Genomic DNA, 56506 nt, shown 5'->3' on the forward strand with positions numbered 1-56506 from the left:
TGTGTGCTTTGACAGGCTGGGCACTCCGGCATCCTGTCAGTAGATCACGTTGGTACAGCCACTACCATATTTTTCTGCGATCCCAGGGCAACCGGTCTCTCGGGAAAGCAAAGTGCGTTTTGCCATCAAATTGTTTTCCTCCTTAGATAGATAAAATCTGAACACCTATGACTCAAATCTGCCTCTGATACCGACACCTTTGGGCCGTTTTGAGTCATTTTTGGCCCCTATCCAGCCCGATTTCGATACCGACACCTTTGGGCCGTTTTCTTTTGGAACTTTCCATAAACGGACTCTTTACTGTCTGCGACGCATTTTAGTCATAAAAATCCAATACCGACACCTTTGGGCCGTTTGGCATTTTGATACCGACACCTTTGGGCCGTTCCGATACCGACACCTTTGGGCCGTTTTGAGAAAATTTTCAATTTATATCGTCTCAGACGAAATTTTCTCGCCTCAATGTTGCTGAGTCCTATTCTGGCCTCCAATACCGACACCTTCGGGCCGTTTGGCTGTTTCTTTCCCGACACCTTTGGGCCGTTTTGGCCTCCAATACCGACACCTTTGGGCCGTTTTGACCTCAAAATGCCGTCCTGGACGCAAACAGGGTCCTCCCTTGTTGTTGTTTTCTTTTATCTTTTAAAGAATAAAAAACAACAACAAGAGGCAGTGAGAGGCAGTGACGATATGGCACACAACACAATCAGAGGACTCGACACTATCCGCGACACCCGGTCACTGGCCCGTTTCGGAATTACCAGCATTCAGGTACGTCTGGCTCAGGAGGAAGCGCTGCGCTGGGAAAGCAGCTTCAGTATTGCTGGACGGCGCTACCACCTGCAGGGCTTCGCCGACTTGGGGCGACCACGCGGCATTGATACCGATGTGATTACGGGCCTTGAGGCCATCTTTGCGCTGCGCGGCTTCCCTGAGGACAACACCATCATCACCAGTGGCTATGAGCTGGCCCAGTCAGCGCACATGCCTGACAATGGCCGCACCTATGAGCGAATTCGTGAAAGCTTACTGCGCTATTGGCGGACCGGTTTCCTGGTCCGTGAGGGTTTTGAGCAGCCTGGAGCCGAGGGGCGGACCACGTACTACAACGAAACACTTGGATTCTTCGAGAAAATCAGCTTCTGGGAGCAGGGGGTCCGCTCGGGTAATGTCGAGCACACCACGCTCTCACGGGACAAAACGCTACGAATTGTGCTTACACCTGAGTTTGCAGAGAGCTTGCGCAGTGGATACATTCATCAGCTCGACCGGGCCCTCCTACGGCAGATTGAACAGCCTCCAGCGCGGGCACTCTACCGCCTATTGTCAGCGCACCGCCAGCAGGACGACGGCACCCAAGCGGAGCTGCTGGAAGTGGATCTGGGCGACTGGCGTGAGGCGTGTGGTATCCAAGACACTCGGCCCAGCAAGGTGCTGCGGAGTCTTCAGGCCGCTCACGACGAACTAACGGCGCAGGGCTATCTGACGGGCGTAGAAATTGCCGGGCGTGGACAGAAAACTCGCTTGACTTACCATTTTCGCCAACAGGGAGATCCAGATCCTGCGCTGGTGGAGCTGCTGATGGAGGCTGACTTTGGACTGAGTTTGCCTGTCGCCCAGCAATTCGCAGCTGAATATCCAGACCGAGTGGAAAAAGCCATTCAATTTGTGGAAGCGCGGCGGCAGGCGGGGAATCCACCCGTCCGCAGTCCTGCTGGGCTGCTCCGACGTGTTCTGGAAGATCAGGAAAGATATGTGCTGGACGGTGCCGCTGGGAGTGAACCCAAGCCGAAAAGAGAGCCTGGTGAAGCGCAGACGCATGCATCGCCAGTTCCGGATGCCGAATGGGAGGCGGAGCAAGCGGCCCGCAACCAGGCCTTATTGCAAGCGCCACCAGCAGAACAGTGGCGAGCCTGCCGTGCCTCACTGAAGCTGGTGCTCGGCAGTCATTTTTCAGCCGAGGAGTGGAAACATTTCGGGCAGGCTTGCTTGGATGGACAGTGGGCTGCCGCTGCATTGTTGCAGGAGGCGACCCGGGCCGCAGCACGGCTGGAGATGCAGGAGTTCGTTGCCGGGCTTCAGAGGGCCCTTAAAGGCTGAGCGAGGGGTAGACCGGGGAAAAGTGCTCCTGGGTGTTGGCGGGCCTTCTACAGCCTTTTGGCGAGCTTGTACTGCTTTGGCTTCTGCGTGTGAGTTGGTTATGGGCCTTTGCCTGAATTAGGGCTTGCCTTCCTTAACAGATGCTGCCCTGACAAGTTCCTCTAGACTTGGGGCAATGAGAACCCTGAACAAAGGCAGTTTTTTGCTCGCCGCTTTGCTGCTCTCCACAGCGGGAGCACAAACGGTCAATTTGCGGGTGCTGGGCACGTCTGACCTGCACATGGCAGCCCTTGGGTATGACTATTACCAGGACAAGCCGACAGGGGAATATGGCCTGGAGAATGTGGCTGCGCTGGCCCAGCAAGCACGCCGTGAAGCGGACAATTCCATCTTGCTGGACAATGGTGACACGCTGCAGGGCAACCCGTTGGGCGACTATCTGGCCCGAGTCCAGCCGGTAGCTGCGGGGCAGCGCCATCCCATGCTGCATGCCATGAGCCGCTTGGGCTACACCGCGATGGGCCTGGGCAACCACGAATTCAACTATGGTCTGGACTTTTTGGACCGCTCGGTGGCTACGGCTCCTTTTGCGGTGCTGAATGCCAACATCGTCCGTCCAGACGGCTCCTACCGCTTCCAGCCCTATCAGCTCAAGGACTTGATCGTCACTGACACTGACGGCAAACTGCACACCCTGCGCATCGGAATCACGTCGTTTGCGCCACCGCAGGTCATGCAGTGGGACAAAGCCCACCTTGAAGGCCGCGTACAGGCGCTCGACATCGTGGAGGCTGCCCGGCGCGTGGTGCCGCAGATGCAGGCACAGGGTGCAGATGTGATCGTGGTGCTGGCCCACACCGGCATAGGCCGGGGGGAATATCAGCCGATGGATGAGGCCGCGGCCACCGAGCTGACCCGTGTGCCAGGCATAGATGCTGTGCTGACCGGACACTCCCATGCCCAGTTCCCCAGTGAGGCCTACCGCGATGTGCCGGGCGCAGACCTGGCGCGGGGCACCATCAATGGTGTGCCGGTGGTGATGCCTGGCGCTTGGGGATCACACCTGGGGGTGATGGACCTGCGCCTCAGCTATGACGCGGCCAGTGATGACTGGCAGGTGGCAGAAGGAACGGGCACTCTACGCAGCGTGTGGGACAAGGTCAATAAGCAGGCGCTGGTCAAACCTGACCCAGCCGTGGCTGCAGCCATTGCGCCGGCGCACCAGGGCACCCTGGACTATGTCCGCAGCCGAGTGGCCGAGCTGAAGGCCCCGATTACGTCCTACTGGGCGCTGGTGCAGGATGATCCCAGTGTGCAGCTGGTCAACGATGCCCAGCGGGCCTATGTGAAAAGGGCGCTGGCCGGGACCGAGTACGCTGAGCTGCCGGTGCTGGGCGCTGCCGCTCCTTTCAAGGCAGGCGGGCGCATGGGCCCTGAATACTACACCGACATCCCCGCCGGTGATCTGGCGATTCGCAATGTGGCAGACCTGTATGTCTATCCCAATACGGTGCAGGCAGTGGTGGTGACTGGCGCACAGCTGCGCGAGTGGCTGGAGCGCAGCGCTGGTGTCTTCCGCCGGATAGACCCGGCCAGCCGCGAAGTGCAGCCGCTGGTGGATTCCGCCTTCCCCACCTACAACTATGACGTGATTGACGGCGTGACCTATCAGATTGATGTGACCCAGCCCAGCCGCTACGGTCAAGACGGCGAACTGGTGAATCCGGGCACACACCGCATCGTGAACCTTCAGTATCAGGGGCAGCCGGTAGATCCGCAGGCCCGCTTTGTGGTTGCCACCAACAACTACCGCGCCAGCGGCGGTGGCAAATTCCCTGGCCTGGACGGCAGCAATATCGTCTTGGCGGCACCTGACGAGACCCGCCAAGCCCTGATCAGCTATTTCACCGAGCAGGGCACGGTGGACCCCACCGCCGACGGCAACTGGTCCCTGCTGCCGGTGCCGGGCGTGCAGTTGGAGGTGCTGACTGCGCCCGCAGCCAGCCGCACCGCCCCGGCCAACGTGTCCCCTCAGGGCACCGCTGAAGGCGGCTTTGCCCGCTACCTGCTACGGCTGAACTGAAGGTTGCGCCACGTGGGGCTGGCTGCCAAAGGCGACTGGCCCCTGCCTATACTCCTGTGTATGCAGATGCTTCAGGGGCAGGCGTGTGAGTGGGGCACAGCAAAATGAGGGTGCTCATCGCGCCCGATTCCTTCAAGGGGAGCCTGAACGCTTCCGCTGTGGCGGTGGCTATAGCGGCGGGAGTCCGTGTCGCCGCGCCGCATGCCGAGATTTGCTGTTTGCCGCTGGCCGACGGAGGCGAGGGCACGCTGGATGTGCTAAGCGCTACGGGCGCTTTTGAGCGGCGAACTCTGACTGTTCAGGACCCACTGGGACGCCCCGTGGTGGGGCACTATGCCCTCAGTACCCAGGGGAATCTCAGTAGGCAGGAAGCGGTCATAGAGCTGGCGGTGGCTTCTGGCCTGACGCTACTCCACGAAAGCGAACTGGACCCCCGCCGCGCCAGCACATTTGGTACCGGCGAACTGCTGCGCGCCGCGGCCCAGGAGCTGCCGCCGGGCAGCCGGGTGCTGCTGTGCGTTGGGGGCAGCGCGACCAACGACGCTGGTACAGGGCTGTTGCAGGCACTGGGAGCGCGTTTTCTGGATGCCAGCGGCGATCCTTTGGCGCCGGGCGGCGCGGCGCTTTCCCGGCTGGACCGTATAGACCTGTCCGGGGTGCCGCAGCAGGTGCAGGCGCTCAACATTGAAGTGGCCTGCGATGTGACCACGCCGCTGGTAGGTCCACAGGGAGCTTCGGCGGTGTTCGGGCCGCAAAAAGGAGCCACGCCGTCTGTGGTTGCCGAGCTTGACCGGGGACTGACCCGCTTTGCTGATGTGGTGGAGCGGCAGCTGGGAGTAGCGCTCCACCAGCTGCCGGGTGCAGGCGCAGCTGGTGGCACGGCTGGGGGCCTGCACGCCCTGCTAAAGGCTCGCCTGAGTCCCGGTGCAGCGTTGGTGGCCGCCGCCAGTGGACTGACCCGCCGCATACAACAGGAAAGCTGGGATCTGATCTGGACGGGCGAGGGCAGCCTGGACCCGCAGAGTGCGCAGGGCAAGGTGGTATCTGAAGTTGCGGCGCTGGCCGGTCCACGCGGCTTTCCGGTGGTGGCGCTCGCTGGGCGGGTGGTGCCTGGCACGCTGGCCCTGCTGCCGGGCCTGACAGCGATGTTTGCGCTGGCTGATGGGCCACTCTCCCTGCGCGAAAGCCAGGCGCGGGCAGCCGAACTGCTGAGCCACCAGGCCGAGCAGCTGACTCGCTTGTACCTTGGGTCGCCGCGCCCTAGTTCACGGCCACTTGGCTTGCAGCCGGTAGAGTGAAGCGGAACGTGCTGCCCTGACCAGGATGAGACTCGACCCACAGCCGCCCGCCATGCAGCTCAGCGATGCGGCGGGCCACGGACAGCCCGATGCCGTTGCCGCTGTAGCGTTCGCGGCCATGCAGACGCTGGAACACCGTAAAAATTTGCTCAAAGTGCTCTGGGGCAATACCGATCCCGCTGTCCTGCACGCTGACTTCGACCCAGCCGTCTGCCTGCTGTGCCGAGATGCGGATTTCAGGTGCTGCCCCCTGTGCGGTGAACTTGAGGGCGTTGTCCAGAAGCCGGGTGAGCAGCTCCTGCACCTGGTCAGGGTCGCCCAAGACCGCAGGCAGAGGGCCGTCCAGCGTGACCTTTGCCCCGCTGCTTTCTACGCGCCGCTGCAATTCCTGTAGGGCGTAGTCCACCTTGCGGCTCAGCTCCACCTCGCGCGGCTCTTGCAAGCGGCGGCCCAGCTCCGTAAAGCTCCGCAGATCGTGGAGGAGGCTCTGCATGCGCTGGATGTTGTCGCGGATATAGCCGCCATACCGCTGCTGGGCTTCGCTGGGGTGATCCAGGCTATCCAGCAACCGTTCGGACTGAATGGTGACGGTGCGCAGGGGCTCCTGCAAATCGTGACTGGCGATAAAGGCGAAGCGTTCCAGCTCAGCGTTGCTCTTTTCCAGTTCCTGTGCGTGGCGCTGTAAGGCCTGGGTTTGCTCGGCGCGCTCCAGCGCCAGCTGCAAGCTGAACAGCACCGTTTCAAGCAGGGTGCGGTCTGCCGGAGTCCAGGGGGAGGGCCGGAAGCGCCCGACCACCAGCACCCCGCGCACGGTGTCGCTGGTTCTCACAGGAAATGACCCCGAGGTCCGCAGCCTCCCGGTCTGGCGGCGGTCTACTGAGGGATTGGTGCTTGGATCGTAGACGTCCTGATAAAAGGGCTCCTGCGCGTGATAAGGCCGGTCCAGAATGATGGTCTGGCTGTAAGGCAGGCCGCGCTTGAGGGCGTGCAGGAGGGCATTGTCAGGGAATTCGCCCCGGTAAGAGCGCAGGTGCCACAGGCCACCGGCGGCGGGCGTATCCAGTTCGTAGTAGGTGCTGACGCTGCCAGGCAGCAGTGACACCAGCAACTCCTGAACGCGGCCAATCAGCATCAGGGGATCGTGTTCCAGGGTGAGGTCACGCGACAGTTCAGCAAAGCCCTCCAGGGCGCGGGTCCGTGCTTCCAGGGCGCTGTTGGTCCTTTCCAGTTCGCGGGAACGCTCGACCAGCATCCGGGTCTGTTCCAGCCGCTCCAGCACCAGCCCAAGCTGCGCCGCCAGACTTTCGAGGATCACCTTTTCGGTGTCGGTCCAGCGCTGCTTGACATTCAGCCCAAAGGCGAAGATGCCGCGTGGCGTCCCGTGGGTCAGCACCGGGATGGTGGCCGTGGCCTGAAGTTGCGCCGTGACTTCTTCCAGACCGTCGGCGCTGTGGTTATAAGCATCCTGAAAATACGACTGGTGACTGCGCCAGGGCGTGATCAGGTTATGGGTCGTCTCAAAGGGAATCCCAGCATCCAGCACCTTTTGAAGTTCATCGTTGCCCACGCTGCCCACTTGGGACTTGAGCCGCCACAGCCCACCCGAGGGTTCGTAGTACACCGCGTAGCCCTGGGGGAGCAGCTGCTGGGCCAGCACCTGAGCGCGGTGAATCAGGCTGTAGGGGTCGGTTTCCAGGCTGGGGTCTTGCACCAGCTGGGCCATGCCTTCCAGCACGCGGGAGCGGGCCTCCAGCTCTTCATTCTGCTGCTGAAGCTGCGCCGCCAGCTGGGCCAGCGTCAGCCCTTGCTGTTCCAGCATGCCCCTGAGCTCTGCGGTGACACTCGCCTGGGCCTGCTCCAGCGCCCGCTGCTCGCGCAGGTCGCGCAGATATCCCACCACCAGCGTTTCCTCATCGTCGTGCCGAAATAGGGCCACGCTTAGCGGAATCCGTTCGCCCTGAGCATTTAGCATTTCCTTTTCGTACCAGCCGGATTTTCCTTCGGCAAAGGCGCGGGCGAAGGCTTCAGCGTCCCCCTGCTGGTATTCGGGCGGAGTCAGGGCAGCCCAGTCCATGTCGCCGGTTTCAAACTCGCTGCGCGTGTAGCCCAGCAGGTGCAAGTAGGCGTCGTTGACCTGGGCGAGTGTGCCGTCCAGAGCACCGGCAGCCATGGCGACTGGGCTGGCCTGCAGCAGTTGCTGGGCCCGCTGACTCCTGACCCGCAGCTTTGCCATCTCTGCTTGCTGAAGCAGCCGGTCAAGCGCCAGGGCCGCCACCGTGAGCAGCGCGCTCAGGCCTGGCGTGAGCGTGGACGGGTGGCCCGCGTCTGTGCCGACCTGTTGTGGCCATTCCAGCACCAGCAGAGCCAGGACCGGAGCGGCTCCGTTGGCCGGGGCGCTGGGACTAAGAGGAAAGGCCGCCCATCCCGCTTCCCACACGGGCATTCCTGCGGCGGCCTGCACCCAGGGCAAGTGCTGGTGCTGGTGCTCAGGCTGACCCCAGTGGGCCACTGGCTCACTGGAATCGTAGTTCTCGTTCGCCGTCTCCCCTGCCAGGAAAGCCGCTCCAGCCGACGCCCCCAGCGCCTGACATAGCGTGGCCAATGCAGCGGCCAGTAGCGCACCAGGCTGGTCGAAGTGGGCCAGTTCGCTCAAGCGTTCGGCCAAGGTGTCCTGAGAGAGAGAAGCCACAGCGGCCATATATCTTAATCTAACGTTTATTTGGCTCACTTGCTATATGGACTGGAGCGGGCCGGTCCCAGTGTGCTGCGCAGCAGACAAAAAGGAATATGCCAGGATGGGGCCGTGGATAGTGCCCTGTCTTTCCTTCAAACCCTCTCTCCCCCGCATCAGGCTTTGGCTGCCACCATTTTTACCTGGGGGCTGACAGCGCTGGGGGCTTCCCTGGTGCTCTTTACCCGTGGGGTCAGTTCCCGGCTGCTGAGTGCGGCGCAGGGCCTGGCCGCCGGGGTCATGCTGGCTGCCAGTTTCTGGTCACTGCTGAGCCCGGCCTTGGAGATGGCCGAGGCACAGGGCATGGTGCCCTGGATTCCAGCGGCGGTGGGGTTGCTGCTTGGCGCTGCTTTCGTGGCCGGCATTGACAAGGTGTTGCCGCACCTGCACCCCGGCTTCGCACGCGATCAGGCCGAAGGTGTACCGGTGCGCTGGTCGCAGGGGGCCTTGTTGCTGGCCGCCATGACCATTCACAACTTGCCCGAAGGCATGGCCGTCGGGGTCAGTTTTGGCGGGGCAGGCCAGGGCGTTGAGGGAGCCACTTTGGGGAGTGCTATGGCGCTTGCCCTGGGCATTGGCCTACAGAACCTGCCTGAAGGGTTGGCGGTCGCGCTGCCCCTGTACGCCGCTGGTCTGTCGCGTTGGCGGGCGTTTATGTTTGGTCAGGCGTCGGCGCTGGTGGAGCCTGTAGGCGGATATTTCGGGGCGCTGTTTGTGGTGAACGCTCTGCCGTTTCTCCCCTATGCCCTGAGCTTTGCCGCCGGTGCCATGATCTTCGTGGTGATCGAAGAACTGATTCCCGAATCCCAGCGCTCGGGCCATACCGACCTGGCGACGCTGGCCGCCCTGGGCGGGTTCGTGGGCATGATGATTCTGGACGTGGCCTTGGGCTGACGGCCCGCCTGAGTCTCGGGGCGTCGGCTTAGACGGCAACAGTGCTGCTGTGTTCAGGCGGCGAAGTCCATTTGAGCCGGTTGCGGCCTTCCCCCTTGGCGACATAGAGGCGCTGGTCTGCCAGGGCAATCAGTTGCGGCAGGCTGGCCGCCTCGCTGAAGCGCACCCCACCCCCGCTGAGGGTCACGGGCCGACCACTGGGTAGGGCACGGCCCGTCGGCACCAAGCAGGCCGTGAGCTGCTTGGCCAGCAATTCAGTTTCGCTGGACGAAAGCGCGGGGAGCACCATCAGGAATTCCTCGCCTCCCCAGCGGCCCACGGTCCCCTTTGGGCAGACTTCTGGCAAGATGCGCCCTACTCGGCGCAGCACCCGGTCCCCTACGGCATGGCCGAATTGGTCGTTGATGGACTTGAAGTGGTCTATATCAAGCAGCAGCAATGTGCCGTCCTCACCCGTCTGTTGGGCCTGTTCCCAGAGCTGGCGGAGGTTTTCTTCCATGCCGTAGCGGTTGAGCAGTCCGGTGAGTTGATCGTAGGCCGCCAGGTGGGCCAGCTTCTGGGCACGCTCGCGTACATTCAGCATGTCGTAGCTGTGACTGCCCACATAGTGCAGCAGCAGCAGGGTAATCCCAGCCGAGAGGTCGGGCAGCTGGGGCGTGCCATGAAAGCGCCACACCCCTAGCAAGAACAGCAGGTAGCTTCCTGCGCTCATCCAGCCAGCCACCTGCGCGGGTAGTAGCGCGTAGCACAGCAGCGCCAGGTTAAGGAGGCCCAGGATGTGTGGATTGGTGGCTGCCGACTGCCCGCTGGCAGTGGCCTCAGGGGGGACCAGGCCGGCCAGCAGCCAGATCAGTGCCAGCAGCAGCGCCAAGACCCGCACCGCCCGCCTATTGGCCGGATGGAACTGCGCCAGATAAAGCACCGCCAGAGAGATGGCCAGGCCCAGCTGACATACGACCTGCTGCGCGGCTGCATTGGCCACCCAGTAGCTCCAGACATTACTCAGGCCAACCACGTGTACAGTCACGGCCAGCAAGCTGAGCAGGGTCAGCCGCTGGCGGGTCTGCTGTTCGGTGGAGAAGATAGGAGGCAGCATGGCAAATCGGAGCAGCTTAGCTGACTTGGGCTCACGCCCACCTTACCCTATAGCGCCGCCAGACTGCCTTTTGCTTCCAATTGTTCCATTGGCGATGTGCAGAGGACTGCCAGAGGGCAGTTCTGGGCTGATGAGCATGAATGTAGCGGCGCAATTGTCGCAAACCTCTTGTCGGCGCTGGCCCTGAGGCGAGTAGGCTCTTGCCTATGTCTGTTCCTTTCTCCCCTCCCCTGCCTGCTGCCCCGGTAGCCCTGTGGCCAGGCGTGCTGCTCTGCCTGGTGGTCAGTGCCCTAAGTCTGTGGCTGGGCCAGCTACCGGGACTGGCGCACATGGGCCTGAGTCCGCTGACCCTCGCTATCGTGCTCGGTCTGGTGGCCGGCAATCTATGGCCTCAGCTGACCTCAGGCACCCGGGCCGCTGGCATTACCTTTAGCAAGGGAACCTTGCTCCGCACAGGCATCGTGCTGTATGGCTTTCGCCTGACCCTGCACCAACTTCTGGGGATCGGCTGGGCTGGACTGGTGGCCGATACGCTGATGCTGACAAGCACGTTTTTCCTCACCTATTTGCTGGGGACGCGGGTGTTTCGGCTGGACGCCCAGACCTCTGCTCTCATCGGTGCGGGCAGCAGCATTTGCGGGGCAGCGGCTGTGCTGGCAACCCAGCCGGTGGTGCGGGGCCGGGCCGACCAGGTGACAGTGGCCGTCGCTACGTTGGTGCTGTACGGCACCGCAGGTATCTTCCTGTATCCGCAGATGGCGGCCCTGGGAATTTGGCCGTTTGGCGGCGCGGCGTACGGTATCTACATCGGGTCCAGTGTGCATGAAGTCGCGCAAGTGGTCGCCGCCGGGCAGGCCATTTCGCCGGAAGTCGCTGACGCCGCAGTCACGGCCAAGATGCTGCGCGTGATGCTGCTGGCTCCTTTTCTGCTGGCTCTGGCCGCTTGGTGGAGCCGCCGCACGCCGCAGGCCCAGGGCGAGCCGCGTGCGCCCATCAGCGTTCCCTGGTTTGCCTTTGGCTTTGTGGCGGTCACGCTGCTGAATTCAGCCCTGGCCCTGCCCGCAGCAGTGACAGCGGGCCTGATCTGGCTGGACACGGCGTTGCTGACTGCTGCGATGGCCGCCCTGGGCTTGACCACACAACTGCGCACGCTGCTGCAAGCTGGAGTCAAGCCGCTGCTGCTGGGCTTTGCTGTATTCGTGTGGTTGGTGGTCGGTGGGGGGCTGCTGCAAACCTGGCTCCAACGCTGAGCAAGGTTTGTCCCACGCTGACTGGCCTTTCCCACAAAGATGGGCCTCTCCTTTAGCGTTCTTGGAACGCCAGTCACACATAACGTTATGTGCAGTTCGGTAAGCGGCGTGTTCACCAGCAGCTTCATGTTGCTTCTCATTTTGAGGACGCCCACGCCATACGGCTGCCACACATAACATTATGTGTGGGGTAGTCTGAACCGGACATGACCCGCACCTACACCTTCTTCAACCACGCAGGCGGAGTAGGCAAGACTTCAGCCACCCGCGACTTTGGCTACGAACTGGCCCAGCTCGGCCACCGCGTCTTGCTGGTGGATTTCGATCCTCAGGGCAACCTGACCAGCTTTCTGGGGGCCGACAAATGGAACCTGAATGCTGGCAACACCCTGCTGGCCGCCCTGCTGGAAGATGATCCCGAAAGCGTGACGGCTCAGCTGCCAGACTTGCTGGAAGTTCACGGAATGGGCCTGTACCCCGCGACCATTGACCTGGCCCTGGCCGAGTCGCAACTGTTGGCGAAAGTTGGCCGTGAGCGGCGACTGCACAATGTGCTCAGTCGCCTGCCTACGCCCTATGACTACGTGCTGATTGACTCACCTCCCAGCCTGGGGACACTCACGGTTAATGCCTTGGTGGCCGCTGACGCCCTGATTGCGCCAGTGGCCACCCGCTTCAAAGCGGTTGATGGGCTGCCGGGTCTGACCCGCATGGTCAGCGAGCTGAAGTGGGTCAAGCCAGACCTCAAATTCGCCGCGTTCTTGCCCACCATGTTCGATCAGCGCAACCGGCACGATGTGGAGATCTTGGAGAGCATTCGTCAGCAGCTGGTGCCGCTAGGGCCGGTGCTGCCACCCGTGCGCTACCGCTCGGCGGACCACAATGACGCCAGCATGTCGGGCGAACCTCTGGGCCTGTACAAGCCCGCCTCCGACGCCGCGCAGGACATGCGGGCCGCAGTGGCGGCCTTCTTGGCTCTGGAGGGGACAGGGGAGAAGGGCCGCTCATGAGCCGTGCCAAGCGTCCGACTGTGCGGATGGGGCCGCTCACCACGGCTGCCGAGACGCCCAGCCTGATGAGCGAATTCACCGGCATCAGTGCCCAGGTCACGGTGACAGAGTTGCCTGTGGAGAGCGTGGTTCCCCGGTCCACACAGCCCCGCAGGTCGTTCAGTGAGGAGAGCTTGCAGGGGTTGGCCCAGAGCGTGGCTCAGCATGGAATTCTCCAGCCGCTGTCGGTGCTGGAGTCTGCTCAGGGCTATCAGCTGATCGCGGGCGAGCGCCGCCTGCGGGCCGCCAAGCTGGCGGGCCTCGCCACGGTCCCCGTCAAGGTTTTTCACGGGCTGACCGAAGCCCAGGTCCAGCAACTCTCTGCCATAGAGAATCTTCAGCGCGAGGACCTCAATCCGGTGGATGAGGTGGATGCGCTGCTGGACATTTTGGCCGTTCGGTTGTCGGTGCCCCGGCAGCAGCTGACGCCCTACTTGGAGCGGCTCAAATCTATCCAGATGCGCGATCCCCAGTTTGTGCGGGCTTCAGGGGAAGACCAGCAGGCGATTGCCGAGGTCCGCGAGATTTTTGAGGGCCTCTCGCGGGGAAACTGGACTTCTTTTGTGGCGAACCGCCTCCCGGTCCTGCGGTTGCCGGAAGATTTGCTGCAAGCTGTCAGAGAAAACCGGCTGGAATACACCAAAGCCGTGGCCCTTAGGCGCGTCCCTGCCAAGGAGCGTAAAGCGCTGATTCGGCAGGCTCAGGAGTTGTCTGTTCATCAGCTGCGCCAGCAGGTGCGTGCAACTTTGGCAGGGGAGGCGGACACTTCAGCTGAGCCAAACCCCCTGGAGTGGCTGAAGAAGGCCAGCACCGCCCAGCGCTACGCTCAGCTTTCTGCCACTCAGCAGCGTGAGGTCCAGCGGCTGACCGCAAAGTTGCGCCGTATCCTGGCTCCATCAGTGCAGGAATAGGCGGAACCCGTCCTAACCGAAGACCTGTCCATGCCGCTCAGACGCAGCTGCACATAACGTTATGTGCAGCTGCCCTGTTATGTGCTGACACCTGACCATGCACTGTCATCAAGAAGCTTTGACGCTCTCTCTAAAGCCTCCGTAGTTGCCCCCGGTGTTCTCTCGGTGCTCGCCCGGTGCTCCTTAACCCGTGCAGCTGTTAAGTAAGGCTGTGGCATACTCTTGCAACCGGATAACAATCCAGTCCGGTGAATGCCTAAGGGGGTAAGAATGGGAAAGGCTATTCCTCTCGTGTTGACAGTGGCGTTGGCTTTGGGGGCATGTGCGCCGGAGAAGGCAGGCACTGGCGCGGGCACGTCTTCGGCGGCTTCCTCATCAGGTGCGGCGACTTCGGCTCCTACCGCTTCGGCGACCTCGGCAGGCAAGAGGCCCGACTCGCTGATTGTCATGAATAGCGCCGATATTCCCACCATGGACCCTGCGGCCATGACGGACTCGGCCAGCATCTCGGTCATGAAGAACGTCTATGAAACTCTGCTCGTGTATGCCGACGATTCGGTGACCAGCTTTGAGCCGGTGCTGGCGACGAAGTGGGATACGTCCGCAGACGGACTGACTTACCGCTTTGATCTGCGTCCTGGCGTGAAGTTCCATAGTGGGAACCCCCTGCGGTGCCTGGACGCGGAATACACCTATGAGCGCAGCATGGTGACCAACTCGCCCAGTTCCAGCATCTGGTATCTGTCAGAGCCGCTGCTGGGCACCCAGGCCAACGCGGCTGATGATCCTTCGATCACCTGGGACCGGATTGACCGCGCCGTGGAGTGTGAAGGTGAGCAGCTGGTCTTCACGCTGCCGCGTCCGGAACCTGCCTTTTTGGAGCGGCTCACTTTTGCGGCGCAGGGCATCGTGGACCGTGAGCATGCCACAGGGCTGGGGGAGTGGGACGGCACCGAAGCAAGCTGGAAAGACTGGGTGGGCCGCGACTTGGACGAAAGCAAACTGGCTGAGCAGCCCAGTGGTACAGGAGCCTACCGGGTCGATAGCGCCAATGCCACCGACATCACGCTGCTGGCTTTTGAAGACTACTGGGATGGAGCCCCAGCACTCAAAAGTGTGGTTCGCCGCTTGGTGCCCGAGCAGGCTTCGCGCATTCAGGCCCTGCTCAGCGGTGACGCTGATATTGCCGAGCCTGGCAGCCGTGAAGTGATCGAAACGCAGTTGGCTGGTAAGCCAGGCATCCGGATTGTGGATGACCTGCCTTCCTACGAGGCGGCGGCGCTGCACATGAACCAGAATGCGGAAGGCAGCACCAATCTGGGAAGCGGCAACTGGGGCGACGGCGTTCCCCCTAACTTTTTCGCAGACCGTGACATGCGGCTGTGCTTCGTGAAGGCCTTTGACTACGTAGGCTATGCGGACGCCGTGCTGCGCGGCAAAGGCGAGCGGCGCAATGTCCTGCTTCCGCCCCGGTTCTTCGGCTACGATCCCAGCATTCCAGTGCCTGAGATGGACCTGGCCGCTGCCGAAACCCACTGCCGGGCGGCGCACGGCGGGCAGGCCTGGGAACAGGGCTTTACGCTGAATGCCGCCTACCGTGAGGGGTCCACCACGCAGCAGACCAGCCTGGAAGTTCTCAAGCAGGGCCTGGAAGCCATGAATCCCAAATTCAAGGTCAATGTGGTCCCCAAACAATGGAGTGACCTGATCAGCCCCTCGAACATTGAGGTGCTGCGGACGGGCCGCTGGCTGGCCGCTTTTGCCGAGTCGGACAATTTTTACCGCACTTTTTATCATCCAGACGGGCTGTATGCCTCGTACAACCACATCAGCACGCCGGAGCTGACCCGCTTGGTGGACGAAGCCCGCTATGAGCCCGATGACGCCCGCCAGCAGGAGCTTTACTCTGAGATTGCCCGACTGGCACAGGCCGAAGGGCTGTACGTGCTGTTGCCGGTAGAGCTGGGCATTGAGGCCTACGCTGATACGCTGCGCGGCATAGCGCCCGAAGACTACAACCAGCTGACGGGCTACTTTTACAAGGACCTCAGCAAAGGGGAGACGCCGTGACCGGAGATGCCCCGGACACTGAGGGCCTTCCCGGCGACCTGGGAGAACTGGACCAGGCAGAATTGGGGGAAGCCCTCACCCGCCGGTTCTTCCGGTATGTGGCGGTCCCAAGTCAGAGTGACGCCTCAGTCCAGAGCCTGCCGAGTAGCCCTGGTCAGCGCGAGTTGGCCGAGCTGCTGGCCGGTGAACTCCGGGCGCTGGGCCTACAGGACGTTCATTTGGATGAGCAGAGCATCCTGACGGCGCGGCGACCTGGTGACCTGCCGGGTGCGCCGGGCATCGGCTTCGTGGCGCACCTGGATACGGTAGATGTGGGCCTCTCGCCTGAGATTCGCCCGCAGGTCCTGACATATACGGGTGAGCCGGTGGCCCTGCGGCGGAATCCAGACATCTGGTTTCTGCCACAGGAGCATCCCGAAGCTGCTCCGTACACTGGCGAGGAGATCATTTTCAGTGATGGGACCAGTGTGCTGGGGGCTGACAACAAGGCCGCTATCGCTGTCATCATGGAGCTGCTGGCGCGGCTACAGCGCAGCCCTTTTCCCTGTGGTGACCTGTATGTGGCCTTCGTGCCAGACGAGGAAATTGGCCTACGCGGAGCCAAAGTGCTTGACCTGAACCGCTTTGCGCCGGAGTTTGCCTATACCATCGATACCGAGCAGCTGGGCAGCTTCGTCTATGAAACCTTCAATGCCGCTGCTGCCGAAGTGGAGATTGAAGGCGTCCCAGCGCATCCTATTTCGGCCAAAGGGGTCTTGGTCAATCCGGTGCTGGTGGCGTGTGACCTGATTGCCCGGCTGGACCGGCTGGAGACGCCCGAACATACCGAGGGGCGCGAAGGGTATTTCTATGTCACGGACCTGCAAGCTGGTGCGGCGCGTGCCCGGCTGAACGTGAATATCCGGGATTTTGACCGCCAGGAATTTGCCCGGCGCAAGGCCCACGTAGAAGAGATCGTGCAGGAAACCCGGCAGCAACATCCCGGAGCAGTCATTACGCTGCGCCTGGAGGACGTCTACAGCAATATTGCGGACGCCCTGGGCGATGACCGCCGCGCCGTCACCCTGCTGGAAGCCGCTTTCGCCGCTCAGGGCCTGACGCCGCAGGTGGTGCCTATGCGCGGCGGCACCGATGGTTCTGCGCTGTCGGTGCGTGGCCTGCCCACCCCCAACTTCTTTACGGGGGCGCACAATTTTCATTCGCGCTTTGAATTTCTGCCGCTGCGTTCGCTAGTCAGCAGCTACCGGGTGGCTGAGGACCTCTGCCGGCTGGCAGGGGAGGTGGCACGCCAGCAGGCGCAGACTTAGCTCTGGCTGGGCGGGGCTAGCTCTGCGGCTGCGCCTGACCCAGATGCAGCAAGCCTTCTGGTTCCGGTCCCGTCTTGCCCTGCTCCACCACGGCAGCCAGGCTCTGTGCGCCCAGGGTCTGCTCAATCTGCGCGATGGCCTGGTCCATCTGCTGATGCAGCGGGCACAGGGCGAGGGCATGGGCTGGTCGGCCCAGGGGGCAGCGCTGGATACGCTGCACGGGGTCTACCGCGTTCACCACGTCGAGAATAGAGATGTCCTGCGGTGGGCGGGTCAGGCGGTAGCCACCATACTTGCCGCGCAGGGCCTGGAGCAGTCCTGCCCGCTGTAGGCCCTGAAGCACTTTGGACAGGTACTGCGCCGGCACCTGGGTTCGCTCCGCCAGCTGGGCAGTGCTGAGACTGCTGCCAGCTTCGGCCAGGGTAACCGCGGCGCGCAGAGCATACTCGGCAGTTTGGGAAAACATGACACTCCTTGAAGCGCTCTGAAGAGGGGGGAAGCGGCCTTCAGCCGTTACTTTATCTCTTCATGTTCTCTCTGCGCCTGCGCTGCTGGCCGCTGCGGTGCCCTCAGGCGGGAATCACCGCGCTGAAGCTCTGGCTGGGGCCAAAAGTTTCGGTGAACCGCTGGGTGGCAGGCACCCGAAGTGCGTCCAACAGTGCTTCTACAGCGTCCACGAAGCCGACTGGACCGCAGTAGTAGTAGTCTGCCTGCTGCGCGTCTGCTGGCAGATAAGGCCGCAGGGCGTCCAGCGAAATCTGGCCTGCCTGGTCAAAGTGGACGCCGGGCATGTCCCCCTCCGAGACCGTCTCGTAAAAGGTGGCCCGCTTGACCTGCGGGTTGGCAGTGATCAGCCCGGTGATTTCGTCATGAAAGGCTTGGACCTCGCGGCCCCGCACCGCATGAACGAACGTGACCGGACGCGATGAGCCCTGTTCCAGCAGTTCCCGCAGCATCGCCAGCAGGGGCGTGATGCCTACGCCGCCACTGAGCATGACCAGGGGCCGGACGGCGCCAGAGCCTACGCTGCCTGGCTCCGGCAACGTGAAGTCGCCAGCGGGCAGGTGTACGGCCAACTCGCTGCCGACCCGCACCCCGTCATGCAGGTGGCCGGACACCAGACCGCCCGGCTCACGTTTGACCGAGATGCGGTAACGGCGGCCATCCCAGGGAGCCGAGAGGCTGTACTGGCGAATCTGGAAATGCTCCTGGCCCGGCACTTTGACCCGGAGGGCCAGGTATTGTCCGGCGCGGTGGCGTGGCAGGGGCTGCCCATCAACGGGTTCCAGCACAAAGGAAGTGATTTCGCTGCTCTCGGCTTTTTTCTCGGTCACGCGGAACGGTTTGAACCCGTGCCAGCCGCCCGGCTGCGTGGCTCCAGCGGTGTACATCTCGCCTTCAACCCGGATCATGAGCTCAGCGAGCTGGCCGTAGGCGGCGGCCCAGGCGTCCAGGATTTCGGGCGTGGCTGCGTCGCCCAGCACCGCTGCAATGGCCCCCAGCAGATGCTCCCCGACGATGGGGTAGTGCTCGGGCTGCACCTCCAGGCTGACATGCTTGTGGGCGATGCGCTCCACCATGCCGCCCAGCCGCCCGGCGTCGTCAATATGCTCGGCGTAGGCCAGCACCGAAGCGGCCAGCGAGCGGGCCTGCTTGCCGGTGGATTGGTTGGCCGGGTTGAAGATGTTCAGCAGCTCTGGGTGAGCCCTGAACATATCGGCGTAAAAGTGACGGGTGATGTCCTCCCCGTGGGCGCGCAGGGCGGGCACGGTGGCTTTGACCAGCTGAATCTGCTGTGCATTCATAGCGACCATTCTAAAGAGGACAATTTTGTCCACAATGGCAGATGTCCTGCCCGCTGGCTCTGTTTGCCTTCGGCTGTGCTGCCCTGCCCTGAGCGCCTCAGCTGCGCGGGGCCACGCACCAGCGGTAGCGCTTGGTTGGCCTGCCCAGGCCGCCATATTCCATATCCAGCTCCGCTTGTCCCAGCCCTGTCAGCTGCTCCAGGTAGCGCCAGGCCGTCGCTCTGTTGATGCCCAGTTCGCGCCCCACTTCTTCGGCGCTCATGGGCGCAGAGGAGGCCCGCAGGACTTCGCCTACTTTTTCGAGGGTGTGGGCTTCTACGCGCTTGGGCAGATGTTGCGGCTTGGCGTGTCCCAGCAGGCGGTCCAGTGCGCCCTGGGTGAACTCGCGTTCGCCGCCGCGCATGGCTTCGTGGCGCTGTTGGATGGTGTCCAGGGCAGCGTACAGGCGGCTGCGTGTAAACGGCTTGATCAGGAAGTCCGCTGCGCCCCCGCTAAGAGCGGCCTGGACACTGGCGGCGTCCCGCGCTGCGGTCAGAAGAATCACGTCCTGAATCCAGCCTTCGGCCCGCGCTTCGGCCAGCAGGTCAAGGCCGCTGCCGTCGGGCAAATACACGTCCAGCAGCAGCAGGTCGGGACGGTGCTGGCGCAGCAGGGGGCGGCCCTCAGCCAGCGTCTGGGCGGTGCCGAGCACCTGGTACTCGGGCCGTCCGTCCAGATACCCCTGGTTGACCTGAGCCACAAGCGGGTCGTCTTCAATCATGACAGCGGTGTAACAGGCAGACATGGCCGCATTATCGGTGCTGCCTGGCTCGGTGCGGGTGGTGGCCCAGAACTCCAGCGGCCCTTCACTCCAGCGGCCCTTCACTCCAGCGGCCCTTCACTCCAGCGGCAGGTTGAGCCCGAAGACGGTCCAGGGGCCTTGCCTTTCGTGCCAGACCTCGCCGCCCACCGCCTGAGCCAGAGCCGCCACCCCGGCCAGCCCCTGGCCCCGGCCTGCGCCTTTGCTGGTCTGGCCAGGAGCAAACGGGTTCAGACCTGCTGGAACACCGGGGCCGTCATCACGGACCTCGGCACTCAGGCCGTAGGGGTCCAGCCCAATCCCTACCCGCACCTCACCCGCCGAAGCTTCAAAGGCGTTCTCGATGTAGTTGCCCAGCGCCGTGACGAGCGTATCCGCCTGGACAGGGGAGAGGAGCGGCACTTCGCTTTCTGGCTCAATGATCAGTGTGAGGCGCAGTTCATGGGCGCGGGCTGCTTTGCCGGCCAGGAGCGCGGCCACGCGGGGCTCGGCAACGGCGGCCAGCGCCTGATTCAGTCCCACTTCGGCTTCCAACTCGTCTTGAATCACTTGCAGGGCCTCGCTGTTTCGCCCCAGTTGCAGAAATCCGGCGATGATGTGCAGGCGGTTGCCGTACTCATGGGTTCGCGCCCGCATCGCGTCTATAAAACGGCGCGTATCGGTCAGCTGCTCGGCCAGGCGCGTGGCTTCCTCGCGGTCTGTCAGGGCCACCAGAAAGCCGCCTTCCCGCAGCGGCGTCAGGTTGACCAGCACCACCCGGCCCGCCAGTGGCAGCGGCCAGCGGCGTAGCTCTTCGCCCGTGGGCAGCGCGGCCAGTTGGGGCCAGACCTGTTTCAGGTGTCCTGGCAGGTCCGGCTGACCGAGCGCCTGGGCCGCTGGCTCATTGACCAGGGTGACCATCCCGGCGGCGTCCACGAGCATGACGCCGTCTGGCACCGTGCTAAGCAGCTGCCGCTGGCGCACGGTCAGCGCCGCGATGTCGGCAGGTTCCAGGTCCAGCAGGGTGCGCCGCAGCCGCCGCCACATCAGCCACGAGCTCAGCAGGGCGAAAGCCAGCGCCCCCAAAATCAGCGGGAACTGCTGCTGAGTCACGGCCTGTAGCAGGTTCATGCGGCTGGGGAGGCTGAACGCCACCACCGCTTGCCCCGCCAGCTGCTGGCCCCCGAACAGCACCTCGCTGCGCCAGTAGTACGGTTCTCCCTCCACGTTCAGGACGCCCTCTCCCTCCCCAAAGAGGGGCTGCCCCCCTTCCCCAATAAAGGCGTGGGCCAGTTCCAGGGTGAGGGCATCGAACGACATCTCGCCGCGTTCGTTCCAGCCCGCCAGCAGCGCCGCGCCGCCCTGCTCACGCCAGTGCGCCATCCAGTCGTCACGGGTTTGTTCGTCGGCAGCGTCCTGTAATCCCAGCGCCAGGTCAGTGCCGTGCAGCACCGCTTCGGCCTGGGATTTGCGGATGTCCAGGAACTGAGACCGCACATAGTTCTGCGTAAAGAGGACTGTGCCGCCCCCCAGGGCCACAATCACCAGCAGCAGGCTGCCCAGCTGCCAGAGCAGCAGTTCTGAGCGCAGGCTGCGGCCACGCACTGGGCGGGAGATGGTCATGGCCCCAAGGTACCCCTCCTGAATGCAGGAGAAAGCTCCTCTCTGGGTTTTGTGCCTTCTGTGCCTGAAGTGCATTGTGTGCGCAGAAATGGCCTGCTGTCTGAGAGCCAGCCCGGTAAGCTTGGGCCATGAACAAGAACCTGATGACCGCTGTGATGACCGTTTTCGCCGCTGGTGCTGTCAGCGCTCAGGCCGGAGGCATGGGACCAGTCCAGGTAAACACCTCACTCGCTGCCCAGCCCCGCGCCTTCGTGACCCAGCCTGCGGTCAAGCCCCGCCTGGAAAACCTGATGGGCCTGGTGAACGCCCGCTTCCTGCAAAAGAACTTTGGGACCGTGTCCACCCTGCAACATGCAGGCGGCGTGATTGCTGTGACCGGCTGCCAGCCCCACCACTGCGCGGCCAACAACTCTCTGGTGGCCTACGACACCAAGCACGACGCCTTCAAAGTGTGGCTGACCGTGAACGGCAAGACCCGCATCTACACCGACAAAGCGTTTGCCGGAACCTTCAACAGTGACGTGAAGGCGTACATCAACAACATGTAGCCGCGTAGCATTGGCCCACCCGCCTGCTCAGGGCGGCGGGCTGATACGGGCGCTGGGGCACCTCTGGAGATGTGGGAGGTGCCCAGCGTGTTGCGTACTCTGTGGCGTATCTCTGTGGCCCGCTATAGCAGCCCTGCCCTCAGGGCCTTGACCGCCGCCTGGGTCCGGTCCGCCGCTTGCAACTTGAGCAGAATCTCCTGAACGTGCAGCTTGACTGTGCTGACGCTGATGCAGAGCGCTTCGGCGATTTCCCGGTTGGGCAGGCCCTCGGCGATGAGCCGCAGCACCTCCAGTTCGCGGGGCGTCAGGGGAGACTGGGTTTCGGGGAGCCGTACCCCGCCCAGGACATGGTGGGCAATCTGGGGGTCAAGGTAGGCACTGCCCGCCGCCGCTGCGCGGATGGCCAGCAGTAACAGCTCCGGGCTGGCGGATTTGAGGCAGTAGGCATCTGCGCCCGAAGCGAGCGAGGCGAACACTTCTTCCCGCAGGTCATGGGCGGTCAGCATGACGATACGCACCGTGGGCCAGCGGCGCTTGATTTCGCGGGCAACGGCGATGCCGTCCATTCCCGGCAGACCGATGTCCACCACCGCGAGGTCTACGGCATGCTGCTCCAGCAGTTCCAGCGCCTCCTCGCCGCTGCGGGCTTCGGTCACCACCTGCAAGTCAGGCTCCAGGCTGAGGGTGGCCCGCAGGCCATCACGGGTAAAGGCGTGATCTTCGACCAGGAGAATACGGACGAGTTCAGGCATGGCTACTCCGGAAGGGTCAGCGTGAATTGGCTCTGCGCCTGCGGTGTGCGGCTGTAGCGCACAGTGCCGCCGTGGGCTTCGGCGATGCGGCGGGTGAGGTAGAGGCCCAGGCCACTGCCGCTGCCCGCCCCGCCGCCTCTGAACCGCTGAAACAAGCGGGCCATTCGCTCATGGGGAATACCGGGGCCGCTATCCTGCACGGTCAGGGTGACTCCAGCGCTGCCCCGGCTCAGCTGCACGGCCACGGTGCCGCCCACTGGCGCGAACTTGATGGCATTGTCGAGCAGGTTCTGCACGGCGCGGCGCAGGTCGTGACGGTGGCCCTGCACGGTCACGCCGCTGAGCTGGGTGTCGAGCGTGAGCTGCTTGGCCTGAGCACGCGGCTGCAATTCGCTCACCACGCCCAGGACCAGTTCGCGCAGGCGTACGCTCTGTGCTTCTTGAGCGGCGGCCTCGCCACTCTCGTATTTGGCGACGCTGAGCAGCTGGTCTGCCAGGTTCAGGAGCGCTTCGTTGGCGGTCAGGCCATTTTCCAGCGTGGCGCAGTAGGCGGCGGGCAGCTCACCATACGCGCCCCTAAGCGCGGCTTTCATGTTGACCGCGTTGGCTAGCAAGGGCGTGCGCAGATCATGCGAGAAGGCGTACACCAGATCGCGCAGCAGTTCGCCGCGTTCGGCCAGCAGTTCCTGATTGTGGCGCAGGTCGTCCAGCAGGGCGGTGCGCTCTAGCAGGGGCTGTAGGGTACGGACGGCCAGTTCGGTGACTCCCGGTGAGGCTTTGGGAGCGGTCAGAATCAGCAGCAAGTCGCCTTCGGTGGGGCGGCGCAGGCGGGCCAGAAAAACATGCCCCCCTTCGGCAGCCCAGACGTCCCCGGCTCCCACCGGGTGCGCCAGGAATTCCAGTGGAATGCGGGTGTCCAGGCGGCTCTGGTGCGCGGTCGGGGGCAGGTCGGGAGCCAGCGCCAGGGCGTAGGGCTGCCGCAGGACCGCCCGGTCCACCGCGCCAATCTCGACGTGAACTGCGCCGGTCAGCTTTTGCAGGGCCGCCGCTGCCCGCTCGACAAATTCGGCCTGACCGAGCGGACCGCCCAGGTCTTCGGCCAGTTGCCGCCGTGCCCGCTCCCGCTCCAGCTGATGTTCCTCTTCACGCAGAGCTGCGGCCTTTTCGGACGCTTCACGCGCCCGGTAAGTCAGGTAGCCCACCAGCAGCACACTCAGAATGCTGACGGCGCGGTTGGCGAGGTGGTACTCCTCCACGCCGTCACGGGCACCGTTCCAGACCCCAGCGATGACGTTGGCCAGCACGGCCAGCAGGGTCAGCGGCCACACGGCCCGCTTGGATTCGCCCAGGGCGGCCAGGGCCACCGCTGCACTCAGCACCGTGCCCACTGCGAACGAAGCGGGCGTGGCGATGTCAAAAGCCAGCACCAGCGCCAGCAGGGTCAGGGACACCCCCCAGACCACCGGCTCGCTCAGCGGCAGGCGGGGCGGCGCAAACAGTTCACGCAACATTTCGCGGTTGGTTGGTCTCGCCATTTGGCTCAGGCTAGCGGGTTGAACCGGGCTCACGGTACTGGTCAACTGGCCAATGCTGCGGGGCTTTCAGGAGCGGTTCCGGTGAATGATCCTGGCCCCCGGCACGGTGCAGCCCAGTCCAACTGGCCAGGTGGCCAATCACCCTGGCCACCTGACCGATACCGCCGCGCCCGCCCCTGGCCGAGCATTCGGGGGTATGAAGGACTTCCTGACGAGGTGGACGCCATGACCGCCGCCCCCACCCAGCAAAAACAATCCATCTTCGCGCCCGAACTGGTGCGGAATGCGGTGCGGGCCAGCTTCACCAAACTCTCGCCCCGCGACCAGGCCCGCAATCCGGTGATGTTCGTGGTGTACGTGGGCACCATCCTCACCGCGTACCTCACCATTGCCAACCTGCTCACGGGCAAGCCCTGGGGCTACGAACTGACCATCACGGGGCTGCTGCTGCTGACGGTGCTGTTTGCCAACTTTGCCGAAGGGCTGGCCGAGGCACGCGGCAAGGCGCAGGCGGCGTCACTGCGCTCCGCCCGTGAGGATGTGAAGGCCCGCCGCCTGGTGAATGGCCGCGAGGAAGTGGTAGCGGGCACCGTCCTCAAGCGCGACGACCTGGTGGTGGTCGAAGCGGGCGAGATGATTCCCGCCGACGGCGAGATTATCGAGGGCCTCGCCAGCGTGGACGAGAGTGCCATCACGGGCGAATCGGCCCCCGTCATCCGCGAGGCGGGCACCGACCACAGCGGCGTGACGGGCGGCACCAAAGTGCTGTCTGACTACATCGTGATTCGGGTGACTTCGGGCGCGGGCGAGAGCTTCCTCGACCGCATGATTGCGCTGGTGGAAGGCGCGAGCCGCCAGAAAACCCCCAACGAAATCGCGCTGTCTATCCTGCTGAGCGGCCTCACGCTCATTTTCCTACTGGCGGTGGTCACGCTCTACCCGTTCACCGTGTACGCGGGTGCGCCCGCCAGCGCCGTGACGCTGATCGCGCTGCTGGTCTGCCTGATTCCCACCACCATCGGCGGCCTGCTGCCCGCCATCGGCATCGCGGGGATGGACAGGGCGCTGCAAGCCAACGTGATTGCCAAGAGCGGCAAGGCAGTGGAAGTGGCGGGCGACGTGGACGTGCTGCTGCTCGACAAAACCGGCACCATCACCATCGGCAACCGCATGGCGACCAAATTTCACCCGCTGCCCGGCGTGACCGAGGCCGAACTGGCGAAGGCCGCCCTGCTGAGCAGCCTGGCCGACCCCACCCCCGAAGGCAAGAGCATCGTGGCGCTGGCCAACAGCCTGGGCGTCAGTGCCGCCGAACCCGCCGGGGCCGAGTTCATCGAATTCACCGCCCAGACGCGCATGAGCGGCATTGACTTCGGCACGACCTCCATCCGCAAGGGCGCAGGCAGCCGCATTTCGGCACTCGCCCAGGAGCGCGGCGGGCGCATTCCCCCCGAACTCTCCGCGCTCACCGATGAAGTCTCGCGGCAGGGCGCAACACCGCTCACCGTGATTGAAAATGACCGCCTGCTGGGTGTGGTCGCACTTTCGGACATCATCAAACCCGGTATCCGTGAACGCTTTGCCGAGCTGCACCGCATGGGCCTCAAGACCGTGATGATCACGGGCGACAACCCGCTGACCGCCGAGGCGATTGCCAGGGAAGCGGGCGTGGACGGCTTTCTGGCCGAGGCGACCCCCGAAGACAAGATGGAGATGATTAGGCGCGAGCAACAGGCGGGCAAGCTGGTCGCCATGATGGGCGACGGCACCAACGACGCCCCCGCGCTGGCGCAGGCCGATGTGGGCCTCGCCATGAACTCCGGCACGCAGGCCGCCAAGGAAGCGGGCAACATGGTGGATCTGGACTCCGACCCCACCAAGCTGCTGGAAGTGGTGGAAATCGGCAAGGGCCTGCTGATTACACGCGGTGCGCTGACCACCTTTTCCATCGCCAACGACGTCGCCAAATACTTCGCCATCCTGCCCGCGCTGTTCGTCACGGCTTACCCGCAACTGGGCGTGCTGAACGTGATGGGCCTGCACAGCCCCACCAGCGCCGTGCTGAGCGCCGTGATTTTCAACGCCATCATCATCCCCGTCCTGATTCCGCTGGCCCTGAAAGGTGTTCCCTACAAGCCCATGAGCGGCGCGCAGATGCTCTCGCGCAACCTGCTGGTGTACGGCGGCGGCGGCATCCTGGTGCCCTTTGTCGCCATCAAGCTGATTGACCTGCTGATTACGCCGTTTATGCGGTGAAAAGACCCCTCTGCCCTTCGGGCATCTCCCCTGAGAGGGGAGACAGGAGGGACGCTGTTCTCGGCTCCCTTTGAGGGGAGCTGGCAGCGAAGCTGACTGAGGGGTGAAACCGCAAACGCTTTGCCAGTGCCGCAAAAAGCCCACCAACCGTCCACTATCAACCATCAACAAAGGAACCCCTATGGACATCCTCCTTCCCCTGCTCCTCATCGTCTTTTTCGCCCTGTGCGCCGCCTATCTGAAAGGCATGGACAAATTATGATTCTCGCTCTCGCCCTTATTTCCCTGCTGCTGTTCGGCTACCTGCTGTACTCGCTGATTCGTCCGGAGGACTTTTGATGTCGGCCTCAATTCTGCAATTCGTGCTGCTGCTCGCCATCATGACCGCGCTGGTGATTCCGGTGGGCAACTGGTTGTACGGCGTGTTCGCGGGCCAGCGCCACACCGCGCCCGAGCGCCTGACGTACCGCCTGCTGGGGGTTGACCCGGCGCACGGCATGAACTGGAAGGTGTACGGGCTGGCAATTGTGGCTTCCAACCTCGCCATGTTGCTGCTGGCTTACCTGCTGATTCGGCTGCAAGGAGTCCTGCCCTGGAACCCGGCGGGGCTGGCCGCGCAGTCGCCCGACCTCGCCTGGAACACGGTGGTCAGCTTCATGACCAACACCAACTGGCAGGCGTACAGCGGCGAGCAGAGCCTCTCGTACTTCTCGCAAATGGCGGTCATCACGACCTTCATGTTCACCTCGGCGGCCACGGGCTTTGCGGGCGCGGCGGCGTTCATGCGCGGGCTGGCGGGCAAGAGTGGCGCGAACCTGGGCAACTTCTGGGTGGACATTACCCGCCTGATTTACCGCGTGCTGCTGCCCGTGTGCTTTGCGCTGGCGCTGGTGTTCGTGTGGCAGGGCATGCCCCAGACCCTGAACGCCTACGCCACCGCCACCACGCTGGAAGGCGCGACCCAGAAGATTGCGCTCGGCCCCGTCGCCAGCCTGGAGAGCATCAAGCACATCGGCACCAACGGCGGCGGCTTCTTCTCCATGAACGCCGCGCACCCCTTCGAGAACCCCACGCCGCTGACCAATGCGCTGCACATCCTGTCCATGTTGCTGATTCCCTCGGCGCTCACCTACGCGTTCGGGCGGCTGCTGGGCAACCTCAAGCAGGGCTGGGTGATTTTCGGCGGCATGCTGGTGATGTTCCTGGGCTTCCTGGCGACGGTGTACAGCTTCGAGCAGGCGGGCAACCCCATCCTGAGCAAGCTGGGCGCGGAGCAGACCATGACCGCCACCCACGCGGGCGGCAACATGGAAGGCAAGGAAGTCCGTTTTGGCATCGCGCAGACGGCCCTCTTTGCGACCACCACCACCGCCGCCACGACGGGCAGCGTGGACTCCATGCACGACTCGTACACGGGGATGGGCGGTTTTGTGCCGATGCTGCAAATGATGCTGAACAACGTGTTCGGCGGCAAGGGCGTGGGCTTTATCAACTTCGTGCAGTACCTGATTCTGAGCGTGTTTATCGCCGGGCTGATGGTCGGACGTACCCCCGAATTCCTGGGCAAAAAGATCGAGGCGCGTGAAGTGAAATTGGTGATGCTGGCGGTGCTGGCCCACCCGCTGAGCATCCTGGGCTTCACCGCCCTGGCCGCTGTGACGCCCGGCGCGCTCGCCAGCCTGAACAACCCCGGCGCACACGGCTTTTCCGAGATTCTGTACGCCTACACCTCCGGCACCGCCAACAACGGCTCGGCCTTCGCGGGCCTGGGGGCCAACACGCCCTTTTACAACCTCACCATCGGCCTCGCCATGCTGTTCGGGCGCTACCTGACGCTGCTGCCGATGCTGGCCGTGGCCGGAATGCTGGCCGCCAAACGCCGCACGCCCGCCAACTCCGGCACCCTGCCCACCGACACGCCGCTGTTCGGGGCGCTGACCGTCGGCATCATCCTGATTGTGGGCGCACTCACCTTCCTGCCTGCGCTGACGCTGGGGCCGATTGCCGACCACCTGCAAATGGTGCAGGGCGTGGTGGTGAAGTAACCCCTTACCCCTCGCTGCGCGAGGCCCTCTCCCCAGCGGAGAGGGTCAAAGGCAAAAAGCCTTCCGCCTTTAGCCATCTGCCATCCGCCATCTGCCTTCTGCAAAGGAAAAACCCATGACCACTTCCCTTCACCCCGACACCCTTCCCTCTCACCCCGAACCCGCCCCCGCTGCGCCGCTGCCGCGCCTGTTGCTCACGTCCTTTCTGGCCGCTGGCCTGTTCACGCTGGTGTGCGGGCTGGGCTACCCGCTGCTGACCACGGCGGTGGCGGGTGCGCTGCTGCCTCAGCAGGCGGCGGGCAGCCTGATTTCCCAGAACGGCAAGGTGGTCGGCTCGGCGGTGCTGGGCCAGAATTTCACCGCGCCGCAGTACCTGCACGGGCGGCCCTCCATGACGAACAAGACCGACGGCAGCGGCCCCGAACCCTACAACGCCGAAAACAGCGGCGCGAGCAACTGGGGCGCGACCAATGCCAAACTCAGGGACGCCGTGCAGGAACGCATCGCCGCCTTTCGCAAAGAAAACGGCCTGACCGAGAACGCGCCCGTGCCCGTCGACGCCGTGACCGCCTCGGCCAGTGGCCTCGACCCGGACGTGTCGCTGGCGACGGCCCTGCTGCAAGTGAATCGCATCGCTCAGGCGCGGGGCATCCAGCCCGCTGACGTGGAAAAGGTCATTCGCGCCCACCTGACGGGGCGGCAACTGGGCGTGCTGGGCGAGGAACGGGTGAATGTGCTGGCGGTGAACCTGAGTCTGGACGGGCAGTGAGGCTCAGCGGATGAAGGTCATGACCGTTTTCGGCTCGACGATAGGCAGTCCCAGATGACGGCCCGCGTTCAGCAGGTGGCTGTCTTTCGAAACCACGGCGTCGGCCTGTGCCTGCACCAACAAATCCAGCAGATACCAGTCCTTGGGGTCAGGGCAAGAAGGCCAGTCGTGGTGTGTCGTCAGGTGAGCGATTTCGGTCATGCGGTGCAGGTCGACCGCCAGCGCAAAAGCGTCCGCAGGCGTGATGCCGCTGCCCAGCCGCAACACTGCGGGATAGGTCAGCACGCGGGCCAGCTCTTCCAGATGCTCCTCGGCCAGGACGAACTGCACCTCGAAGCGCCGCGCCGCCAGATAAAGCTCACGCGACGGCCCTCTGGTGCTGGTCAGCCCGCTCAGCAGCACGTTGATGTCGGGAATGAGGCGCAGAGGCGCAGACAAGATTCAGTCCTGAGCCTTCAGCAGGGCACGCCCACGCTCAGTGACCCGTGCGGCAATTTCTTCGCGGCTCAGCGCGGCCTGACGGGGGTGGTCTGGAGTGGGCGTTTCGCTTCTGGCCCAGGCCACCGCCTCGGCAATCAGGGCTTCCTGCTGGCTCTCGCTCAGTTGGGCAAAAGCCAGTCGCAAGCGCTCCAGCGCGGGCAATTCGGCGCTGTGGCCCAGCCGTTCCTCAACCGCTTGCACAGGGATGCGGTAGCGGGGGCGGCCCGTAGGCGTGGTGCCGACCTGTACAGCGGGCAAATCACCCGTCCGAATCTGCCGCCGCAACGTGTCGTCACTGACGTGCAGGCGGCGGGCGGCTTCCATCACGGTCAGCAGGGCGCGGGGTGGGGTCTGGGTCATGGGCTTCACCTCACATCAGTTTACGCAAAATCCGCAGAATCCGCAAAAGGGAAATCATGCCCGACCCCATCCGCCTGACCCTTCAGCGTGACCCCGCGCAGCCGCCGCAGCCCCAACGCGGCACGCACCGCATCTTTATCGGCATGGCGGCGGGCGTGGGCAAAACCTACCGCGCCCTGAACGAACTGCGCGAGCGGCTACAAAGCGGCGAGGACGCCCTCATCGGCGTGCTGGAAACGCACGGGCGCAAGGAGACGATAGGGGCGGCGGAAGGTTTGCCCGTCTTTCCACGGCGGGAAATAGTTCGCGGCAGTACCACCGTCACTGAACTCGACCTGGACGGCCTGATCCAGCGCCGCCCCGACATCGTGCTGATCGACGAACTGGCGCACACCAACGCCCCCGGCAGTGTCAACGAAAAGCGCTGGCAGGACGTGGAAGCGCTGCGGGACGCGGGGATTCATGTGCTGTCCACCATGAACGTGCAGCATCTCGAATCGCTGAACGACACGGTGGCCCGCCTGACCGGAGTGCGGGTGCGCGAGCGGGTGCCCGACCACGTGCTGCACGACGCCGACGAACTGGTTCTCATTGACCTGCCCCCCGAAGACCTGCGGGCGCGGCTGCGGGCCGGGAAAATCTACGACCCCGAAAAAGTCGAGCAGTCATTGAGCAACTTTTTCACGCTGCCCAACCTGACGGCGCTGCGGGAAATCGCGCTGCGGCATGTGGCCCAGGCGGTCGAAATGGACGTGCCCGACGGCCAGCCCGCCGCGCATGAGGTGGTGGTGGTCGCCATTGCCGCCGAGGACACCGCCGCCCGCCTGATTCGCCGGGGCGGGCAACTGGCCGAGCGGCTGCACGGCGAACTGCATGTGGTCACGGTGCGCTCAGACCGCCTGACCCAGGAGCAGTCGCGCCTGCTGGACGTGTGCCGCGAGATCACGGCGGCGCTGGGGGGCCACTTTGAAGTGCTGGAACCGGGCGAGGGCGTGGGCGCGGCGCTGGTGGGCTATTCGCGGCGGGTTCACGCCACCCAGATGGTGATGGGCGAAACCAGCCGCAGCCGCTGGGCCGAACTGCTGCGCGGCGACATCATCAAGTACGTGCTGCGTGAGACACGGGGCGTGGACGTGCATGTGATCAGCCGGGACTGAGCAGAGCCGCCGTGTAGAGCGCGGTCAAACTGTACAGAAGCTCTATCCTTGAATCCTGGCCTGCGTGTTTGGCCATACGACGTTTACCTGCTCTAGTGAATCTCTCAACGGAGGTGGTCGCAGCTTGGCTAAGTCTTGCCCAGCTTCTTCTCCACTCCGTCCAGCAGTAGCTCTAGTCCAAATTTCAGCGTCATTTCGGGGGCGGCTGCCGCTTTCGTTTCGTCGCCAAAGCTCTGGCCCACGCGGGCCGCCACCGGAAAGCGCTGCGCGTCCAGCAGACGGTCAAGCACCGGGGCCTGGGTCAGCCACCACTCCTCATCCGTCTGCGCCGAGTCCTGCTTTTCGCGTTCCAGGCGGTGGTGCAGGCGGGCAGCGCCTTCTACTTGCGTCATGATGTTCGTCAGCAGCGCGTCCATCTCTATATCGCTCAGGCCTATGCCGTCCAGCGGACGCAGTTCGGTGTCGTACTTCTGCACCAGGTTTGGCCCCAGCCTGGGGCGCGGCCTGACCAGTTCGGCCAGCCAGGGGTGCTTCAGGTGCAGTTGCCAGTTGCGCTCGGCAATCAGCAGCAGCGCGTCTCGCCAGTGGCCGCAGCGTTTCGGTTCGTCCGGGTCACTGTACAGCGTGCCCATCAGTCGGTCAGCCATCAGGTCAGTCAGGTCGTCCTTACCGGGCACGTAGCTGTATAGCGTCATGGTGCCTACGCCCAGCACCTCGGCCACCCGCCGCATAGATAGCGCTGCCAACCCCTCGGCGTCGGCCAGCTCGGTGGCCTTTTCCACAATGGCCCGGATGGTCAGGCCATTTCTGCCAGGGCGGGTGTGAGACCCCCACAGCAGGGCCAGGCTGCGGGCGGGGTCGGGCTGCGGCGCAGGCTTACCGTCTGTCTTTTTGTCGTCAGCAGCAGCTTTCTGGGACATGGCTTGACAATATCATGGCCCTATTCGTACATTGTACGGAACAACGTATGTTCTGCCGTTATTCCTGCTTAAATCCTGGCCCTCATCAGCTTCCGCATCCCCTGCCGGGTACGGAAAAGGAGTTGTTATGCCTCAAACCATCCGCAAAGCCAGCCTGGGCTTTATCTTTCTGACCGTCATCATTGACGTGCTGGGCGGCGGTCTGATTGCGCCCGTGCTGCCCCGGCTGGTCGAGTCATTCGGGGGGGGCGACGTGGCTCTGGCCTCCCAGTTTTATGGCCTTCTCATCGCGCTTTACTCGCTGATGTCGTTTCTGTTCGCCAGTTTTATCGGGGCGCTCAGTGACCGCTTTGGGCGGCGGCCCGTGCTGCTGCTCTCTTTGCTGGGGCTAGCGGCGGATTACGTGATTATCGCGCTTGCGCCGAACCTGACGTGGCTGGTGGTGGGGCGCTTGGTGGCGGGGGCGCTGGGAGCCAGCTTTGTGACCGCCACCGCGTACATTGCCGACATCAGCGCCCCGGAAGACCGGGCGAAGAACTTTGGCCTGCTGGGGGCCGCCTTTGGGCTGGGGTTTATTGTGGGGCCGCTGCTGGGCGGGGTGCTGGGCGGCATTGACCTGCGCTTGCCGTTCTGGGTGGCCGCCGGGCTGGCTGCGCTGAACGTGCTGTACGGCCTGTTCGTGCTGCCCGAATCCTTGCCGCCAGAGCACCGCCGCCCGCTGAACTGGCGGCAGGCCAACCCGCTGGGTGCACTGCTGGCCCTGCGAACCTTTCCAAACGTGTTGCCGCTGACTGGTGTGTACACCCTGACCTGCCTCTCGCTTAATGGCCTGATTGCCGTGTGGGTGCTGTACACCGCGCACCGCTTTGGCTGGAACGTGGCACAGGTGGGCGTATCGCTGGCAGTGGTGGGGGTCACGCAGGGCGTGGCGCAAGGCGCACTGGTGGGGCCGCTGGTGGCCCGCTGGGGCGAACGCCGCACCGTGGTCTGGGGCGTACTGATTTCGGCGCTGGCCTACGTGCTGTACGGCTTTGCCAGCCAGCCCTGGATGCTGTACCTGGGCATCGTCCTGTCCTCGGCGGGCGGAGTGGTCGCCCCGGCCTTGCAGGGCGCGGTGTCGGGCCGCGTGGCCCCCGACCAGCAGGGCCTGTTGCAGGGCGCACTTGCCAGCCTGAACAACCTGACCAACGTGCTTGCACCGCCGCTGGTGGCTGGGCTGTTTGCCTTCGCCCTGGCGCGGGGCGTACCCGTGGGCCTGCCACTGTTCGCATGTGCCGCTTTTGAAGTGCTGGCCTTTGTACTCGCGTGGCGGGCGTTTGGCTTTTCGCCGAAGATTAAACCCAGCTAAAGACTCACCGTGGGGCATCCTCACATAAAGCACAGAGAAGATGGGGCTGTCCGAGCGGGTGCATCCTCTGGAAAGGAGAAGAGAATGCCAGAACATAGACCGCTCGAAATGAGGGGCTGGGACATTAGCCAACCGCAAGCCCTCCGTCAATTTTTAGCCTCACTGCCTACCCCGCCCCGCCTGCTGGCCCTGGGCGAACCGACGCACGGCGTGCAGGCTTTTCCGCGCTGGCGCAACCGGATATTTCAGGTGCTGGTGCAGGAACACGCCTTCCGCTCGATTGCCCTGGAAAGCGACGTGCTGGCGGGCCTGAAAGTGAACGACTACGCGCTGGGCGGCCCCGGCACGCTGGATAACGTGATGAGTACAGGCTTGAGCCACGGCTTCGGCGCGTATGCCGCCAACCGCGAACTGGTGGCGTGGCTGCGCGAGTACAACGCGGGCCGTCCGGAGGCCGAGCAGGTGCGCTTTTACGGCTTCGATGCACCGATGGAAAGCATGTGGGCCGCCAGCCCCCGCGCCTGTCTGCTGGCCCTGCACACTTTTCTGGCCGCGCACCTGGGCGAACTTCCGGCAGATGCCGCCAGGATTGAAGAACTGTGCGGCGACGATGCCCGCTGGACGAACGAAGCTGCCGCGATGAATCCAGAGAAATCTGTGGGCAACACAGCGGAAGCGAAAGCGCTGCGCCTGCTGGCAGATGACCTGAATACCCTGCTGGAACAGGAAGCGCCGCGCCTGCACGCCCAGCCCGGCTTCTGGCTGGCACAGTTGCACGCCCGCACCGCCCTGGGTTTGCTGCGTTACCACGCGGTCATAGCGCAGGTGGCCCCAGACCGCATAGCGCGAATGCTGGCCCAGCGCGGCCTGATGATGGCCGACAACCTCAGCGCCGTGCTGGAGCGGGAGCAAGGGCGCGGCCCTACACTAGTCTTTGCCCACAACCTGCACCTTCAGCGGGGCGTGAGTGGCATGAACCTCGCTTCGCTGTCGCAGCGGGCAGAGTGGTGGGGGGGCGGGGCACACCTGCACACGCGCCTGGGGGGGCAGTATGCCTTTATTGCCAGCACCCTCGGCATAGGCGAAGGCATACCCGAACCCGCGCCAGACACGCTGGAAGGCTTCTTGAGCGGGCAGATGAGCACGCCTACGCTGTACGCCACCCGTCACCATCCATTTCCCGACACGCTGCGGCGACGCACCGACACCGACTACCGAGTTCAGGCGCTGCGGCCCGAAACTTTGCACGAGGCCGACGGTTTACTCTTTCTGCCCACCACCGAGGAGAACGCATGACCACACACGAGTTCATAGAAATTGCCGGCGCACGCGAGAACAACCTGCAAAACGTCTCGCTGAAGATTCCCAAGGGCAAAATCACCGTTTTCACGGGTGTTTCGGGTTCTGGCAAGTCGTCGCTCGTGTTCGATACGATTGCCGCCGAAGCCCAGCGCCAGCTCAACGAAACCTTCACGGCCTTCGTGCAGGGCTTCCTGCCGCACTACGGCCAGCCCGACGTGGACGAAATCGCGCACCTGAACGCGCCCATCATCATTGACCAGAAGCGCGTGGGCGGCGGCTCGCGCAGCACAGTGGGCACCTACACGGACATTTCGGCGGTGCTGCGGGTGCTGTTCTCACGCGCAGGCGTGCCCAGTGCCGGGCCAGCCTACGCCTACTCCTTCAACACGCCGCAGGGGATGTGCCCCGAGTGCGAGGGCATAGGCCGCACCACCCAGCTTGACCTGGGACGCCTGCTGGATCGCCGTTTGTCACTGAATGGCGGCGCGATTCTGCACCCCGACTTCAAGCCAGGCAAGTGGCTCTGGAAGACCTACGCCATGTCGGGCCTGTTCGATAACGACAAGGCCATCCAGGACTACACCGAAAAGGAACTGCACGACCTGCTGCATGGGCAAGACCTCAAGGTGAGCTTGGGCGAAATCAACATGACCTACGAGGGACTGGTGGTGCGCTTTGACCGCATGTACCTGAAAAAAGACGCGGCGGCCATGAGCGAGCGCAGCCGCGCCGTGTTCGAGCGGTTCGTGACCTCGCAGGTGTGCCCGGTGTGCGCGGGTGGGCGGCTGAACGCAGCGGCGCTGGCCTCGAAAATTGACGGCCTGAATATCGCGCAGTGGTCTGATCTGGAAGCGGGCGAGGTGATCGCCAGGCTCGAACAACTGACCGACCCGCTGGCCGTACAGATCGCCGCGAAGCTCAAGGAACGCATGGGCCATCTGGTAGACATCGGTCTGGGCTACCTGAGCCTGGGGCGCGAAACGGCCACGCTGTCGGGCGGCGAGTCTCAGCGCCTGAAGATGATCCGGCACCTGGGGGGCAGCCTGACCGACATGCTGTACATCCTGGATGAACCCAGTGTGGGCCTGCACGCCCGCGACGTGGCCCGCCTGACCGGGCTTTTGCGGCAACTGCGCGACAAGGGCAACACCGTGCTGGTGGTGGAGCACGACCCAGACGTGATTGAGGTGGCCGACCACATCGTGGACATGGGGCCAGGGGCAGGCACGCACGGCGGGCAGGTGGTGTTTGAAGGCAGCTACGCCGAACTGAAACAGGCTGACACCCTCACCGGAAGGTTCCTGCAAAACGCCCTGCCCATCAAAGAAAAGGTGCGGCAGCCCACGGGCCAGATGACCGTGAAGGACGCCAAGTTGCACAACCTGAAGAACGTGACCGTGAACATCCCCACGGGCGTACTGACGGTGGTGACGGGCGTGGCCGGGTCGGGCAAAAGCACGCTGATTAACGATATTTTTCTGGCCCAGCACCCGGAAGCGGTGGTCATTGACCAGTCGCGCATTGGGGCAAATAGCCGCAGCGCCCCCGCCACCTACACGGGCATCATGGACGACATCCGCAAGGCGTTTGCCAAGGCCAGCGGCGCAAGCCCGGCGCTGTTCAGCTTTAATTCCGAGGGCAGTTGCCCGAACTGTAGCGGCCTGGGCGTGGTGTATACCGACCTGGCGTTTATGGAAGGCATCACCTCGGTGTGCGAGGTCTGCGGGGGCAAACGCTTTAAGCCAGAAGTGCTGGAGTACCACCTGCGCGGCAAAAACATCAGCGAGGTGCTGGACATGACCGCCGAGGAAGCCCTGGCCTTTTTCAGCGAAAAGAAGATCAAGGCCGTGCTGCAAGCCATGAACGACGTGGGGCTGGGCTACCTGAAGCTGGGGCAACCGCTGAGTACCGTATCGGGTGGCGAGGGCCAGCGCCTGAAACTGGCCACCGAACTGCACAAGCAGGGCAGCGTGTACGTGATGGACGAACCCACCACCGGTCTGCACCTCAGCGACATTGGCCTGCTGATGGGCCTGATTGACCGCCTGGTAGACGCCGGAAACACCGTGATTCTGATTGAGCACCAACTGGACGTGATTCGGCAAGCCGACTGGTTGGTTGACCTGGGGCCGGAAGGCGGCCACGCGGGCGGCGAAGTGCTGTATGAAGGCCCACCCACCGGGCTGCGGGCCGAAAAGAGAAGCATCACGGGGCGGTTCATCTGAGCCCTGAGTCCGTCACTTTGGGCAAGCTGTAGATGGAAGCCCAGCCCGGATAGGGCCCAAGCTCGGGCAGAGCAGACCCTGCTAAGCGCTGTGGTCTGCGACCTGGCCAGGTGAATCGGAGCGGGTCAAACCGGGCCGCTCCTCTAATACGGACTCCGGTTAAATAGTTTGCAAAAACTATTTAATTCGAGCGAAGCGAGTAGGAGAGAAACGGGTTCCGGGCGTGGAGTTAACAATTCGGCGCTGTCCCGAATTGTTAACGAAACAGACGGAATCCGTATAATTTGTCCAGTTTCAAAGCACCTAACAAAGAGCCAGGCAACTCTGCCGCGAGCAAAAGGAGGGCCAAACGTCGAGCGGGAAGGTATTGGTGCAGGAAAAAGAGCGGAGGCCGCCCCCAGGCTCTCCTGGGGCAGCTGGTTCATGCCAGAGATGGTGGATGGCCCAGCTCTTTTTATGCCTACAGAATCTACGTCTCAGACGCTGCCATTGGAGTTTTGCGGGGTTGGCGGCTTAGACTTTGCCTCAAAGGAGAACTGATGAAAACCGCCAACTTTATCGCCAACGGACGCACCCTAAAGGGTGAACTCCGCAAAGACGGTCTGCTGCATGACGCAGCAGGCGAAACCCACAATCCGGATGACGTGCAGTTCCTGCTGCCGCTGAAGCCTGGCAAGGTCATCGCGCTGGCGCTGAACTACGGCGACCATGTGAAGGAACTGGGGTTCTCGGCCCCGCCTGAACCTGTGATGTTCCTCAAGCCGAACACCAGCCTGCTGCCGCACCGGGGCACGGTGATTTACCCGCGTGGCGCGAAATACATGCATTACGAATGCGAACTCGGCATCGTGATTGGGCGCGATGCCCGCCGCGTCAAAGCCAAGGACGCCGAAGACTACGTGGGCGGCTACACCATCGCCAACGACCTCGTGGTGCGTGATTACGTCTCCAACTACTACCGCCCCCCCATGCGGGCGAAGGGCTGGGACACTTTCGGCCCGATGGGGCCGTATCTTGTCACCGCCGACGAAATCCCCGACCCGTACAACCTGGGCATTCGCTCGTATGTCAACGGCGAACTGCGGCAGGAAGGCAACACCTCGGACATGATTCGCCGCGCCCCGGAACTGATTGAATTCATGAGCCGTTTCATGACGCTGGAAGCGGGCGATGTGATTCTGACCGGCACCCCTGAAGGCGTGAGCCACGTCCACCCCGGCGACGTGATGCGCATGGAAATCGACGGCCTGGGCGCACTGGAAAACCCGGTGGCGCTGGAAGACGAAAGTGCCGAGCCTCTGATTGCCGAGGAAGGAGAGAGGAAGTAAGCGGCCTTTGCCGCGTCTAAGGGTCTAAAAGTCTGAGAGTCTAAGGTTTTTCTTCGACTCTTCGACCTTTAGACCCTTAGACCTCTTCCGAAGGAAGACCCATGCCCCACCTCACCCTCGAATACACCGACAACATCCAGAACCCGCGCATTCCTGAGCTGCTGCGTGCCCTGAATGGCGTGCTGCTGGCCCGGCCCAACATTTTCCCGGTGGGCGGCATCCGGGCGCGGGCCTACCGCCTCAGCGAGTACGCGCTGGCCGATTCCTCCGAAGCCTCGGACGCTTTTGTGCACCTGCGGCTGCAAATCGGCGCGGGCCGCAGCGAGGAGGTCAAGAAGGAAACGGGCGACGCCCTGTTTGCCGTGCTGCAAGGGCATTTTGCCGAAGCTTACGCCGCGCACGGGCTGATGCTCTCTCTTGACATCAGTGAATTTTCAGAGGCAGGGACGTGGAAGAAGAACAACATTCACGCGAGGTATAAGAAGGTCTAAGGGTCAAAAGGTCTAAGAGCGTGTTTGAAAAGTCAGCATAGGGGACGGGGTAGCACAGTGGGCCAAGTTCTGGCCCGCTGTTCTTGTGAGAAAACAATACGCCAGTGACTTGACTCACCAAGAGTTTAACTGCATTGCGCCCCTGTTGCCCCCGGAAAAACCAGGGGGACGTCCCCGAAGTGTCGATATGTACGAGATCCTTTGCGCCATTTTCTATGTACTGCACAATGGTTGCGCTTGGCGCAACCTTCCACATGATTTCCCCGCTTGGCAGACGGTCTATACCTATTTCGTCGCCCTACAACGACATGGAAGCTGGGCCGCCATCAATCACTTCCTGGTGCGACGCACCAGGAAGCAGGCGGGCAAACCCCCTGAGCCAAGTGCAGTCATCATTGATGCTCAAACTGTGCGATGTGGTCCGCAAGCAGGACCACGAGGAATAGATGCAGGTAAAAGGATCAATGGGCGCAAGCGACATGTGGCTGTTGACAGCATGAGATTGCTGCTGGTGGTGCGGGTGACTGCGGCCAATATTCAAGATCGGTCAGGGGGCTTTCCCCTGCTTGAACAGACGTACAACCGGTTCCCACGTATTCGGCATGTATGGGCAGATGCGGGTTATACGGGACAGTTGGTCCGTTGGGCCAGAGAGACGCTGGGTTGGACGATGGACATTGTCAAAGGAGTGGTTGGACAACGAGGGTTCGTTGTCCAACCACGTCGCTGGGTTGTCGAACGGAGTTTGGCTTGGCTGACCCGTTCTAGACGCTTATCGAGGGACTATGAAATATTGCCACAGACCACCGAAGCCTGGTTTTACTTGGCGAATATTCGACTCATGTTGCGACGACTGGAGCGGTCTGTTTGAACCTTTTCAAACACGCTCTAAGGGTCTAAGGGGTTTTCCTTCGACTCTTAGACCCTTAGACCGTTCGACTTAATGCCCCAGCATCCAGGGCCGGGCCGCCGGGAACAGCTTTTTCCCGTCCGCCGTGTAGAGTGCGCCAGAAGGGCTAAGGGGCCGGTGAACCTGCCGTTCTTCCTGTTCCGAGGCCAGATTGCCGCGCCGGGGTTCGTGGGCAGCCCGCTCGTTGCGCTCGAACGCCTCGCGCCTTGCCGGGGTCAGTTGCGGCACCCTCGGCGCGCTCACCAGCACGCGGGGAGATGGCTGCCCGCAGCGGGGGCAGGTGGCCTGCTCGCCGCGCTCGGCCACCGGCACCAGGCGGTCGAACAAGCCGTGTTCAGAGCAGCGGTACTCATACAGTGGCATCGGTTACTCCTTGTCCGGAGCGATAGGCAAGTCCACGTCGCCCTTGATGAATTTCTCCGGGCCGTCCGTATTGGGGAGCAGATCAAAATCAAAGATATCGGTGGGCAGCCACAGGGTCGCGCAGGCATTGGGCACGTCCACCACGCCGCTGATATGGCCCTGCACGGGAGCGCAGCCGAGCAGCGAGTAGGCCTGAGCGCCGGAGTAGCCGAACTTGGTCAGGTACTCGATGGCGTTCAGCACGGCCTGGCGGTAGGCGATATGCACGTCCAGAAAGTGCTGCTCGCCCTGCTCATCCACCGAAATGCCCTCGAAAATCAGGTAGTTGTCGTAGCGGGGAGCCAGCGGGCTAGGGCGGAAAATGGGGTTCTTGATGCCGTATTTCTCCATGCCACCTTTAATCAGGTCCACCCGCAGGTGAATCCAGCCCGCCATCTCGATGGCCCCGCAGAAAGTGATTTCGCCGTCGCCCTGGCTGAAGTGCAGGTCGCCCACCGACAGGCCCGCGCCCTTTACGTACACCGGGAAGTAGACTTTGGAGCCGCGTGACAGGTCCTTGATGTCGCAGTTGCCGCCGTGCTCACGCGGGGGCACCGTGCGGGCGGCTTCGGCGGCGGCCTGGTCGCGCTCGCTGCCTTTCAGGCGTCCCATGTGCGCCGTATCCGCGTAGGGGAGGTTCACCAGCGTGGGCACGCGGTCCGGGTCCGTCTTGTACAGCTCCAGCTCGCGGCGGTTCCACTCGTCCAGCAGCTCTTTGGAAGGCAGCGTGCCTATCAGGCCGGGATGAATCAGGCCAGCAAAGGAGACTCCGGGGATGTGGCGCGAGCTGGTGAACATGCCCTTGAAATCCCAAATGGACTTCTGCGCGTCGGGGAAATGCTCGGTCAGGAAGCCGCCGCCGTTGGTGCGCGAGAAAAATCCGTTGAAGCCCCACTGCATCTGCTCGAAAGTACCGATATCAAGGATGTCCACCATAAGCAGGTCGCCCGGCTCGGCCCCCTCAATTTCCACCGGCCCAGTCAGGAAATGCACCTGGGTCAGGTCCACGTCGCGCACGTCCTCGGCGCTGTCGTTGTTGCCAATCTGCCCGCCGGTCCAGTCGTAGCATTCCAGAATGAAGTCGTCGCCGGGCTTGACGGTGGCCGCCATCGGAATATCCGGGTGCCAGCGGTTGTGAACGTTCTCGTTCTCGTAGGGCGAGCGGTCAAGGTCGATGCTGAGCAGGGACTTCGCCATGGTCATCCTCCTGTGCGGGAAGGTAGAAAGCGTCAGCGGCCTCCAGTGATAAGACTGAAGGGGCGTAAGTTGTTGCGGACAAGGTCATATTAGCACGTACGCATATATGTTTTTATCCTGGATAACTAACTTTTTGAACGAATGTTAAGTATTTCGCAGATATTCTTGCGATGGCCAGTGAATAGCTATGGCGAACGGGTGACGCAGCGTGACACCAATTCGCCTGCCATCCGGCCACCTGCTGCCTTTTCACTCAGAAAATAAGCGCTGTAATTGCCGCTGTTTCGTGGAATGTCTATCAGAAAGCCGGCTTGCCATTGATGGTCATCTGCCCATCCTGATAGCCAAAGTCAGCCACCAGTTCGTTGCCTTCGGTGCGGAAGGTGCCGCTGCTGACCAGGTCGGCGGCATTCAGCTCGCTGTCTCCACCCATGCTGTTCAGCGCTTCGATGGTTTCCGGGCTGGTCCGCATGGTGAGCTGTGCTTGCAAGTACTGCGGCAGCAGCAGCATGGCGTTGCTCAGTTCGGTCATGTTGTCTAGGCCGCTGTCCCCGCCCTCGCCCAATGCAGCGGCCAGCCCCTTGAAGGTGGCCTGCCCGCTGAGTTGCAGGCCAGAGCCGGGGCTGGTAAAGCCCGCTTTGTCGAGCGACAGCACCGGCTCGGCCTGCAGCAGGCCCAGGAGGCTGCGGCTGTACACCTCTTCCATCTCCTGCTCCTGCTCTGGTGTGAACTTGACCTCACCCTCGGAGGAGGTCAGGGCCTGCTGGCGAATCTTCTCATACATCCCGCTCAAGTCCTGGAGCGGTTGCCGCGCCACGTGCCGTATACCCAGATGCAACTGCAAGCCGCCGAGCGCCGGGGTGTCCGGCACTTCTAGCGTACCCAGCTCGTAGCGCGTGAGAATGTCGTAGTGTTCCGGGTCGGCCAGGGTGGTTTCGGACCCCACGGTCAGGTTGAGAAGCTGCGCGGTCTGGCCGAGCGCGTCGGTTGAGGCAACCTGAGCCACCTTGAATTCCGATTTCCCCACGCCAATCAGGTCGTCGGAACTGCTGTAGCTCTGGTTGCCGGTCAGGGTCATCTGACCCACCTGCACCGCGTTGCCCCCTGCGCCAGCGGTGAACTGCATTCCCGGCCAGGTCAGGTTGTAGCCCGTGAGGCGGCCCTCGCTGCCCGCTTCTACCCGCCCCGTCAGCGGTTGCCAGGTGACCTGCCCGCCGTCCTGCGGCGACTGAAACTGCCCGGCAGGGACGCCGAGGTCCGTCACCGAGCTGCCGGTCAAGCCCAGCACGGTATGAATACGCGGCTTCTGACCGCCGACGGCCTTGTCCAGTTGCGCCTGAATTTCGGGGTCAAGGAAGCGGATTTCGGTGTCAATCACGGCCCTGGCAAGGGTGCCGCCCGCCAGCGGGCCGTGCTGAATGTGGTTGACGACCTCCCAGCCAGCGGTGGGGTCGTCCTTGGTGCCGATGGGCTGCACAATCATGCGGTGCGTGCTTTTCAAGAAGCCTTTTTCGTAGCTGGATTCCTTGATGGTGAGCAGGTCGGTGGAGCGGAAGACCTGCTCCAGCCTCGCCGTAATGTCGTTGGTCACGTCCTGAGCGGCGGAGCTGGCATAAGCGGTGGTTCCCGCCCATAGGCCCAGAGCCGCCGGGACAGCCAGCGCCAGGGCGAGGGGAGACGGCGGGCGTGCGGAGCGGGGAGCCATGACCGCAATATGCCAGATGAATGGTGATGAAGTGGTCAACCTTGCGCGGGGACCCAGCGGACGTTCGCGCGGTTTTCTCCCGGTCCCACCTGGCTCCCCGGAAGAGGCTGGCGCCCCCCCCTTCTGAAGCAGCTGCCGCCGCTGACTGAGCGAAGCGGGTGAATTCTAGCCAAGTACCCTAATGGCCCAGGTCATGGTGCAGCCGGCAACGGGCTTCGTAGCTTTCCTGCGCGCCCACCAGCACCACCGGGTCGTCAAAGCGGGCGGGCTGGCCGCCAATCAGGCGCTGCGAGCGGGTGGCGGGCGCACCGCACACGGTGCAGATGGCGCTCAGCTTCTCCACGCTTTCGGCGCGGGCCAGCAGCTCGGGCATCACCCCGAACGGCTCGGCGCGGAAATCGAGGTCCAGCCCAGCGAGCACCACGCGTACGCCTGCATCGGCCAGCTCCAGCACCAGCGGAATAAGGTCGGGACCAAAAAACTGCGCTTCGTCGATGCCCACCACGTCCGGCAGGGCGGGCTTGGCATGGAGCAGCGGGCCTTCGCCGTTCAGCGCGGCGCGGATGGCGGCGGCGTCCGGCACGGGCAGGGCATGCAGCGAGCGCCCCGCGTGGCTGGCGACGCTGGCGGTGTGGTAGCGGTCATCCAGCGCTGGCTTGAACACCGCCACCTGCTGGCGGGCAATCACAGCGCGGGTGAGGCGGCGAATCAGCTCTTCACTTTTGCCGCTGAACATCGGCCCGACAATCACTTCCAGGTGGCCGCCAGCGTAGGGAGACTTGAGCACGGGGGACAGTATAGGTACGCAGGACCCTAGAGGGACGTGCTCAGGGCCAAGAAGGCGAGGGGCCTCCAACCTGCCCGTCCTACAGCGTCACCACCTCGTCCATCAGCCGCTCGGCTTCGGCGTGGTCGTGGGTGACCAGAATCACCGGCAGGTCCAGGCTGTCCAGCAGGGCGAGCAGTTCGCTGCCCAGCTCGCGGCGCAGGGCCGGGTCCAGCGCGGAAAAGGGTTCGTCCAGCAGCAGCGCCCGTGGCCGGGCCAGCAGGGTGCGTCCCAGGGCGGTGCGCTGCGCCTGCCCGCCCGAAATCTGGTGCGGATACAGCCCGGCGGTGTCCCGCAGTCCCAGCCGGTCCAGCCAGGCCTCTACCTCTGGGTCGTGCCTGCGCCGGGGCGGATTGAGCCAGCCGCGCCGCCGTCCTGCCGCGAGATTCTGCGCCACAGTGAGGTGCGGAAAGAGAGCGTAATCCTGAAACATATACCCCAGCCCGCGCTGCTGCGGCGGCACCCACAGGCCCCGCGCCGTGTCCTGCAAGGGTTCTGCGCCGAACATCACCCGGCCCCGCTCGGCCCGCACCAGCCCGGCCAGGGTTTGCAGGAACAGGCTTTTGCCGCTGCCCGACGGCCCCACCAGTGCTGTACGCCGTGAGCTGAGCTGGCGGTTCACATGCAGCTCAAATCGCCCTGGCCCCCGGCCCAGCGCCGCTGTGAAGTCCAGCTGCCAGACCGGCGGTGTGGCTGGGCTGTGCCCGCTCATCCTGCACGTCCAGTGGGCCGGGGCGGGGAAAGCCAGTGCGCCAGCAGCAGCGTGCCCACGCACACCAGCGACGTGACCGCCACCAGCTGCCCGGCGGCGGCGTCCTGCCCGGCCTGCACCGCTTCATAGATGCCGATAGACAGGGTTTGTGTCTCGCCGGGAATGCTCCCCGCAATCATCAAGGTGGCCCCGAATTCGCCCAGTGAGCGGGCAAAAGCCAGCAGCAGCCCCGACAGAATGGCCCGCCATGCCAGCGGCAGCGTCACCCGGAAGAAGGTTGCCGCCCGGCCCAGCCCCAGCACCCAGGCGGCCCCTTCCAGTTGCCGGTCTACCCCTTCAAAGGCCGTGCGGGCCGGGCGGAACACCAGCGGAAATGACACCACTGTGGCCGCCAGCACTGCGCCCCAGAGGGTGAATACCAGCTGCACCCCCAGCCCGTCCAGCAGGGGCCCCAGCACGCCGCGCTGCCCCACCAGCACCAGCAGGTAGTACCCCAGCACGGTGGGCGGCAGGACCATTGGCAGGGTCAGCAGCGAGTCAAGCAGGTTGCGCCCCGGCCAGCGGCTGCGGGCCAGCCACCAGCCTGCCGCCGTACCCAGCACCAGGTTGAGGGCAGTGGCCCAGCCCGCCACCTGCAAGGACAGCAGCAGCGGGGTCCAGGGAGCAGCGGGGTCAGGCATGCGGCCCCAGCTTACGGCATCTGGGCCTGCGCTACCGGGCCGGCTCGGTCAGGAATCCAGCTTTTCGGAAGATGCTCTGCGCCGCCGGGCTGCCCAGGTAGTCCAGCAGCGCAGCGGCGGCCTGCGGCTGGGGGGCGGCCCTGAGCTGCGCCGCCTGATACTCGATGGGCGTCCCAAGTGGCAACTCGGCCACCACCTGCACCCGCTCTGGCATCAGCGCGGCGTCGGTGGCATAGACCAAGCCTGCTTGCGCCTCGCCGCGTGCCACCCAGTCCAGCACTTGCCGCACGCTCTGGCCGTAGACCAAGCGGGGCTGGAGCGCGTCCCAGACGTTCAGGCCCTCCAGGGCTTCCTGCGCGTAGCGTCCGGCAGGCACGCTGCTCGGCTGGCCGGTGGCAATCCGCGCCCCGGCGCTGGCCTGCGCGCTTAGCCACGCGGCAGCCTGTTCCGGGCGGGTGGGTAGGGGAGAGGGCAAGTTTCCGCTCAAGGTGCCAGTGTCCTGCGGGGCAATCAGCACCAGGCGGTTGTAGACCAGTGGGCGGGGCTCACCGGCCAGCAGTCCGGCGGCCTGCGCCCTGTGCATGGTGGCGCTGTCGGCGGATAGAAACAGGTCGGCGGGTGCGCCCGCTTGCAGTTGGCTCAGCAGCGCTCCCGACCCTGCAGCGGTGATGCGCACTTCCTGCCCCGGATGCTCCGCACTGTATTGCCCGGCCACTTCAGTCACGACCTCGCGCAAGCTGGCGGCCACCGCCAGGGTCAGCACCGTCGGCTTGCCGTCCGCTTCCTGCTGGCCCGCCTGGGGTGCCGTGCAGCCTGCTAGGAGAGTGCCGCCCGCCAGCAGGGCAGCCAGCAGGCCGCCGCCCCCGGTGTGTCTCACAGCTGTCCCTGCGCCAGCCCCAGCAGGCGGTCCACCACCCGCTCTCCGCTGGAGCGAATGCCGCCGTGCTCGTATTCGTCGGTGATATAGGTGCTCAGGCCCGGCAGCAGTGCGGCAGTCTCCCGCGAGAACTCGAACGGCACAAAGGCGTCGTCCACATAGATGGCCGCTGCCGCTGGCACATCCAGCTGCCGCAGGCGCTCCCGGTCATACAGCGGCCCCCAGGACCGGGCGGCCAGCAGCTCGGCAGCCTCGGCATACGGGTGCAGCTGGGGGTCGTGCCGCAGAAAATCGCGGTGGACATGCTCGCCCGCCAGCAGGGTGGGGTCGGCAGCAAAGTCGGCGGGCATGGTGCGCTCTGCCGACCAGCCGGTGACCTGCGCGTCGGCCCAGCAGGCTTCGTGCAGCAGAAGGTAGATGGGCCGACTGGCATGAAACGGCAACATGCCCCGGAGTTCAGCGCGGAAGACCGGCGAATCCGGGCTGTGCTCCAGAAAGAAGTGCAGCCGCTCGGCCCCGCCGTCTGACCCCAGATGCATGCCCAAGCGGCGCAGCATTTCGGGCGTGACCTCTTCACCATGTTCGGTGTGCAGCTCGCCGGCTCCGGCCCGCTCCATCAGTGCAGCAATGCGGGCGCGGTCCTGCGGGAAGTGGCGGTAGTATCGCTCCGACTTAGCCCGCAGGGTGGCCCAGGTGAGCGCGTATACCTCGTCAATGTGGTGTCCCGGTGCGGGCAGGCCGCCCGTGAACAGCGCCATTTCTACCGCTTCTGGGAACAGCGACAGGTAGCTCAGCGTGCAGAAGCCACCGAACGACTGTCCCAGCACGCTCCAGCGCTCCACACCCAGCGCCCGGCGCACCGCTTCGGCGTCGTGGACGATGGCATCTGCCCGGAAGTGGCTGAGGTATTCGGCCTGTTCCTGCGGCGTGCCGCTCAGCTGGCCCACGGGCGTGGACAGCCCCGTGCCGCGTCCATCCAGCAGCACCAGCTGATAGTCCTCCAGCAGCCGCCGCTGCCAGCCCGGCAGGTCGGACAGCGCCGCCGGGCGCGGGCCTTCTGCGCCGGGGCCACCTTGCAAAAACAGCAGGTAGGGCTTGGCCGCACCGCCCTTTGCGGTCACGATGCGGGCATAAATCTCCAGCTCTGGGCCGGTAGGGGCCGCGTGGTTCAGCGGCACGCTGAGGCGCAGGTCCTGTAGGTGCAGGCCAGGCAGATGCAGGCTGGGCAGGTGCAGTGTAGCGAGGGACATGGCCCTAGCCTACCCTTCCAGTGCCTGTACCACGGCCCGGCGCACTGCGGCCAGAACTTCCTGCGGCTGCTCGGCCTGACCCTGTGCCAGCTCGGGGCGGCCTCCGCCTCGCCCGCCGGTCGCGGCCAGGGCAGAGCGCAGCACAGCGCTGGCATCCACCTCAGCCACACCGCTGCCTACGCCGCAGCGGGTGCCCGCCACAGCGGCCCGCACTTCGCCGGCGGGGGTCGCGCCCAGCACGGGAGTCAGCAGTTCTCCTTGCGGCAGGGTCAGCAGCCGCAGGGACACACCTCCGGCCACCTCCTCGGGGGGGACAGCGGCCACCAGCGCCTCTGCCAGGGCTGAGCGCAGCTGCTCCGCTTCGGCGGCCAGGGCACCTCGCTCGCGGCGCAGGGCGTCTATCCGCTCGGCCAGTCCCGCCGGGCTGGTGCTGAAGCTCTGGGCCAGGGCGCGGGTGTCCCGGTACACCCCGGCCAGATACTCCGCTGCTTCCGGCCCAGCGCGGAAAGTCACGCGGGTCAGCCCGGCCTTGACCCGCTCCAAACCCAGCACCGTGACCGGCGCAGCCAAGTTGCCCAGCGGCAGGTGGGTGCCCGCGCAGGCGCTGACATCGAACAGTTCTCCCGCCCGGTCCCGGAACATCACCAGGCGCACGTCCCCGGTGAGCGACGTGGCGCGGCGCAGGGCATAGGCGTGCAGCTCCGTGTGTGGAACCGTCACCGTCTCCAGGTGCAGTGGCCCGGCCACCATCATTTCTCGCAGCAGCACTTCGGAGGCCTGGGCGTCGGCTTCGCTGGGGCCGCCGCCCAGGTCCAACGTGCAGTCGGGGCCGCGCATGCCCACCGCCGCCACCTCGAACGCCGGATTCACGCGGGCAAAAGCCTGTGCCAGCAGGTGCTCGCCGGTGTGGCGGGCCATCTGGCGCAGGCGGCGTGTGGCGTCCACTTCGCCGTCCAGCGGGGTGCCCACCGGCGGCGGGGGCAAATCGCCCGCCACCGCGTGCCAGACCACGCCGCTGGCTTTGTCCAGCCGGGTGTCTGTGACGGCCCAGCGCTGTTCCCCGGCCCGCAGCCAGCCCTGGTCCCCATTCTGCCCACCGCCCTGCGGGTAAAAGGCCGACGCGTCCAGGGCCAGCTCACCGTCCCCGGCAGCCACCACCTGAGCGCGGAAGTGCAGCTCTAGCGGCTCGGCATGGTCCAGGCGGCGGGTGGGGGCGGGCAGGGCACTTGAGGTCATGCCCTGCACTGTAAAGGACCTTGGACGAAGAAGGGTCGGCCTATTTGCCCAGAGTCACGAAGCCATAAATCCACTGCGCGGTGCCGTCCGGGGCCACGCGGTACTCGGCGCGGGGGCCAACCATGACCGGCAGCAGGTTCGAGCGCAGAAACAGGTCACCCCGGTAGTAGTTCCAGTCGTTTTGCCAGTTGTGGGTGTAGCTGCCGCGCACGGCCCCCACGCCAAACGCCGGGTCGCCCGCGTAGGGCAGGCGGTAGGTGGCGTACAGGCTGGTTTCCTGCGCCCGGCCCAGGCCGTATTCGGAAATCACCGAGTCGCCAGCAGCGAAGCGCTCCAGGTGGGTGGCTTCCAGCAGCAGCTGCGGCGTGGGGGCGGTGGTCGCTGTGACCGTGAGCTCAGCGTTGGAATGGACCTTGCCGGCGAACGGATAGGTGTATAGCCGGGCCAGCGGGGCCACCCGGAAGTCAATGTTGCCCACCTTTTCCGTGTAGGCCGTGCCCACCTGCGAGTAGGTGAACGGCTCGCGCTTCTCACCCGAAGCGGCCACCCCCGCTTTGTTGTAGACATAGGCCTGGCCTTCCAGCGCCGTAAACGCGTAGCCCGCCGACAGTTCGGAAAGGCCCTTTTCCCGCAGCACGCCGGTGAACTGCGGGCCGGTGTAGGGATTGTGGGTCACTTCGGCGCGGCGCACGTCGTTCTCGATGCCGATCAGATAGGTGGTGTTGTTCATGCGGGTCGAGATCGAGTAGTCCCACACGTCCTTGTCAGGCCGGTTGGCCACCGTGAAGCGCAGGTCATGCTCGGTGGGCAGCGGCAGCCCCCCCAAGCCGATGCGCGACACGTCGTTCTTGTCATTCAGCTCCAAGATGGGCGACACTCCCCCAAAGCGGCCAAAGTAGTTGGTGGGAACGCCGAAGCGCAGGCCCGCTGGGGGAGCCGTTTCGGCGGGGGGAGGTGCCGCAGTGCTCTGGGCAGCGGCAGCAGGCGCCAGGGCCAGCAAAAGCAGCAGGGCAGCGGAGTGCAGGCGGATCATACCTGCCACTATGCCCTATTGGCCTGCCAAAAGCCTGACTTTTCGGTCAGATAAGGCCCGGCCGCGCCCCTTCTGCTACGCTGAATGTCACTCAGACCGAGGGGAAGTCCGGTGAGATTCCGGCGCTGTCGCGCAGCGGTGTGTGGGCCCTGAGCCCGCGAGCCCGAATGCCTCCTGAGCTGGGCCTGCCCTGTCTGTGGCAGGTTCACCCTTCGCCGTCAAAGGGCCACCAGCCGCCGTTCCTCCGCCGCGCTGCAGCCTTTGCTGGGGCCGGTTTTTCCGTGTGCGCCTGCCTCAGCTGCAAGTCCAGCACCGAAGAGGACCCCTCCATGACCCACAAGACCCTGGCCGCTGCCGCGCTGCTGACCCTGCTGGGCACCGCGCATGCCACTTCCTATCCGCTGACCGTGACCGACGACCTGGGCCGCCGGGTGGTGCTGAACAAAGAACCCATGCGCATCGTGGCGATGCTGCCTTCACACACCGAGACCCTGGTCGCCATCGGGGCGGGCGGCAAGCTGGTCGGCATTGACGAATATTCCAACTACCCCAAGAACGTCACCGACAAGATCACCAAAGTGGGCAGCGGGTATCAGCCGAACATCGAGAAAATCGTGGCGCTGAAACCCGACCTGGTGCTGGCCGACGAGTCAAGCTCCTCGCGGCTGACTGCCCGGCTGGAAGCGGCGGGCCTGACCGTGTATGGCGGCACCGCCCAGACCTACAACGAGGTGTTTCAGAAGATCGTGGTGCTGGGCAAGCTGTCCAACCACGAAAGCGGAGCCACCCGTTTGGTCAGCTCCATGCGCCGCGACCTGAGTGCCTTGGAGCGCACTGTGGTGAACCGGCCCAAGGTGAGCACCTACTACGAAGTGGACCCTGCGCCCTACTCGGTGGGGCCGAACTCGTTTATCGGCACGCTGATCAGCCGCGCCGGCGGGAAAACCATCGTGCCGGCCAGCTTGGGCGACTTTCCCAAGATTGACCCGGAACTGATCGTGAAAAGCAACCCGCAGGTGATGATCGGCCTGAGCGCCGAAGAGGCCCGCCGCCGGCCCGGTTGGCAGAACCTTCAGGCGGTGCGCGGCGGGCGCGTGTACAAGCCCACCGCCGAGGAGCGCGACGCCCTGTCCCGCCCCGGCCCCCGGCTGCCGCAGGCCATGCGCGCCCTGATCCGCATGATTCACCCCGAAGCGGCGAAGTGAGCGGCGGCGAATGACGGACGAAGCAACCCGTCAGCGCCGCGAAACCGCCATGCGCGAATTGACCGAGGCCCGCGAAAGCTACCGCAAGCGGGAAGACATCTCCAAGGGGCGGCGCGGCCTCCTCATCGTGAACACCGGCAACGGCAAAGGCAAAAGCACCGCCGCGCTGGGCCTGATGATGCGGGCGCATGGGCGGGGCTTACGCGTCAAGATGTTTCAGTTTCTCAAGCATGAGGGAGCCAGCTTCGGAGAGCACCGCACCCTGGACGCCCTGGAACTGCCGTATCAGGGCCTGGGCGACGGCTTTACCTGGCGCAGCCGTGACCTGGAGAACTCGGCCGAGCTGGCCGCGCACGGCTGGGCGCTGGCCCGCGCCACGATTGAGGGCGGCGAATACGACCTGATCGTGCTCGACGAATTCACCTATCCGCTGAGCTACGGCTGGGTGCCCTGGCCCGAGGTGGAAGCGGTGCTGCGCGCCCGTGACCCGGACCTGCATGTGGTGATTACAGGGCGCAGTGCCCTGCCGGAACTGGTCGCTCTGGCCGACACCGTGACCGAAATGAACCCGGTCAAGCACGCCTACGAAGCCGGTATCGGCGGGCAAAAGGGGATTGAATATTGACCCGCGCGGCCCGCAGTGCTTTCGTGCTGGCGGCCCCCTCATCGGGCAGCGGCAAGACCACAGCGGCGGCGCTGCTGTGCCTGGCGCTGAGGGCACGCGGGCTGAGCGTGCAGCCGTTCAAGCTGGGGCCGGACTACCTTGACCCCACCCACCTGAGCCGGGCGGCGGGGCGGCCCACGCGCAACATCGATTCCTTCCTGCTTCCGCCGGAGCGCGTGAGCACGCTGTTCGCCCGTGCGGCGAGCACGGCGGACGTGAGCGTGGTGGAGGGGGTGATGGGCCTGTACGATGGCCGCAGCCCCACGTCCGACGAGCATTCCAGCGCTGATCTGGCCCGGCAGCTGGGTCTAAAGGTTGTCCTGCTGATAGACGCGGGCGGCATGGCCCGCACCGCAGCGGCGCTGGCAGCGGGTCTGCGCGACTTTGGGAAGGGGGTAGATGTGGCCGGCGTGATTCTCAACCGGGTCGGCAGTGAGGGCCACGCCCGGCTGTGCGAAGCGGCGCTGGCCGAGGTGGGCCTGCCGCTGCTGGGCTTTGTGCTGTCCGACCCGGCGCTGCACCTGCCGGAGCGGCATTTGGGCCTGCACGCCGCCGAAGAAGCGGTGTGGGACGAAGCCGCCGCGCTGCATGCCGCCCGTTTCCTGCGGCTGGACGCTCTGCGGGCGGCCACCCGCTTGCCCGCCCTGGACGCCGCGCCACCCCTGCACTTTCCCGGCCCCCGCGCCCGCATCGCCTACGCCTGGGATGAGGCTTTTTCCTTCTACTATCCCGACGCCCTGGACGAGCTACGTCTGGCGGGGGCCGAGCTGGTGCCGTTCAGTCCGCTGCGGGACGCAGCCTTGCCCGCCGGAGTGGGTGGCCTGTTGCTGGGCGGCGGCTATCCGGAGCTGTACGCCGCGCCGCTGAGCGCCAACGCTTCCATGCGCCGGGCCATCCGTGACTTTGCCGCGTCGGGCCGCCCGGTGGTGGGCGAGTGCGGCGGCCTGATGTACCTGGGCCAGAGCCTGCTGGACCTGGAGGGCGTAGGGCACGCGATGTGTGGCGTGATTCCCGCCCGCACCCGGATGCAGCCGCGCCTGAGCCTGGGCTACCGTGAGGCCGAGGCCCTGGCTGCTTCGCCGCTGGCCCCGGTGGGTGCGGCGCTGCGCGGCCACGAGTTCCACTATTCCGAGCGGCTGGACCCGCCGACCGATCCGGCCTACCGCTGGACCGGGCACGCGGGCGTGGCCGTAGAAGAAGGCCACGCCCAGGGCAACGTGCTGGCCAGCTACCTGCACCTGCACTACGGCGGCTCTCCGGAGATGGCGAAAAGGTTGGTGGCCGCGTGCCAACGGTGAAAAAATTCCTTATGAACCCAGCAACCCACTTCCTACTGCTTGATATAGACGGCGTGCTGATTCAGCCGGACGACTTTTATGGTGCCAAGCTGAGCCGTGAATATCCTGCCGCCTTTGGGGAATGGATGCGAACCGCGTTCATTGCGGCTTCTACAGGGAAAAGTGACCTCCTTGATGACCTCCCCGCACTGATGGTGCAAATAGGCCGCCGTGGTGACGCGGAGGCGTTCTACCGCGAGTGGCTGGACTACGAAAATGTGGTTCACCCGCCGACGCTGGAGGCAGTCAAGCAACTGCGTCTGCGCGGCTGGCGCACATACCTGGCGACCAACCAGGAGCGGCACCGCACACAGCATCTGCTGGAAGTGGTGGGCCTGGGCGCTGTGACGGATGGGCATTTTGCCAGCTATGCGGTAGGGCACCGTAAGCCAAGCGCCGAGTATTACGCCCTGGTCACTCAGCAGCTGAACTGCCAGCCAGAGCAGATTATCTTCTGGGACGACAGCGCCGAAAATGTAGCGGCAGCGCGGGCAGCGGGTTGGACCGCTTACCTCTTTACCGATGTGTCCCATTTTCGGCGGGTGATGGGACTTGACCCCGAATAACTCCCGCCGCCGCGCCCTTCTCCTTGCCCTCGCCTTGGACGCGCTGGGCGAGCCGCCCGCCCGCCTTCATCCCGTGATTTACATGGGAAATTATCTCAAGTGGGCGCGGAAAAACTGGCAAGGTCTGACGCCCGGGCAACAGCTTGCCGAGGGCGCGGTGGGCTGGGCTTTGGGCGCTGGGCTGGCGGCGGGCGCGGGTTTCATGGCCTCGCGCTTGCCCTGGTACACGCAGGGCGCACTGCTCAAGCCTCTGCTGGCGCGAAAAGCCTTGTTCGGTGCAGTGGCCGAAGTATGCGCGGCCCTGGAACGCGGCGACCTGCCCGAAGCGCGGCGTTTGCTGGCGTGGCATCTGGTCAGCCGCGATACGTCGGGTCTGAGCGCAGCAGAAGTGGCGGGCGCGGCGATTGAAAGCCTCGCGGAAAACCTCTCGGACAGCGTGGTGGCCCCGCTGCTGGCCTACCGCGTGGGGGGCTTGCCGCTGGCCGCTGCCTACCGCCTGACCAACACCGCCGACGCCCTGTGGGGGTACAGAACGCCTGAACTGGAATGGGCAGGCAAAGCGGCGGCGCGGGCCGACGACCTGCTGAACCTCGCTCCAGCGCGGCTCACCGCTCTGTGTGCGGTGACAGCAAGTGGCGGCCACGCCTGGCGTGTGTGGGCGCGGGACCGGCGAAGCACAGCCAGCCCGAATGCTGGACACCCCATGAGTGCTTTTGCGGGTGCTTTAGGCGTGCGGCTGGATAAGCGCAGCGTATACGTCCTGAACGCGGGCGGGCGCGAACCGGATGCGGCAGACGTGCGGCGGGCGCTCCGGTTGGCGCAGCGCACTTTTGTTCTGGCGACCCTGGCGGTGATGCTGGATGTCTGACCTACTGCCGCCCCTGCTGCCCCGCTCGCCCCACGGTGGCCCGTCCAGCACGGCCTTTTCGGGCCTTGATTTTAGCGTGAACAGCAACCCCTACGGCCCCAACCCAGTCCTCCTGGAGGCGGTCAGGAATGCCGACCACGCCCATTACCCCGACCCGGCCTATCTGGACGTGCGGCAGGCGTTGGCCGACTGGCACGGCGTTTCGCCCGACATGGTGGCCCTGTCGGTGGGCGCATCCGACCTGCTGCACCGCCTGGCACGCGCCTTCCTGCCTGCTGGCAGCAAACTGCTGAGCCTGCACGCTCCCTTCGGCGAACTGGAACGCGCCGCTCGCCTGCAACGCGCCGAAGTCGTGGTGGTGGGTGAACTCCCCGCTGCGCTGCTCACCCAGACCCGGCTGGTCTACGTCGGGCAACCGCACAACCCCACGGGCCGCTGCCTGAGCGAAGGCGAACGACAAACAGTTGCGGACGCCTGCGCCGCTGCGGGTGCCCTGCTGGTTCTGGATCTGGCCTACGCACCATTTACAGAAGTTTCCATCAACTATCAACCATCAACCATCGCCCTCCATTCCCCCGGCAAAGCCCACGGCCTCGTCGGAGCGCGGCCCGCCTACGCCATTGCCGCGCCAGAGGTGGTGGCCCGGCTGGAGAATCTGGCCCCCGCGTGGCACCTCCCCGCCGGAACTGCCGCGCTGCTGCAAAAGCTGCCTCACGCGCAGGAATTTCTGGCGCACACTTTGCCGCAGGTCAGGCGGGACGCGCTGGCGCTGGCGGCGGCTTTGGCGCGGTTCGGCGCAGTAGAGCATCACGGCACGCCGTACATGACGCTGGAGGTCGGGGACGGGGCGCGGGTGCCGCGGGAGTTGCTGGCGCTGGGCATAAAGGTGCGCGACTGCACCAGTTACAGCCTGCCGGGGCATATTCGGGTGAGTACGCAAGGTGGCACGAGAGATGCTCGGCTGATTGCTGCACTTCAGGAGGTGAGGGATGGGTAGAGCCATCATGATTCAGGGCTGCACCAGCAACGCGGGCAAGTCCTACCTGTGCGCCGCGCTGTGCCGGATTCTGAGCGATGAGGGGCTGCGCGTCGCCCCTTTCAAAGCCCAGAACATGAGCAACAATGCAGGGGTCACGCCCCCAGAAAGCCGGACACCGGGCCTGGAAATGGGCCGCGCCCAGCTGGTGCAGGCCCGCGCTGCCAGGGTCACGCCCGACGTGCGCATGAACCCCGTGCTGCTCAAGCCCGAGGCTGACACCCGCTCGCAAGTGGTGCTGCTGGGCCGCGCTGATCCCGAAATCACCGCCCTGCCCTGGCGCGAGCGTAAGCCCCGCCTCTGGCCCCATGTGCAGGGGGCACTGCACAGCCTGATGGCCGAATTTGACGTGGTGGTGATAGAAGGTGCGGGCAGCCCCGCCGAGGTGAACCTGCGCGAATCCGACATCGTGAATATGCGGGTGGCGCGGGAAGTGCAGGCCAGCGTGCTGCTGGCCGCCGACATTGACCGGGGCGGCGCATTTGCCCACCTGCTGGGCACCTGGCACTGCCTGAACGCCGAGGAACGCGCCCTGTTGCGTGGTTTCATCCTCAACCGTTTTCGGGGAGATGCCCGCCTGCTGGCCCCCGCGCCCCAGTGGCTGGAGGAACAGACGGGCGTGCCGACGGTGGGCGTGGTGCCCTGGCTGAATGTGCCCCTGCCGGAAGAAGATGGTGTAGCGGTGGAACAGGCAGAAGGCAGAAGGCCGATGGCTGATGGCTTTGTGGCAATTGCGCGGCTGCCCCGCGTGTCCAACCTGGACGAATTTGCGTCGCTGGGCGATCTGGCCCGCTGGGTTTCCTCGCCTGCCGAATTGCAGGGGGCACGGGCGGTCATTCTGCCGGGGAGCAAAAGCACCGCGTCTGACCTGGCATGGCTGCGCTCAAGCGGGCTGGCCGCCGAAGTTTCGCGGCTGGCGCAGGCGGGCGTGCCGGTGCTGGGCGTGTGTGGTGGGCTGCAAATGCTGGGGCAGCGCATCACCGACCCGCATGGGGTAGAGGGCGGGCAGGACGTGCCGGGTCTGGGTATCCTTGACCTATACACCGAATTTGCCCCCGAAAAAACCACGCTTCAGACGACCTTCACCGACCCTGAAACGGGCTACCGCCTGGAAGGGTACGAGATTCACCACGGGCGGACGGCGGCAGGCGCAGGCGCAGGCGTGCAGGAGCTTGCGCCGGGGCTGCTGTGGCGGCAGGGCAACGTGCGCGGTACTTACCTGCACGGGCTGCTGGAAAACCCAGCGTATCTGGAAAAATTCCTGGGCTGGGCGGGCCTGCCTGTGCCTACGGGCCTGGACAGCCTGGATGCCCGTCTGGACGCCATTGCGGCGCAAGTTGGGGCCAGCTTGGACTGGGAGCAGGTGCGCTCGTGGCTCTGATTTTCGTGACCGGGGGCGCACGCAGCGGCAAAAGCCGCTATGCCGAGAAGCTGGCGGCAGAGACGGGGCAGGCCGTGACCTACCTCGCCACCGCCCAGGCTTTTGACGAC

General features: G+C 64.5%; 51 protein-coding genes and 1 riboswitch (1 of these 52 cut by a window edge). Of the genes, 30 read left to right on the forward strand and 21 right to left on the reverse strand.

Annotated elements, in window-relative coordinates:
* Nucleotides 1-402: 402 nt before the first annotated feature.
* The 3 genes from IE158_RS06960 to IE158_RS06970 all read left to right on the forward strand — a co-directional run bounded on the left by IE158_RS06960 (nucleotide 403) and on the right by IE158_RS06970 (nucleotide 5481).
* A complete protein-coding gene (locus IE158_RS06960; protein WP_229838968.1) occupies nucleotides 403-2100 on the forward strand; it encodes a replication initiator protein A in 1698 nt (565 codons plus the stop codon).
* 175 nt (nucleotides 2101-2275) lie between these two features.
* Nucleotides 2276-4183 (forward strand): bifunctional 2',3'-cyclic-nucleotide 2'-phosphodiesterase/3'-nucleotidase, encoded by a 1908-nt coding sequence (locus IE158_RS06965; protein ID WP_189642939.1) that lies wholly within the window; start codon nucleotides 2276-2278, stop codon nucleotides 4181-4183.
* Nucleotides 4184-4287: 104 nt separating this feature from the next.
* Entirely contained in the window at nucleotides 4288-5481 is a 1194-nt protein-coding gene (locus tag IE158_RS06970) for a glycerate kinase family protein (protein ID WP_189642940.1), read from the forward strand.
* Here the strand turns inward: IE158_RS06970 and IE158_RS06975 are convergent.
* Nucleotides 5444-8179 (reverse strand): ATP-binding protein, encoded by a 2736-nt coding sequence (locus IE158_RS06975; protein WP_189642941.1) that lies wholly within the window; start codon nucleotides 8177-8179, stop codon nucleotides 5444-5446. The genes IE158_RS06970 and IE158_RS06975 overlap by 38 nt on opposite strands.
* A 105-nt stretch (nucleotides 8180-8284) precedes the next feature.
* Between IE158_RS06975 and IE158_RS06980 the strand changes: the two genes are divergently transcribed.
* Entirely contained in the window at nucleotides 8285-9106 is an 822-nt protein-coding gene (locus IE158_RS06980) for a ZIP family metal transporter (protein ID WP_189642942.1), read from the forward strand.
* Between the two features lie 28 nt (nucleotides 9107-9134).
* Here the strand turns inward: IE158_RS06980 and IE158_RS06985 are convergent, their stop codons facing one another.
* The gene (locus IE158_RS06985; protein WP_189642943.1) at nucleotides 9135-10202 is read right to left on the reverse strand and encodes a GGDEF domain-containing protein; all 1068 of its coding nucleotides are present in this window, start codon (nucleotides 10200-10202) and stop codon (nucleotides 9135-9137) included.
* Between the two features lie 206 nt (nucleotides 10203-10408).
* Here IE158_RS06985 and IE158_RS06990 point away from each other — a divergent pair, with 206 nt between their 5' ends.
* The 5 genes from IE158_RS06990 (at nucleotide 10409) to pepT (ending at nucleotide 16789) form a co-directional block, all read left to right on the forward strand.
* Nucleotides 10409-11452 carry a YeiH family protein gene (locus IE158_RS06990; RefSeq protein ID WP_189642944.1) on the forward strand — a complete coding sequence of 348 codons (1044 nt, stop codon included), beginning with the start codon at nucleotides 10409-10411 and terminating at the stop codon, nucleotides 11450-11452.
* Nucleotides 11453-11658: 206 nt separating this feature from the next.
* On the forward strand, nucleotides 11659-12462 hold the full coding sequence (locus IE158_RS06995) for a ParA family protein (protein WP_189642945.1): 804 nt from the start codon (nucleotides 11659-11661) through the stop codon (nucleotides 12460-12462).
* The gene (locus IE158_RS07000) at nucleotides 12459-13412 is read left to right on the forward strand and encodes a ParB/RepB/Spo0J family partition protein (RefSeq protein ID WP_189642946.1); all 954 of its coding nucleotides are present in this window, start codon (nucleotides 12459-12461) and stop codon (nucleotides 13410-13412) included. Before IE158_RS06995 ends, IE158_RS07000 begins: the two co-directional genes overlap by 4 nt.
* Before the next feature lie 291 nt (nucleotides 13413-13703).
* Nucleotides 13704-15482: an ABC transporter substrate-binding protein gene (locus IE158_RS07005; protein WP_229838969.1), complete on the forward strand. Its 1779-nt coding sequence runs from the start codon at nucleotides 13704-13706 to the stop codon at nucleotides 15480-15482.
* On the forward strand, nucleotides 15479-16789 hold the full coding sequence (gene pepT / locus IE158_RS07010; RefSeq protein WP_229838970.1) for a peptidase T: 1311 nt from the start codon (nucleotides 15479-15481) through the stop codon (nucleotides 16787-16789). The genes IE158_RS07005 and pepT overlap by 4 nt, the downstream gene beginning before the upstream one ends.
* 16 nt (nucleotides 16790-16805) lie before the next feature.
* Here the strand turns inward: pepT and IE158_RS07015 are convergent, their stop codons facing one another.
* From IE158_RS07015 to IE158_RS07030, 4 genes are all read right to left on the reverse strand, one after another.
* A complete protein-coding gene (locus IE158_RS07015) occupies nucleotides 16806-17255 on the reverse strand; it encodes an RrF2 family transcriptional regulator (protein ID WP_189642948.1) in 450 nt (149 codons plus the stop codon).
* Nucleotides 17256-17358: 103 nt separating this feature from the next.
* Entirely contained in the window at nucleotides 17359-18594 is a 1236-nt protein-coding gene (gene hmpA, locus IE158_RS07020; protein WP_189642949.1) for an NO-inducible flavohemoprotein, read from the reverse strand.
* Between the two features lie 97 nt (nucleotides 18595-18691).
* A complete protein-coding gene (locus IE158_RS07025; protein ID WP_229838971.1) occupies nucleotides 18692-19459 on the reverse strand; it encodes a response regulator in 768 nt (255 codons plus the stop codon).
* A 12-nt stretch (nucleotides 19460-19471) separates the two neighbouring features.
* On the reverse strand, nucleotides 19472-20995 hold the full coding sequence (locus tag IE158_RS07030; protein WP_189642950.1) for a sensor histidine kinase: 1524 nt from the start codon (nucleotides 20993-20995) through the stop codon (nucleotides 19472-19474).
* Between the two features lie 128 nt (nucleotides 20996-21123).
* Here IE158_RS07030 and IE158_RS07035 point away from each other — a divergent pair, with 128 nt between their 5' ends.
* Complete coding sequence (locus IE158_RS07035) at nucleotides 21124-21543, forward strand: Ivy family c-type lysozyme inhibitor (protein ID WP_189642951.1); 420 nt, start codon at nucleotides 21124-21126, stop codon at nucleotides 21541-21543.
* Between the two features lie 122 nt (nucleotides 21544-21665).
* On the opposite strand, the gene IE158_RS07040 is transcribed toward IE158_RS07035, so the two are convergent.
* Nucleotides 21666-22295 (reverse strand): response regulator, encoded by a 630-nt coding sequence (locus tag IE158_RS07040; RefSeq protein ID WP_189642952.1) that lies wholly within the window; start codon nucleotides 22293-22295, stop codon nucleotides 21666-21668.
* Between the two features lie 2 nt (nucleotides 22296-22297).
* Nucleotides 22298-23830, reverse strand: coding sequence for a sensor histidine kinase (locus IE158_RS07045; protein WP_189642953.1), 1533 nt, complete (start codon nucleotides 23828-23830; stop codon nucleotides 22298-22300).
* 225 nt (nucleotides 23831-24055) lie between these two features.
* Between IE158_RS07045 and kdpB the strand changes: the two genes are divergently transcribed.
* The 5 genes from kdpB (at nucleotide 24056) to kdpC (ending at nucleotide 28900) form a co-directional block, all read left to right on the forward strand.
* Complete coding sequence (gene kdpB / locus IE158_RS07050; protein ID WP_189642954.1) at nucleotides 24056-26086, forward strand: potassium-transporting ATPase subunit KdpB; 2031 nt, start codon at nucleotides 24056-24058, stop codon at nucleotides 26084-26086.
* A 103-nt stretch (nucleotides 26087-26189) separates the two neighbouring features.
* On the forward strand, nucleotides 26190-26348 hold the full coding sequence (locus IE158_RS13570) for a hypothetical protein (protein ID WP_229838980.1): 159 nt from the start codon (nucleotides 26190-26192) through the stop codon (nucleotides 26346-26348).
* The gene (gene kdpF, locus IE158_RS13575) at nucleotides 26345-26425 is read left to right on the forward strand and encodes a K(+)-transporting ATPase subunit F (RefSeq protein ID WP_229838979.1); all 81 of its coding nucleotides are present in this window, start codon (nucleotides 26345-26347) and stop codon (nucleotides 26423-26425) included. Before IE158_RS13570 ends, kdpF begins: the two co-directional genes overlap by 4 nt.
* The gene (gene kdpA, locus IE158_RS07060) at nucleotides 26425-28131 is read left to right on the forward strand and encodes a potassium-transporting ATPase subunit KdpA (protein ID WP_189642956.1); all 1707 of its coding nucleotides are present in this window, start codon (nucleotides 26425-26427) and stop codon (nucleotides 28129-28131) included. Before kdpF ends, kdpA begins: the two co-directional genes overlap by 1 nt.
* A gap of 115 nt (nucleotides 28132-28246) precedes the next feature.
* A complete protein-coding gene (gene kdpC / locus IE158_RS07065) occupies nucleotides 28247-28900 on the forward strand; it encodes a potassium-transporting ATPase subunit KdpC (protein ID WP_189642957.1) in 654 nt (217 codons plus the stop codon).
* A gap of 3 nt (nucleotides 28901-28903) precedes the next feature.
* Here kdpC and IE158_RS07070 read toward each other — a convergent pair whose 3' ends face one another.
* Nucleotides 28904-29338, reverse strand: a complete 435-nt coding sequence (locus tag IE158_RS07070) for a putative toxin-antitoxin system toxin component, PIN family (protein WP_229838972.1) — start codon at nucleotides 29336-29338, stop codon at nucleotides 28904-28906.
* Nucleotides 29339-29341: 3 nt separating this feature from the next.
* Nucleotides 29342-29740 (reverse strand): helix-turn-helix domain-containing protein, encoded by a 399-nt coding sequence (locus IE158_RS07075; RefSeq protein WP_189642958.1) that lies wholly within the window; start codon nucleotides 29738-29740, stop codon nucleotides 29342-29344.
* A 56-nt stretch (nucleotides 29741-29796) separates the two neighbouring features.
* Here IE158_RS07075 and IE158_RS07080 point away from each other — a divergent pair, with 56 nt between their 5' ends.
* Entirely contained in the window at nucleotides 29797-30897 is a 1101-nt protein-coding gene (locus tag IE158_RS07080; RefSeq protein WP_189642959.1) for a sensor histidine kinase KdpD, read from the forward strand.
* A gap of 128 nt (nucleotides 30898-31025) precedes the next feature.
* Here IE158_RS07080 and IE158_RS07085 read toward each other — a convergent pair whose 3' ends face one another.
* Complete coding sequence (locus tag IE158_RS07085; RefSeq protein WP_189642960.1) at nucleotides 31026-31817, reverse strand: TetR/AcrR family transcriptional regulator; 792 nt, start codon at nucleotides 31815-31817, stop codon at nucleotides 31026-31028.
* 127 nt (nucleotides 31818-31944) lie between these two features.
* Here IE158_RS07085 and IE158_RS07090 point away from each other — a divergent pair, with 127 nt between their 5' ends.
* From IE158_RS07090 to IE158_RS07115, 6 genes are all read left to right on the forward strand, one after another.
* Entirely contained in the window at nucleotides 31945-33165 is a 1221-nt protein-coding gene (locus tag IE158_RS07090) for a TCR/Tet family MFS transporter (protein WP_189642961.1), read from the forward strand.
* 84 nt (nucleotides 33166-33249) lie between these two features.
* The gene (locus tag IE158_RS07095) at nucleotides 33250-34461 is read left to right on the forward strand and encodes an erythromycin esterase family protein (RefSeq protein WP_229838973.1); all 1212 of its coding nucleotides are present in this window, start codon (nucleotides 33250-33252) and stop codon (nucleotides 34459-34461) included.
* Nucleotides 34458-36692, forward strand: coding sequence for an ATP-binding cassette domain-containing protein (locus tag IE158_RS07100; RefSeq protein ID WP_189642962.1), 2235 nt, complete (start codon nucleotides 34458-34460; stop codon nucleotides 36690-36692). Before IE158_RS07095 ends, IE158_RS07100 begins: the two co-directional genes overlap by 4 nt.
* A gap of 539 nt (nucleotides 36693-37231) precedes the next feature.
* Nucleotides 37232-38020, forward strand: a complete 789-nt coding sequence (locus tag IE158_RS07105; RefSeq protein WP_189642963.1) for a fumarylacetoacetate hydrolase family protein — start codon at nucleotides 37232-37234, stop codon at nucleotides 38018-38020.
* A 101-nt stretch (nucleotides 38021-38121) separates the two neighbouring features.
* A complete protein-coding gene (locus IE158_RS07110; RefSeq protein WP_189642964.1) occupies nucleotides 38122-38511 on the forward strand; it encodes a 5-carboxymethyl-2-hydroxymuconate Delta-isomerase in 390 nt (129 codons plus the stop codon).
* Between the two features lie 85 nt (nucleotides 38512-38596).
* Nucleotides 38597-39382 (forward strand): IS5 family transposase, encoded by a 786-nt coding sequence (locus IE158_RS07115; protein ID WP_189642965.1) that lies wholly within the window; start codon nucleotides 38597-38599, stop codon nucleotides 39380-39382.
* 69 nt (nucleotides 39383-39451) lie between these two features.
* Here IE158_RS07115 and IE158_RS07120 read toward each other — a convergent pair whose 3' ends face one another.
* The 10 genes from IE158_RS07120 to IE158_RS07165 all read right to left on the reverse strand — a co-directional run bounded on the left by IE158_RS07120 (nucleotide 39452) and on the right by IE158_RS07165 (nucleotide 49339).
* A complete protein-coding gene (locus tag IE158_RS07120) occupies nucleotides 39452-39784 on the reverse strand; it encodes an FmdB family zinc ribbon protein (RefSeq protein WP_189642966.1) in 333 nt (110 codons plus the stop codon).
* Between the two features lie 3 nt (nucleotides 39785-39787).
* The gene (fmdA, locus tag IE158_RS07125) at nucleotides 39788-41020 is read right to left on the reverse strand and encodes a formamidase (protein ID WP_189642967.1); all 1233 of its coding nucleotides are present in this window, start codon (nucleotides 41018-41020) and stop codon (nucleotides 39788-39790) included.
* A gap of 298 nt (nucleotides 41021-41318) precedes the next feature.
* Nucleotides 41319-42725, reverse strand: a complete 1407-nt coding sequence (locus tag IE158_RS07130) for a YdgA family protein (RefSeq protein ID WP_189642968.1) — start codon at nucleotides 42723-42725, stop codon at nucleotides 41319-41321.
* 178 nt (nucleotides 42726-42903) lie between these two features.
* Nucleotides 42904-43512, reverse strand: a complete 609-nt coding sequence (locus tag IE158_RS07135) for a thymidine kinase (protein WP_189642969.1) — start codon at nucleotides 43510-43512, stop codon at nucleotides 42904-42906.
* A 79-nt stretch (nucleotides 43513-43591) separates the two neighbouring features.
* On the reverse strand, nucleotides 43592-44263 hold the full coding sequence (locus tag IE158_RS07140) for an ATP-binding cassette domain-containing protein (RefSeq protein WP_189642970.1): 672 nt from the start codon (nucleotides 44261-44263) through the stop codon (nucleotides 43592-43594).
* Nucleotides 44260-44943, reverse strand: coding sequence for a molybdate ABC transporter permease subunit (gene modB, locus IE158_RS07145; protein WP_189642971.1), 684 nt, complete (start codon nucleotides 44941-44943; stop codon nucleotides 44260-44262). Before modB ends, IE158_RS07140 begins: the two co-directional genes overlap by 4 nt.
* A gap of 31 nt (nucleotides 44944-44974) precedes the next feature.
* A complete protein-coding gene (gene modA / locus IE158_RS07150; protein WP_229838974.1) occupies nucleotides 44975-45820 on the reverse strand; it encodes a molybdate ABC transporter substrate-binding protein in 846 nt (281 codons plus the stop codon).
* A complete protein-coding gene (locus IE158_RS07155) occupies nucleotides 45817-47070 on the reverse strand; it encodes an alpha/beta fold hydrolase (RefSeq protein WP_189642972.1) in 1254 nt (417 codons plus the stop codon). The genes modA and IE158_RS07155 overlap by 4 nt, the downstream gene beginning before the upstream one ends.
* Nucleotides 47071-47079: 9 nt before the next feature.
* Nucleotides 47080-48306, reverse strand: a complete 1227-nt coding sequence (locus IE158_RS07160; protein ID WP_189642973.1) for an alanine--tRNA ligase-related protein — start codon at nucleotides 48304-48306, stop codon at nucleotides 47080-47082.
* A gap of 40 nt (nucleotides 48307-48346) precedes the next feature.
* Nucleotides 48347-49339: a hypothetical protein gene (locus IE158_RS07165; protein ID WP_189642974.1), complete on the reverse strand. Its 993-nt coding sequence runs from the start codon at nucleotides 49337-49339 to the stop codon at nucleotides 48347-48349.
* A gap of 101 nt (nucleotides 49340-49440) precedes the next feature.
* Nucleotides 49441-49511: riboswitch (cobalamin riboswitch) on the forward strand.
* A 157-nt stretch (nucleotides 49512-49668) separates the two neighbouring features.
* Here IE158_RS07165 and IE158_RS07170 point away from each other — a divergent pair.
* The 8 genes in view from IE158_RS07170 to cobU are tightly spaced (at most 11 nt apart) and all read left to right on the forward strand, a layout consistent with a single transcriptional unit that may run on beyond the window.
* Complete coding sequence (locus IE158_RS07170; protein ID WP_189642975.1) at nucleotides 49669-50544, forward strand: ABC transporter substrate-binding protein; 876 nt, start codon at nucleotides 49669-49671, stop codon at nucleotides 50542-50544.
* Nucleotides 50545-50554: 10 nt separating this feature from the next.
* Complete coding sequence (gene cobO, locus IE158_RS07175; RefSeq protein ID WP_189642976.1) at nucleotides 50555-51169, forward strand: cob(I)yrinic acid a,c-diamide adenosyltransferase; 615 nt, start codon at nucleotides 50555-50557, stop codon at nucleotides 51167-51169.
* The gene (locus tag IE158_RS07180; RefSeq protein ID WP_229838975.1) at nucleotides 51166-52506 is read left to right on the forward strand and encodes a cobyrinic acid a,c-diamide synthase CobB; all 1341 of its coding nucleotides are present in this window, start codon (nucleotides 51166-51168) and stop codon (nucleotides 52504-52506) included. Before cobO ends, IE158_RS07180 begins: the two co-directional genes overlap by 4 nt.
* Before the next feature lie 11 nt (nucleotides 52507-52517).
* On the forward strand, nucleotides 52518-53111 hold the full coding sequence (locus tag IE158_RS07185) for an HAD family hydrolase (RefSeq protein WP_189642977.1): 594 nt from the start codon (nucleotides 52518-52520) through the stop codon (nucleotides 53109-53111).
* Complete coding sequence (gene cbiB / locus IE158_RS07190; RefSeq protein WP_189642978.1) at nucleotides 53098-53979, forward strand: adenosylcobinamide-phosphate synthase CbiB; 882 nt, start codon at nucleotides 53098-53100, stop codon at nucleotides 53977-53979. The genes IE158_RS07185 and cbiB overlap by 14 nt, the downstream gene beginning before the upstream one ends.
* Entirely contained in the window at nucleotides 53972-54976 is a 1005-nt protein-coding gene (locus IE158_RS07195) for an aminotransferase class I/II-fold pyridoxal phosphate-dependent enzyme (RefSeq protein WP_189642979.1), read from the forward strand. Before cbiB ends, IE158_RS07195 begins: the two co-directional genes overlap by 8 nt.
* The gene (locus tag IE158_RS07200; protein WP_229838976.1) at nucleotides 54969-56396 is read left to right on the forward strand and encodes a cobyric acid synthase; all 1428 of its coding nucleotides are present in this window, start codon (nucleotides 54969-54971) and stop codon (nucleotides 56394-56396) included. The genes IE158_RS07195 and IE158_RS07200 overlap by 8 nt, the downstream gene beginning before the upstream one ends.
* Nucleotides 56387-56506: the 5' portion of a bifunctional adenosylcobinamide kinase/adenosylcobinamide-phosphate guanylyltransferase gene (cobU, locus tag IE158_RS07205; protein WP_189642980.1), read on the forward strand. The gene runs 444 nt beyond the window's last position; the window shows 120 of its 564 coding nt (coding positions 1-120); it begins with the start codon at nucleotides 56387-56389; the stop codon falls past the right edge of the window. The genes IE158_RS07200 and cobU overlap by 10 nt, the downstream gene beginning before the upstream one ends.

The organism is Deinococcus piscis, from assembly GCF_014653275.1.
In the GTDB taxonomy this organism is placed as follows: domain Bacteria; phylum Deinococcota; class Deinococci; order Deinococcales; family Deinococcaceae; genus Deinococcus; species Deinococcus piscis.

Excerpts from the sequence above, each read along its gene's own strand:
- hmpA (WP_189642949.1), bottom strand. The coding sequence starts at position 18,594 with ATGAATGCACAGCAGATTCAGCTGGTCAAAGCCACCGTGCCCGCCCTG.
- IE158_RS07160 (WP_189642973.1), bottom strand. The coding sequence starts at position 48,306 with ATGACCTCAAGTGCCCTGCCCGCCCCCACCCGCCGCCTGGACCATGCC.
- IE158_RS07080 (WP_189642959.1), top strand. The coding sequence starts at position 29,797 with ATGCCCGACCCCATCCGCCTGACCCTTCAGCGTGACCCCGCGCAGCCG.
- IE158_RS07110 (WP_189642964.1), top strand. The coding sequence starts at position 38,122 with ATGCCCCACCTCACCCTCGAATACACCGACAACATCCAGAACCCGCGC.
- IE158_RS06975 (WP_189642941.1), bottom strand. The coding sequence starts at position 8,179 with ATGGCCGCTGTGGCTTCTCTCTCTCAGGACACCTTGGCCGAACGCTTG.
- IE158_RS07075 (WP_189642958.1), bottom strand. The coding sequence starts at position 29,740 with ATGACCCAGACCCCACCCCGCGCCCTGCTGACCGTGATGGAAGCCGCC.
- IE158_RS06995 (WP_189642945.1), top strand. The coding sequence starts at position 11,659 with ATGACCCGCACCTACACCTTCTTCAACCACGCAGGCGGAGTAGGCAAG.
- IE158_RS06990 (WP_189642944.1), top strand. The coding sequence starts at position 10,409 with ATGTCTGTTCCTTTCTCCCCTCCCCTGCCTGCTGCCCCGGTAGCCCTG.
- IE158_RS07030 (WP_189642950.1), bottom strand. The coding sequence starts at position 20,995 with ATGACCATCTCCCGCCCAGTGCGTGGCCGCAGCCTGCGCTCAGAACTG.
- IE158_RS06985 (WP_189642943.1), bottom strand. The coding sequence starts at position 10,202 with ATGCTGCCTCCTATCTTCTCCACCGAACAGCAGACCCGCCAGCGGCTG.
- kdpA (WP_189642956.1), top strand. The coding sequence starts at position 26,425 with ATGTCGGCCTCAATTCTGCAATTCGTGCTGCTGCTCGCCATCATGACC.
- IE158_RS07170 (WP_189642975.1), top strand. The coding sequence starts at position 49,669 with ATGACCCACAAGACCCTGGCCGCTGCCGCGCTGCTGACCCTGCTGGGC.
- IE158_RS07000 (WP_189642946.1), top strand. The coding sequence starts at position 12,459 with ATGAGCCGTGCCAAGCGTCCGACTGTGCGGATGGGGCCGCTCACCACG.
- IE158_RS07035 (WP_189642951.1), top strand. The coding sequence starts at position 21,124 with ATGAACAAGAACCTGATGACCGCTGTGATGACCGTTTTCGCCGCTGGT.
- kdpF (WP_229838979.1), top strand. The coding sequence starts at position 26,345 with ATGATTCTCGCTCTCGCCCTTATTTCCCTGCTGCTGTTCGGCTACCTG.
- IE158_RS06970 (WP_189642940.1), top strand. The coding sequence starts at position 4,288 with ATGAGGGTGCTCATCGCGCCCGATTCCTTCAAGGGGAGCCTGAACGCT.
- IE158_RS07015 (WP_189642948.1), bottom strand. The coding sequence starts at position 17,255 with ATGTTTTCCCAAACTGCCGAGTATGCTCTGCGCGCCGCGGTTACCCTG.
- cobO (WP_189642976.1), top strand. The coding sequence starts at position 50,555 with ATGACGGACGAAGCAACCCGTCAGCGCCGCGAAACCGCCATGCGCGAA.
- IE158_RS07155 (WP_189642972.1), bottom strand. The coding sequence starts at position 47,070 with ATGTCCCTCGCTACACTGCACCTGCCCAGCCTGCATCTGCCTGGCCTG.
- IE158_RS07130 (WP_189642968.1), bottom strand. The coding sequence starts at position 42,725 with ATGGCTCCCCGCTCCGCACGCCCGCCGTCTCCCCTCGCCCTGGCGCTG.
- IE158_RS07040 (WP_189642952.1), bottom strand. The coding sequence starts at position 22,295 with ATGCCTGAACTCGTCCGTATTCTCCTGGTCGAAGATCACGCCTTTACC.
- IE158_RS07045 (WP_189642953.1), bottom strand. The coding sequence starts at position 23,830 with ATGGCGAGACCAACCAACCGCGAAATGTTGCGTGAACTGTTTGCGCCG.
- IE158_RS07185 (WP_189642977.1), top strand. The coding sequence starts at position 52,518 with ATGAACCCAGCAACCCACTTCCTACTGCTTGATATAGACGGCGTGCTG.
- kdpC (WP_189642957.1), top strand. The coding sequence starts at position 28,247 with ATGACCACTTCCCTTCACCCCGACACCCTTCCCTCTCACCCCGAACCC.
- IE158_RS07200 (WP_229838976.1), top strand. The coding sequence starts at position 54,969 with ATGGGTAGAGCCATCATGATTCAGGGCTGCACCAGCAACGCGGGCAAG.
- kdpB (WP_189642954.1), top strand. The coding sequence starts at position 24,056 with ATGACCGCCGCCCCCACCCAGCAAAAACAATCCATCTTCGCGCCCGAA.
- IE158_RS07120 (WP_189642966.1), bottom strand. The coding sequence starts at position 39,784 with ATGCCACTGTATGAGTACCGCTGCTCTGAACACGGCTTGTTCGACCGC.
- IE158_RS07165 (WP_189642974.1), bottom strand. The coding sequence starts at position 49,339 with ATGATCCGCCTGCACTCCGCTGCCCTGCTGCTTTTGCTGGCCCTGGCG.
- IE158_RS07100 (WP_189642962.1), top strand. The coding sequence starts at position 34,458 with ATGACCACACACGAGTTCATAGAAATTGCCGGCGCACGCGAGAACAAC.
- IE158_RS07140 (WP_189642970.1), bottom strand. The coding sequence starts at position 44,263 with ATGAGCGGGCACAGCCCAGCCACACCGCCGGTCTGGCAGCTGGACTTC.
- IE158_RS07105 (WP_189642963.1), top strand. The coding sequence starts at position 37,232 with ATGAAAACCGCCAACTTTATCGCCAACGGACGCACCCTAAAGGGTGAA.
- IE158_RS07095 (WP_229838973.1), top strand. The coding sequence starts at position 33,250 with ATGCCAGAACATAGACCGCTCGAAATGAGGGGCTGGGACATTAGCCAA.
- IE158_RS07085 (WP_189642960.1), bottom strand. The coding sequence starts at position 31,817 with ATGTCCCAGAAAGCTGCTGCTGACGACAAAAAGACAGACGGTAAGCCT.
- fmdA (WP_189642967.1), bottom strand. The coding sequence starts at position 41,020 with ATGGCGAAGTCCCTGCTCAGCATCGACCTTGACCGCTCGCCCTACGAG.
- IE158_RS07090 (WP_189642961.1), top strand. The coding sequence starts at position 31,945 with ATGCCTCAAACCATCCGCAAAGCCAGCCTGGGCTTTATCTTTCTGACC.
- IE158_RS07195 (WP_189642979.1), top strand. The coding sequence starts at position 53,972 with ATGTCTGACCTACTGCCGCCCCTGCTGCCCCGCTCGCCCCACGGTGGC.
- modB (WP_189642971.1), bottom strand. The coding sequence starts at position 44,943 with ATGCCTGACCCCGCTGCTCCCTGGACCCCGCTGCTGCTGTCCTTGCAG.
- IE158_RS06965 (WP_189642939.1), top strand. The coding sequence starts at position 2,276 with ATGAGAACCCTGAACAAAGGCAGTTTTTTGCTCGCCGCTTTGCTGCTC.